The organism is Mycolicibacterium canariasense, from assembly GCF_002101555.1.
Classification (GTDB): Bacteria; Actinomycetota; Actinomycetes; order Mycobacteriales; family Mycobacteriaceae; genus Mycobacterium; species Mycobacterium canariasense.
The window spans coordinates 112,754-169,766 of the sequence record NZ_LQOL01000050.1 but is presented as its reverse complement, the minus strand read 5'-3'; the positions used below and the strand labels follow the sequence as shown (position 1 = coordinate 169,766).

Sequence of the window (57,013 nt, the reverse complement as noted above, 5' to 3'; positions counted from 1 at the left end):
CTTGTCGACCTACACGTTACTCCGTAGCTGTTGGCCGCCATCGGCGTCGAAGAGTTCCTTGGTCCAACGTTCGAGGATTTCTGCGCTATCCCAGTCGTCGGGATGGAACCCGGCGTGGGTGTAGGAACGGAAGCGCTCAATCGCTGCTCGGCTGAACAGCGGGTTATGACGGAAGGCTCGAAGGCTGCGCAGCAACCGCACCGGGTTGTAGGCGGCACGATCGCCGGCCAGAGAGCGGGTGGTCTGGATGACCAACTCGGTGAACAATAGGAGACTGGCGATCCGCATTCCCCAGACCCTGGTGCGTTCGCTTCCACCGACCGTCTCGTAGACATCGAAAGCGACGGCCTTGTGCTCGCATTCCTCCAGTGCGTGCCAAAGCAGAATCGGCCGCACCTCGGTGTAGCCGATCAGTTCTTGAGCTTCGTCGCTGGTGAGAATGATCTCGGCGAATGTCGCCGTGTAGTGCTCGAGGGCTGCCGTCACAGCCAGGCGCATCTTGGGAGAAAAACGCTTCTCGAGTCGGCCAACCAACTTCTTGATATGCCGATCGATCCCCTCGGTGGGATAGCCCATCGCTTGAAGGCGATCGTTGAGCAGCCGATGCTGGTGCCGGTGGGTGGCCTCTTGAGCGATGAATCCCTTGACCGCCTCCTTCAGGTCAGCGTCGCTGATGTGGTCCCGGTACTCGCGGACTGACCGGATGAAGAAGTCTTCGCCTTCGGGGAACGTGGCCGACAAGGTGGACACAAAGTGGCTCATCACCAAGTCGCCATCGACGAAGTGCTGCCGACTGGTCTCAGCAGGCATGTCGAATCGGACACGGCGGGGCTTCGGGACGACCCGCGTGGTGGGCCGTGTGGACGAATCGTCGCTCATGTTGTTCTCCTGTTGTCATGGGCACTGATGATCTGACTTTACGCCTAGTCAGAATTAGATGGCAAGCTATGCGTTGTGCGATCGGTGCGGGTGTACAGCGGGATGTCCGCCGAGGAGCGTCACCGGAACAGGCGCACGCGTCTCATCGAGGCCGCGATGGAGTTGATCGGCACGCACGGCGTTGCCGCCGCCACGGTGACTGCCGTATGCGCTGAGTCCGGCGTGACGTCACGCTACTTCTATCAGCATTTCCCTGACAGAGACGCCCTCTTGCGAGCTGTCTACCAGCAGCTCTACGCAACCTTCCAGGAGGTGATAGTTGACGCGATCCCCGATGCCGGCGCCCCACCCGAGGTGCTCGCGTACGCGCCGATCCGCGGGCTGGTCAGCATGATCAACAATGATCCTCGACTGGGTCGGATCTTGTTCGTGGAATCTGCAACGGAGCCGCTGCTTCGGGAGTTACGCAGCGACATGATGACCGGTTTCACCGACCTCGTATTGCGTGAGGCCAGACTTCACCTTGACATCGCCGACTCCGCAGTGGGCGTTGCCCATTTGGCCTCGACATTGGGTGTGGGTGGGTTATTCGAAGTCTTGCGCCGCTGGCTCGACGGAGAACTCGAGTTCACCACCGATGAACTCGTTCAGCACTGCGCAGGTTTCCTGGGCAGCCTCGGCAGCTATGTGCTGCTGCAGAACGCAGTCGAGTCGGCCACGACCAAAGCCAAACCTCAGAGTTAGCTTCTGGCGCCTCCCGGCCGCGCTTCGCGAATGTCGAGGTGCCTCCGCTTGCTTCATTCCGGACTGAACACATGAACGCCGCTGTACAACATTAGAGGCCAGCGTCGTCGACCAAATAACGTTCGGCGAGCGTCTCGGCAAGCCGACTCGTGTGCTCCACGATCTCCCCCTGGATGACGTCAAGCAAACCTGCATGCCATGCGGTGATCAATTCGACGAAGCCACCAACGGCCACCAGTGTGTCCATCCGAAGGGCGGTTTCATCGGCTTCCGGCCTCAGGTGTGGCTCACTGGCTGCGATCACCAGGTGTGTCGCCTCCTGCAGTGCGACAGCGCGCCGATCCTGAAGCGGGGAACTGCCCACGTGTTGAGCCAGTAGAATCTTCGCCCTGCCCGGATCCTCTGCAATCCGGTCGACCACCGCGGCGATGGTCACGCGGATGGTCTCCATCGGCGGCTGCCCGATGCGTTCTGCGAGCGTCGCAGAAACCTCACCGAGCATCTCGTTGCGCACGCCGTCCCATGCAGCGACAAGTAACTCGTCGCGGGTCTTGAAGTCTTCGTAGAAGTAACGGTCGTTCAGGCCGGTTTTGGCGCACACTCCTCTCATCGTGACTGCTGCCCAACCGCTTTCACTCCAGATTTCCGTCGCGGCATCAATGAGGCGCTGACGGCGCTCCGCCCGGCGTTCAGCACCGGTACGCCCGCCCCATCTCTTCGACCGCGTCCGCACATGTCCATCTTGGCAAGCCACAGTAGGTCGCAACACTTTGGTAGCATCCGCCCCCAATGGGGGCGCGTGCCACCATAGGACTCCGCGGAGGGCAGCGATTGACGATCAGAACGCTCAAACTTCGAGTTCTCAGAGACGTGGCAGCGGCTGTCGTCATTCCCGCCCCCAGCAGTGATCGTGCGGCACTGGCGACGGTGGCGGTAGGAGGCGCCCTGCACGCCGTGCAGGTATTCGCGGCCGACTGGCCCGCCGCAATCCCGTAGGGAGTCGACTCATGACGCTCTTGAGCGAGGCCCCCACCGGTCGCCGTCACCACTTGCACTACGTGCGGTAGCGTACCGATACCGGCAGTATCGCTACCAGTGGAGGCCAAGTGACCGACGGCAGTGCAGATGCCCCAAGCCAGGCCAAGCGGCCTGGTCGGCGCGCCAACGGATCCACCGACCCGGCCGACACTCGCGAGTACAGCGAACGGTTGGCGACCCTGGCCCGGTTCACCCTCCGACACAAAGCGCTCGTCATCGGGGTATGGCTAGGCGCCGCGGTGGTTCTCGCGCTGCTGTTCCCACAGCTGGAAACCGTGGTGCGCCAACAGTCGGTGGACCTCATTCCTCGCGACGCCCCGTCCTTGCAGACGGTTGACCGCATGAGCGCCGCGTTCGGCGAAGAAGGCTCGAAAACCATGGTGTTCGTCGCCATGGAAGACCCCACTGGCTTGACTCCAACTGCACGGCAGCGCTACGGCGAACTCGTGCGCCGGTTGCAGGCCGAGGGCGACCACGTCCTGCTGGTGCAGGACCTGCTGGCCGATCCGATTACCGAAGCTCAGGCAGTCAGCGCCGACCGCAAAGCCTGGTATCTGCCCGTCGGTGTCACCGGCACCCTCGGAGACCCCACGGCAGCCGAATCCTTGAACGCGGTGCGCGACATCGCCGCGGAGGTGTTCACCGGATCGACCACGACCGTCCAAGTGACGGGACCACCGGCGACCTTCAGCGACATGATCGCCTCCGCCGAGCACGACCTGCTGTTGATCTCGATCGCTACCGCCGGCGTGATCGCCCTGATCTTGCTGATCGTCTACCGGTCAGTGTTCACCGCGCTGTTGCCACTGCTGGTAATCGGGTTGAGCCTGGCGGTTGGGCGCGGCGTGCTATCCGCCCTCGGCGAGATGGGCATGCCGGTCTCCCAGTTCACCGTCGCATTCATGACGGCGATCCTGCTCGGCGCCGGAACTGATTACACAGTTTTTCTGATCAGCCGGTACCACGAGCAGCGCCGCGCCCAAGTACCCGCCGATCAGGCGATCATCCACGCCACCGCCAGCATCGGGCGCGTCATCCTGGCGTCCGCCGCCACCGTGGCACTCGCGTTCTTGGCCATGGTCTTCGCGCGGCTCAGCGTCTTCGCCGCCCTGGGCCCCGCGTGTGCCATCGCCGTGCTGTTCGGATTTCTGGCGACCGTCACCCTGCTGCCACCCGTGCTGTCGCTAGCCGCCAAACGCGGCATCGGTGAACCCAAATCCGATCGCACCCGCCGCTACTGGAACAGCGTCGCCGTCGCCGTGGTCCGCCGTCCGGTGCCACTGCTGATCGTCAGCCTGGCCATCCTGCTCGCCCTGTCGGCAGCCGCTGCGACCATCAAAATCAGCTACGACGACCGCAAGGGACAACCAGACACCACGGCCAGCAACCAGGGCTACCAACTTCTGGACCGCCACTTCCGCAAGGACGTCGTCATCAGCGAGTTCCTCGTCGTAGAGAACCCGACCGACATGCGGACCGGGAGGGGGCTGGCCGATCTCGACGAGATGGCCTCTCGCGTCTCCCAGATCCCCGGCGTCACCAGGGTGTCCGGAGTCACCCGCCCCACCGGGGAGCGCCTCGACCAAGCAGAACTGGCCTGGCAGAACGGCCAGATCGGCGAGAAAATGGCCGGCGCGGTCGCCGAGGGCAACTCACGCAAGGACGACCTCGCCAAACTCACCGGCGGCGCCGACCAGCTCGCCGACGGCCTCGCCCAACTCGATGGCACGGTGCGCACCGCCCTCGCGCCACTGGCCGGAATCCTCACCCAAGCTCAATCCGCGGGAACTCAGGTCAACCAGTTCCGCCCACTGCTGCAACAACTTTCCGCCACCGCCCCCGCCGTCGACCAAGCCATCCAATCCGGCCCAGGACTGCGACCGCTGGCCAACCAGGCGCAGAACGCGATCACCCAGCTCGATCCACTCGTGGGCGCGCTCAACACCTCACCGTGGTGTGCCGCCACCCCGCAGTGCGCCCAAATTCGTGACCAGGTGAAGATTTTGGTCAGCCTGCGCGACAGCGGATTCTTCGACCAGATCGCCGACCTCGGGGACCGCTACGATCCCGCGACCAATGCCACCGTTGGTGGCACCCTCTCCAACGTCCAGAACGCAGTCGCCTCGCTGGACAAGGCATTCGGAGCCCTCGGTGACCCCGCCGACCTAGCCACCAATCTCCGCCGATTGCAGGAGGGAATCGGACAGCTCGCCTCCGGCGCTCAAGCACTCGCGACCGGTGTCCGCACCCTCGCCGACAGCAACATCGAAATGCTGTCCGGTATGAGCCAGATCGCCACCCAACTACAGAATTCCTCACGCGCAGCGGCGGACTCCGACTCCTCGAGCGGTTTCTACTTGCCCGCTAATGCATTCGAGAACCGGCAATTCACCGATGTTGCCAAGCAATTCCTCTCACCGGACGGCAAGACCGCGCGGTTCATGATCGAAAGCAGCCACGACCCTTACAGCGTCGAAGCCATGGAGCTCGCCAGCCGCATCACCGACACCGCCAACACCGCACGACCCAACACGTCGCTCGCCGACGCCACCGTATCCGTCGCCGGCTTCCCCGCCGTCAACTCCGATATCCAACGATTCCTATGGGCCGACTTCGCACAACTGGCCGTCGCCACCATAATCATCGTCGGCGTCATCCTGGTCCTACTGCTGCGCGCACTCCTGGCACCGCTCTACCTCTTAGGCACCGTCGTGCTCAACTACCTCGCCTCGCTCGGCATCGGCGTTGTGGTATTCCAATGGGGACTGGGCTACGAAATCGCTTGGCCCGTACCATTACTGGCATTCATCATCCTCGTCGCCGTCGGCGCCGACTACAACATGCTGCTCGTCTCACGGCTCCGCGAAGAATCCGGGACCAACATCCGCGTCGGCGTCCTGCGCACCGTGGCAAACACCGGAGCCGTCATCACCTCAGCTGGTCTGATATTCGCCGCCAGCATGTTCGGCCTCATGGTCGGCTCAGTCGCAATCATGATCCAAGCCGGCCTCATCATCGGCTTCGGACTGCTGCTCGACACCTTCCTCGTGCGCACCCTCACCGTGCCCGCGATCGCCACACTCCTACGCGAAGCCAGTTGGTGGCCCACCAAAGCAACGCGGACCCCAGTAGCTGACACCGCCACGCAGAAATAATGAGCAACGCACTACTAGTGGAAGCGAGGAATGCGAGGGCCATTCACAGCCGTGATCTTTGGTTGCGGATCCGTCGGAATCTGGCGTTGCAAGCCCGTCGAGTAAGCGTCCATGAACTGCTGCAGCTTTGCGTTCAGGCGCCGCCCATAGCCGACTGGATCGTCTTGGTAGCCCACCTGGATAGGGGGTCCGACCAGCCGTTCCATGCCAGTGAATCGCGCCAGCACGCCGACGAATGCTCAGTATTCTAGAGCCGCGAGCACACCGTCACACTGAAATATTCGGTCGTACCGGCCCGAAGTTCGTTGGCGCAGAATTCCTTTGTCCACCAATTTTGTGATGGCGGTGTTCGCTGCCTGGTAGGAAACACCGTGCAACGCTGCCGCAGCCGACGCCGTGATCATCGGGTAACCGATCAGGTCGTCAGCGATCCTGAGCGAGACCCCTTTGGCTCCGCGCAAGATCACCTGAAATTCCTCACGGAGCGCCAGGAGCTTGTCCACTCGCTCAACGACTTCCAAGGCCTCGGCATGGATGGCCGCGGAAATGAAGCACACCCAGCTGTCCCATCCACCGGTCTGCGACACGCGCAACAATCCGTCCTGATACTCGGTGCGGTGTTGCTCCAGCCACGGTGAGATGTTCAGGACCGGAAAACGCAGTTCACCAGCACTCATCAACTGCAGCGCCATGACGAGACGCCCCAGCCGGCCGTTGCCGTCATGAAACGGGTGCAAGGTCTCGAACTGATAGTGCGCGACCGCTACTCGGATGATCGTCGGTATTGCGCTGGGTTCCCGGATCCAGTCCTGCCACAGCCGCAACCCGTCGAGCAGCCGATGATCAGCCGGAGGCGGCACGAACCGAGCCGACGTGACACGCCGATTGCCGAGTCCGATGAAAACCTGAGTGGTGCGGACGCTGCCCGCGTGCGAGCCATCACTGGCGGTCCCACGCAGGAGTTCGCGCTGTAAATCCTCGAGCATCCGAACCGATATCGGTTGCCCTTCGGCCACGAGTTCGTATGCCCGCTCAGCTGCGGTGACGTAGTTCCTGACCTCACTGACCGAACTGGTGAGCTCCTCAGCTTCGAGAAAGTCTGCTTCGAAAACGTCCGCCAAGAACGCGTAGGTGCCCTCCAGCGCGGAGGTACTTACCGCTTCCCGACGAGTGGCCGGCCGAGCGAGCAGGCTCGGGTTCGGCAGCAATGAAGACGCTTGGTCGGCACGTGCCATCGCCGCCGCGGCGTCGATCACCGCGGCATAGGTCTGAGCTTCCAGTTTGAGGTCCGCAGGAAGGGGGTCCGGCACGTAGGCGACGTATTCGTACGCCTCACCTAATCGGGGGTCATGACCCCCGATTGGCACCAACCGTCCGATCGGGCTGTTACGAAGCGCCTCGATATCCATCGGATCCACCTCAACTCGCCAAGCTTGAATTCCAGGAGTGCAATTTCAAGGTTAGCGCCTCAACCTTGAAAACTGACATCCTGATTTCAAGGTTCCCGCTCTCGGTAGATCAGAAGCGGCCTTGACCACCAAGGTGTCTCAGTCCGCAGGCAGTCCGCAGTAGATTTTCGCGACTCCTGCGCGCGCCAACCCACCCAATACAGCTGAGCTGGGAAACTTACGCGGGCCAACGTACCCAACGTCATCAAAACCCCAGGTGGCGTGGTTCGGGACGAAGAGGTCGTGGGTTCAAATCCCGCCACCCCGACTGAGCCGAGAGACGAGCGAGCTTGCTCGTTCGTCCGAGGCGAGGGAAGGGGTTGACGGCGCGCAGCGTCGGATACCCCGACTCGTGTGATCGCAGGACAGAGGCCCTGACCGGTTACCCGGTTCGGGGTCTTCTTCCGTTCCAGTCCGCAGTAGATTCCAGCGACCTGGTTCGGGCGTCGTCCAGAGCCGCCGAAACAAGCTCCAGATCATCCGGGAACAGGTCGGCGGAGGTGACCGAACCGTCGCGATGCCGCGCCATCGCCGCCGCACGTGCTGGGGCCTGTCACGCTGACGTCGTCCCTCTCGTCTTAGGTCGCCGGGGGGCTCGGCTCCGCGGGATCCTCGGTGAGGATGAAGTATTCGCGCATCTCCACGATGCGCCCGTCGACGACCTCGGCGACGCCCGCAACGCGCCCGGACACGATCAATTCACCGGTGGCACTGTAGAAGTCATCGACGCGCTCGGTGAACACGAAGCGGCCCCGCGACTCGATGAACTTGAAGTCCACAGTCATCGTCTCGAAGCCCGGCGGGAAGCTCTCCGCCAGGGCTCGGGCCTCGTCGATGCCCACGGTCGTCACCATGCCGACGTTCTCCCACACCGTCTCCGGGGTGAAGAACTCCTCGAAGGACGCCAACACGGCGGCCTTGGAGCCGCTCCAACGCTCGAGGAATTGCCGCACCACGGCACTGGGGTCGGCGGTCGTGGTGGTCTGGTGGGTCGCATCCGATGTGGTCATGACGTCCACGGTGCCGTACCGACCTGCGGCGCGGAACGGTCAGTTCCGTCCCCGGTTCAGCGCAACCTGGGATGAATCAGTCCCTCCCTCCGATCGTCGGCCTGCTGGAACAATTGATCGATGACCAGTCGCCCGGACCCCGCCGGTTCCCTCGGGGACTTCCTGCGGGCTCGGCGCGACGGACTGGACCCCACCGAGGTGGGGCTGTCCCTGCTCGGGGCCCGGCGGCGCGTTCCCGGGCTGCGCCGCGAAGAGGTCGCCCACCTCGCCGCCATCAGCCACGACTACTACGCCCGACTCGAACAAGGTCGCATCGCCCCCTCACTCGCGGTCCTGAAGACCCTGAGCGACGTGTTGCGCCTCGACGCTGAACAACGCGCCTACCTCTACGAACTTGCCGGCAAACCGGTCCCTCGCCGACGGACGTCAGAACAGCACCGGGTGCGGCCCCAACTTCAGCGGCTACTGGACGCGATGACCGAGATTCCCGCCTTCGTCTTCGACCATCGATTCGACATCCTCGCGTGGAACCCGCTGGCCGCCGCCATCTACGTCGATTTCAGCCGCATACCGCCGAAGCAGCGCAACTACGTGCACCTGGTGTTCACCCACCCCGACGTCCGTGCGCTCTACGCCGACTGGGACACCGTCGCCCGCGATTGTGTAGCCAGCCTGCGCAGATCCGCCGCCCGCACCCCCGACGACGCACGCCTACTCACACTGGTCGACGAACTCCGCACCCGCAACGCGGTCTTCCGCACCTGGTGGCCCGCCCACGAAGTCGTCGACTCCAGCAGCGGAACCACCGTCCTGCGCCACCCCATCGCCGGCGAACTGACCCTGGAGTGGAACACCTTCCTCAGCGACACCGACCATGACCAACGCCTCATGACCATGACCGCACCTCCACACAGTCCCACCCATCAGGCTCTGAAATTCCTCAACTCCTGGACCGAGAGCACCGCTCAATAGACTCATGGCCGTTCCCGCGCCGGCGTGACAAAGGGGCCGTTGTCGTCTTCGGCTCAGCATGACGGCAGAGGCAATTGGGGTGTCGTCGACGTGTCCCCAGAGGATGTGCGCGATTTCGTGGAGCAAGGTGAATAGGACTTTGTAGAGTCGCTGCCTCGTCCCGATGGTCCGATTACCGGGTGGCCATCCACGAACAGCGCACACCCCGTCAGTGAAACCGATCAGCGTCAGTGTCCGGTGTGTGAGCGCCGGAGCCTTATGTCTGCCGGGCCAGGGCCGTAAGACCCTAGAGCCCTGATCGCGACGGTGTTTGAGTGTGGTGTATGAAATCGAGGACTTGGACCGGCTGGGCTGCGGTAACCATTGGTGTGTGCGCCGCGATCGCGTCATTCGCGTTCAGTTCGACTCGCGTCGGGTCGGGGTTCGTCTTCGGCTTCAGCGCATTCGTCGCCTTTTTCGGGGCGCTGACACTCCTCGCCCACAACCGGGCCCCCGATCACTGGGGGCTGTTCGTCGTGGGTGCGGCAATGTTCGTCGTTCCCTTCGTCGGGAACGGCTACAGCTACGACCGGTGGGCCTCTTGGACCTGCTGGGTGGCGGGTGGCCTCGCGATGATCCTGGGCGGGTTCGCCTGGACGCAGGACCGCACGCCGACCGAGTACGGCATCACCGAATTGGGTGACAGCCAACGGCTACGCCAGCCCTGGAGTTACTGGATCGGGCGGATGGCGCTGAGCATCGGGCTCGCCAGCGTGCTATTGGGAATCGCGTTTCGCCCGACGGCAGCCGGGGCGGCGGTCACCATCGGCCTAGGCGGAATGATCGCCGTAGTCGCCGTCTGGTCGCTACTCGCCTCCGAGCCAACCCACAACTTCCTGACGCTCGCCATCATCGGACTGGCGCTCTTCTTGTCGCCCTGGGTTGCCGGGTTCGCCGGGGAGAAGCTGGCATGGGTGGCCTGGGCGGCTGGTGCCGTCACCACCGCCCTCGGCGTCGTCGGCTACGTGGAGGATGAGCGCCTGGACTTCGCAGCCGCCGTCCGCGACGATTCGATGAAGCAGTACCGCAGGCGATACCGCTGACGCTGCTCTGCAATCGTGCTCGCTCGGCACCCAGAACCTCTGCACTCGGCCCGGCCCATCAGCGTGTCCTTGCATTGCGGGTAGGTTCTCTTCATCGAATGGCGGGCATGCGGAGGACGCGATGTGGAGGGCCAGATCGCTGGTCGGCGGCCAGGGCGGTGAGCTCAAGCGCCGCATGCTGCTGGGCTCGTTCACGGCTCTGCTACTGCTCTACGGCCTGGCGGCGTTCAGCTCGTACGTGGTCGACGTCCCCCGCACGGACGGCCGGGGCGAACTGCTGGCCTGTGCCGCCGCGGTCCTGGGTCTGACACTGATCGCCCGGCCGCGCCCGGGTCCCCGCAGGCAGGCGGCGACCATGGTCTGCCTGGCCGCCGCACCGGTCCTGTCGATCCTGTTCCATCAGGCGCTCGAGGCGCAGGTGTGGTCGGTGGTGCCGCTGATGTTCGTCGCGATCTTCATCCGCACCTGGTATCCCGCGGTGCCCGCGCGGATCGCCACCACGGTGCTGATCGCGGCCGCCATCGGCGGTCTGCTGTTGGCCCCGGTCCCGGTGCCGGGGCTGTGGCTGGTCATCTACGCCGTCAGCATCCTGGGCGCGCAGGAGGTCTTCGGGATCATCACCTCGGCGCTGATCGAGGCGGCCTTCCGGGATCCGCTGACGTCGGTGTGGAACCGTACGGGTGTCGACGAGCACGCCCGGCGGCTCACCGAACACGCGCGCCGTACCCGAAAGCCGTTGGCCGTCATGGTGTTCGATGTGGACGACTTCAAGACGGTCAACGACGTGCACGGCCATCCGGCCGGTGACGACCTGCTGATCCGGGTGGCCGAGCAGTTGGCCGGACGGTTGCCCGAGCGCGGGGTTCTCGGCCGGATCGGCGGCGACGAATTCGTGGTGATCGTCGCCGGCTACGACCTGGCGGCGGCCCGCCGGCTGGCCGGTGAACTCGCCGCCGGACATCAGGTGGCGGTCTCCTTCGGTGTCGCGGCCGGGGACCCCCGCCGCGACCACGTGCGAGCCCTGTTCGCCGGCGCCGATGACGACCTCTACCGGCGTAAACGGCTGCGCCGTTGACAACCGCCGGTTTGCCGCGGGCCGTTTGTGGCCACCCTGAACCGCATGGAACAGCAGCAGACGCCCCCGCCGACACCCGAAGACGCCACCCAGGCCACCGCCGAGCAACGCGAGCTCCAGGAACAGCTGGATCGGCAGAACGAAGACCCGGACGCGCCGGCCCGCTTCCAGAGCCGCCGTCAGATCGCCGACGAGACGTGAAGCGCTTAGTCTGGCAGGGTGTTCGAGGCCGGTGACGTCATCTCCGGCTTCGTCGTCGAGACGTGTCTCGGCGGTGGCGGGGCGGCCGACGTGTACCGCGTCCACCGCACGGGTGAGGCCGAACCCTTGGCGCTCAAGGTCATCCACACCGACGCCACCAACCGCGACCTCGCGCGCGAGCGGCTGACCCGCGAGTTCGCCATCGCCTCGACCTTGCGTCACCCGCACATCGTGGCCACCTACGAACACGGCGAAACCGCATCGGCACAACCGCAGTTGTGGATGGTCATGCAGTACGTCGACGGCCCGTCGGCCTCGGTCTTGGTCCCGGCGGCGGGCCATGAACCGGATGTCGAAGCCGTGGTCACGGTGGCCGGGCAGATCGCCGGAGCACTGGACTATGCCCACGCGATGGATGTGATCCACCGAGATGTCAAGCCCGCCAACATCTTGCTGTCCGCCGACCGTCACCAGAGCTATCTCACCGATTTCGGCATCGCGCAGCTCGCCGACGACGTGCGGACGCTGGCCAGCAACGGCCGGGTCCGGGGCTCCATCGCCTACGCCGCACCGGAACTACTGCAGGGCCAGCAGTTGAGTGCGGCGACGGACCTCTACGCGTTGGCATGCACCGTATTCGAGTGGCTCACCGGCGCACCCCCGTTCCCGCGCGGCACGGCGTTCGCCATCACCTATGCGCACCTGCGCGACCCTATCCCCATGATCACCGCTCGCCGGTCGTGGTTGCCGGGTTCACTCAACGCGGTGTTCGCCAAGGCCCTCGCGAAAGACCCGGCAGCCCGCTATGAATCCTGCGCCGGCTTCATCGATATCGTCGCCCGTACCTTGCGCGACGTCCCGCTGCCGCGGCGCCGTTAGGCAGGCCGCGCCGGGCCGTGTAGCGCAATGTTTACATAGCTCGACTTTCGCACACCGCCCGCCCGGCTTACGGTCGAGCGACCACGCAGTCACCGACGGGGAGCGGGATGACCACAGAATCGACGTACGACAATTCAGCCCTGAGCCACGAGGACGAGGGCTATCACAAGGCCCTCAAACCTCGCCAGATCCAGATGATCGCCATCGGCGGGGCGATCGGCACCGGCCTGTTCATGGGTGCAGGCAGCCGGCTGAACAGCGCCGGACCGGGCTTGTTCCTGGTGTACGCGGTCTGCGGCATCTTCGTGTTCTTCATCCTGCGCGCCCTCGGCGAGCTGGTGCTACATCGTCCGTCGTCGGGCTCGTTCGTCTCCTATGCGCGCGAATTCTTCGGCGAGAAGACCGCTTTCGTGACGGGTTGGCTGTACTTCTTCAACTGGGCGGCCACTGCGATCGTGGACGTCACGGCGGTCGCGCTGTATATGCACTACTGGGGGATGTTCGAGGCGGTCCCGCAGTGGCTGATCGCCCTCATTGCGCTGGGCATCGTCCTGACCATGAACATCATCTCCGTGAAGCTGTTCGGCGAGATGGAGTTCTGGGCGTCGATCATCAAGGTCGCCGCGTTGGTGACCTTCCTCATCGTCGGTATCGTGTTCCTGGCCGGACGTTTCGAGATCAACGGCCAGGCCACCGGTTTGGGTGTGATCGCCGACAACGGTGGCCTGCTGCCGGTCGGTATCTTCCCGCTGGTGGTCGTGACCTCGGGTGTGATCTTCGCCTATGCCGCAGTCGAACTGGTCGGCATCGCGGCGGGCGAGACAGCGGATCCCCCCAAGGTGATGCCACGGGCCATCAACTCGGTGATCGTGCGCATCGCCTTGTTCTACGTCGGCTCCCTGGTGTTGCTCGCGCTGCTGTTGCCCTACACCGAATTCCACAAGGGTGAGAGCCCGTTCGTGACGTTCTTCTCCAAGATCGGGGTACCCGCGGCCGGCGGCATCATGAATCTGGTGGTGCTCACCGCCGCGATGTCCAGTCTCAACGCCGGGCTGTACTCCACCGGGCGCATCCTGCGGTCGATGGCGATGAACGGCAGCGGCCCGGCCTTCACGGCGAAGATGAACCGCAACGGCGTCCCGTTCGGCGGGATCGCCCTGACCGGCGCCCTGACATTGCTCGGCGTCGTGCTCAACCTGTTCGTGCCCGAGGACGCGTTCAACATCGCGCTGGACCTCTCGGCGCTTGGCATCATCTCGACGTGGGCCATGATCGTGGCCTGTCAGCTCCAGCTGTACCGCTGGGAGCGCAAGGGCATCCTGCAGCGGCCGAAGTTCCGGTTGCCGGGCACGCCCTACACCGGCTATGCGACGCTGGTCTTCCTGGCGGCGGTCACCATACTGATGTGTTACGAGAACGTCTGGAACCTGATCGCGATCATCGTGCTGATCCCGATGCTGGTCGGCGGCTGGTACGCGGTGCGCGGCAAGGTGACGGCGATGGCGGCCCAGCGCATGGGCTACACCGGCGACTACCCGGTGATCCCGCAGCCGCCGGTTCCGGAAGGTCCGGGCGAACACCGGGACTGAGGCCCCGGGGCCAACCGGGTCAACTCAATGAACACCCCCAGCGCGGCGGCGCTTCGGCACCCTTAACGGGTGTCGAGCGTCACCGGCTGCGCGGTGCTCTCCAGGTTGACCGGTGCGGCCGCCCTACCCCAAAATCTTGAGCGTGGGTAGACGCACCGAGGAAGATCAGGTGAACGACGTGACGACGCGGCTACTGGAAAAATACGCCGGCCTGCCCGCCGAACACGTCACCGCCGCCGTCGCCGACGCCCACAAGCATTTCGTCGCCAGCACCGTGCGCGACTACATCGCCCTGCTGGTCGAACGCCGTGCCGTGGCCAACCTACAGCCGCGCCTTCACGGCCGCGGATAGCCGCGACCCGTCCGCCTTGCCCGCGGCGATCGCCGTCGCCGCCTTCATCACCTGGCCCATCTGACGCATCCCGGGCCGCTCGCCGATCTCCTCGGCGATCTGTGCGATCGCGGTGTCGACCACGTCGGCAACTTCGGCCTCGGTCAGTGGCGTCGGCAGGTACTCGTCGATCACCCGGGCCTCGGCGTGCTCGTTGGCGGCCAGTTCGCCCCGTCCGTTCTGGGTGTAGATCTCCGCGGCCTCGGCCCGCTTCTTGGCTTCCCGCGCGAGCACCTTGAGCACCTCGTCATCGGACAGTTCCCGCGCCTGCTTGCCGGACACCTCCTCGGCCCCAATCGAGGCGATCAGCATCCGCAGCGTCGCCGTCCGCAATTTGTCCTGTGCTTTCATCGCCGCGGTGAGATCCGCACGAAGCCGGTCTTTCAGTTCCGCCATGGCTGCGACGCTACGCCCGTCCCGAACTTCCTGGATACGTTGTCAATTACCCGAGTCGACTACAGGATGGTGGCCATGTACAGCGATCCCGGTGGGTATGGGGCCGAGTCCCGCCCGGTCTACCCGCCGCCCGGCTACGGTGGCCACCCCGGCTATCCCCCACCGGGTCACGGCTACCACCTCGGTTTTCAAGGCGGTTATCAAGGCGGCTATCCGGGCCCAGCCCCGGAGCTCAAACCGGGCATCATCGCGCTGCGTCCGCTGAACCTGTCCGACATCTTCAACGGCGCCTTCGCCTACATTCGGACCAACCCCAAAGCCACCCTGGGACTGACCACCATCGTGGTGGTCATCGCCCAGCTGTTCGCGCTGATGCTGCAGATCACCCCGCTGGCCAGCAGCGGTGCGCTGGACTCCGCCTACACCGGCGACGACGCGCCGGCGGTGGCGCTGATCGGCCCCACCCTGGGCACCATGGCCGGTGCCGTCGCCACCTGGGTGTCGGGCATCGTGCTGGCCGGGCTGCTGACCGTCATCGTGGGCCGCGCCGTCTTCGGATCGGGAATCACCATCGGCGCGGCCTGGCAGCGGCTGCGCGGCCGAATCTGGGCACTGCTCGGATTCACCGCGCTCGAGGCGGCGGGGGCGGTGCTGCTCATCGGGGTCGCCGTCGGGCTGACCGTCGTGGCCGTCGTGGCAGGCAACGCCGCCTCGGGATTCCTGGTCGGCATTCCGCTGCTGCTCGGCACGATCATCGTGGTGGTGTATCTCAGCACCATGCTGAGCTTCGTCCCGCCGCTCATCGTGCTGGAGCGGCTACCCATCCTCGCCGCGGTGCAGCGCTCGTTCGCGTTGATCCGAAACGATTTCTGGCGGGTGTTAGGCATCCGGTTACTGGCCACCATGGTGGCGGGCATCATCGCCGGCGCGGTGGCGGTGCCGTTCAGCTTCGGCGGCCAGATTCTGCTGTTCGCCTCGGAAACCACCGCCGCGGCGGTGGCCGGACTGGTGCTGATCTCCGTGGGTGCGGCGATCGGGCAGATCCTCACCTCGCCCTTCACCGCGGGCGTGGTCGTGTTGCAGTACACCGATCGCCGGATCCGCGCGGAGGCCTTCGATCTGGTGTTGCAGACGGGTGCCATTGCCGGTCCGGTCGCCCCCGCGGACAGCACCGACCACCTCTGGCTGATCCGCCGGCCCTGACGTGTCCGGACTCGAGATCGACAGCGACGCCGCCCACGAGGCGGCGCAACGCGAACTGGGCAAGCCCATCTACCCGAAACCGTCGCTGACCGACCAGCTGTGGGCCTGGCTCGAGCACCTGCTCTACCAGGTGTTCAATGCGGGTTCGTCGGTGCCCGGCGGGTGGATCACCATCGGGCTGCTGTCGCTACTGGTCGTCATCGCGGCCGTGGTGGCGATCCGGGTGGCCATGCGCACCATGCACACCCGGCGCGGCGGTGACGCCGCCCTGTTCGACAACCACCAGCTCGGATCCGCCGAACACCGCGCCCTTGCGCAACAGTGTGCCGCGCAAGGGGATTGGGCGGCCGCCATCCGGCACCGGCTCCGTGCGGTCGCGCGGCGGCTGGAGGAGACCGCGGTGCTCGACCCGGCGCCAGGGCGCACCGCCACCGAACTCGCCCGCGATGCGGCCGCCGCACTGCCCGCTCTGCACGACGAATTGACCCGGGCCGCTGAGATTTTCAACGACGTGGCCTACGGCGACCGCCCGGCGACCGAGGCCGGCTACCGCGTGATCGCCGACCTCGACGACCACTTCGACCATGCCCCGGCCGCCCCGCCGGACGCGCCGAGCGCCGCACCCGACACCTGGGTTCCGGTGCGATGACGCCGACCACATCGCCGGCTCCACCGAGGGCGAGTCGGTGGCGGACCGCCCGCTGGGTCACGCTTGCGGTGGCCGCCGTCATCGCCGTCGCCGTCCTGACCACGGTGCTCACCGCGCCGCGGCCCGGCGGGCTGATGGAGGCCGGCTCCACCGCACCCGACGGCGCCCACGCCCTGGTCACCCTCCTCGAGGAGCACGGTGTCGACGTCATCGTCGCCGACGATCTCGACGCGGTGGTCCGTGCCGCCCGCCCCGACACCTTGATCGTGGTGGCGCAGACCTTCTTCCTCTACGACGACGACACGCTGGCGACCCTGGCCGGCCTGCCCGGCGACCGGTTGGTGGTGGCCCCCACGTCGGCCACCAGGGAGCGGCTCGCCCCCGGTGTCCGCCGCGACGGTGCCACCCCGTTCGGCGGCGCCCCCGATTGTGATGTGCCCGAGGCCGTCCGCACCGGCGAGGCCGACCTCGGCCTCAGCGATACCTTCGCGGCGGCGGGGAATCGCACCGTCAGCCGGTGCTATCGCGGTGCGCTGGCGCGCTACACGGACGCGGGCCGCACCGTCACCGTCGTCGGCAGCAGCAATTTCATGACCAACGGTGGCCTGCTCGGCAAGGGCAACGCCGCGTTGGCGATGAACCTGGCCGGCGCAAGCGACCGGGTGATCTGGTACGCGCCACAGCGCACCGAGGGCGGCACCAAGGGCGCCAAGACGATCACCGACCTGATCCCCGACCGGGTGTACTGGGCGGTGCTGCAAATGTGTCTGGCCGTCGCGCTGATCGCGTGGTGGCGGGGACGCCGGCTGGGGCGCCTGGTGGCCGAGGACCTACCGGTGGTGGTGCGGGCGTCGGAGACCGTCGAAGGCCGGGCCCGGCTGTACCGGTCCCGGCGGGCCAGGGCACATGCCGCCGCCGCGTTGCGCACCGCCACCCTGGGTCGGCTGCTGCCGCGATTGGGTCTCGGCGGCACCGCGAGCGAGGCCACCGTCAACCAGGCCCTCGCCCAGCGTTGCACACAGTCTCCGAATACGTTGAGCCACATCCTGTTCGGGACCCCACCGGGAACCGACGCCGAACTCCACCAACTCGCCATCCAGCTCGACGACATCGAAAGGCAGGTCACCCAGTCGTGAGTCAGCCCTCCCCCCAGGACGCCGCCCGCGACGCGCTGCTCGCCCTGCGCAACGAGATCGGCAAGGCCGTCGTCGGCCAGGAAGCCGTGGTGAGCGGCCTGGTCATCGCCTTGCTGTGCCGGGGGCACGTGCTGCTGGAGGGCGTGCCCGGCGTGGCCAAGACGCTCCTGGTGCGCACCCTGGCGGCGGCCCTGCAACTGGACTTCAAACGTGTGCAGTTCACCCCGGACCTCATGCCCGGCGACGTCACCGGCTCGCTGGTGTACGACGCCCGCACCGCCGAATTCGAATTTCGGGCCGGCCCGGTGTTCACGCACCTGTTGCTGGCCGACGAGATCAACCGCACCCCGCCCAAGACCCAGGCCGCGCTGCTGGAGGCGATGGAGGAGCGGCAGGTCAGTGTCGACGGCGAACCCCGCCCGCTACCGGACCCGTTCATCGTCGCCGCCACCCAGAATCCCATCGAGTACGAGGGCACCTATCAGCTGCCCGAGGCACAACTGGATCGCTTCCTGCTCAAGCTGAACGTCCCGCTGCCACCGCGCGATCAGGAGATCGCCATCCTGGACCGGCACGCGCGCGGCTTCGACCCGCGTGACCTGTCGTCGGTGCGACCGGTGGCGGGTCCGGCCGAACTGGCCGCCGGCCGCGACGGGGTACGCCAGGTGCTGGTCTCGGGGGAAGTACTGGGCTACATCGTCGATATCGTGGGCGCCACCCGGCAGTCGCCGTCGTTGCAGCTGGGGGTGTCCCCGCGCGGGGCCACCGCGCTGCTGGCGACCGCGCGGTCGTGGGCCTGGTTGTCGGGCCGCAACTACGTGACCCCCGACGACGTGAAGGCGATGGCCCGGCCCACCCTGCGGCACCGCATCGCCCTGCGTCCGGAGGCCGAGCTGGAAGGTGCCAGCCCCGACGGTGTGCTGGACGGCATCCTGACCTCCGTACCGGTGCCGCGCTAGTGGTGTTGACCGGCCGCACCGGCGTGATCGCGGTGATCGGCACGCTGCCGGTGGTGCTGTCACCTTGGCCCGCAGCGACATTCGTCCTGTTCGCGGTCCTGCTGGCCGTGGCGGTGGGCGTCGACGCGGCGCTGGCCGCGGATCCGCGGGCGGTGCAGGCACACCGTTCCGGCGATACCACCGCACGGCTGGGCCAGCCGGTGCGTACCGAGCTGATGTTGCACAACGGCGGGTCACGGCGGCTGCGCGGCCGGGTCAGGGACGCCTGGCCGCCCAGCGCCTGCGCGACGCCACGCGACCACGCGCTCGAAATCGCTGCGGGACAACGCTTCCGAAGCGTCACCACGCTGGCGCCGGTGCGGCGCGGCGACCAGCACCCGGCACATGTGACGGTTCGCTCCATCGGTCCGCTCGGCCTGGCCGGGCGGCAGCGGTCGCATCACGTGGACGGCACGGTGCGCATCCTGCCGCCGTTCCTGTCCCGCAAGCACCTGCCGTCCAGGCTGGCCAAACTGCGCGAACTCGACGGCATGGTTCCGGTGCTGATCCGGGGACAGGGCACCGAATTCGATTCGCTGCGTGAATATGTCGTCGGCGACGACGTGCGTTCGATCGATTGGCGGGCCACCGCACGACGGGCCGACGTGGTGGTCCGGACGTGGCGCCCCGAGCGCGACCGCCGGGTGGTGATCGTGCTCGACACCGGCCGCACCTCGGCCGGGCGCATCGGGGTGGACCCGACATCCCAGGACCCCAGCGGCTGGCCGCGGCTGGACTGGTCCATGGACGCCGCGCTGCTGCTGGCCGCGCTGGCGGCACGGGCCGGTGACCACGTGGATTTCTTGGCCCACGATCGGGTTCCACGGGCCACGGTGTTCAACGCCGCGCGCACCGAGGTGCTGGCCCAGTTGGTCCAGGCGATGGCACCCTTGCAGCCCGCCCTGATCGAATCCGATGCCGCGGCAACCGTTTCGGCCGTGCAACGCCGGGTCCGCCGACGGGCCCTGGTGGTGCTGCTCACCGACCTCAATGCTTCGGCCCTGGACGAGGGGCTGATGGCGGTGCTGCCGCAACTGGCCGGCCGGCACCAGGTGTTGATCGCGGCGGTGGCCGACCCCCGGGTGGACGAATTGGCGGCCGGCCGGGCCGACGCTGCACAGGTCTATGACGCCGCGGCGGCCGAACGGTCACGCAATGACCGCCACGAGATCGCGGCCCGGCTGCGACGCCACGGCGTCGATGTCGTCGATGCGCTGCCCGAGGAGCTGGCCCCCGCGCTGGCCGACCGCTATCTGGCGATGAAGGCCACCGGCAAGCTCTAGCGGGTCGGCAGCACGTCCGGCGCGTCCGCCACATCGCCGGACTCGCCGGCCCGCGCCGCCTTGCGGCCGAAGTGGATGACATAGGTCAGAAACAGCGCCTCCGCGGCCACCCCGATGCCGATCCGCAGGAATGTCGGCAGCGGCGAGGGGGTCACCAGCGCCTCGATCAAGCCCGATACCAGGAGCACCACCACCAGCCCGACGGCGACCGCCACCACGGCGCGGCCCTGCTCGGCCAGCACCTGCCCACGTGGCCGCTCGCCCGGCGCGATCACCGTCCAGCCCAGCCGCATTCCCACCGCCGCGGCCAGGAACACCGCAGTGAGTTCGAGCAGTCCGTGCGGAATCAGCAGGCCCAGCAACACATCCGACTTGCCGGCGCCGTACATCAGCCCGCCGGACACGCCCACATTCAGCGCGTTCTGGAACAGCACGTACGGAATCGGGATGCCGAGCAGAATCGCGAAGCCGATGCACTGCGCCGCCACCCACGAGTTGTTCACCCAGACCCGCAGGCCGAACGAGGCGGCCGGGTTCTCGCTGTAGTAGGCGGCGAAGTCGTGATTGATCAGCCGCTCCAGTTCGGCCGGCGTCCCGATCGAGGCACGCACGTCCGCGTTGCCGGCCACCCACACCCCGATCACCACCGCGACCGCGAAGAACGCCACCGCCGTGCCCAGCCACCACCGCCAGGACCGGTAGGCCACGACCGGGAACGACACCGTCACAAAGCGGATCAGCTCGCTCCACAACGGCGCGTGCGCTCCGGTGACCACCGAGCGGGCCCGGGCCACCAGACCCGACAGCCGACCGACCAGCACCGGATCCGCAGATGCGCTACGCACCTTCGACAGGTGGGTGGAGACCCGCTGGTAGAGATCGACCAGCTCGTCGACCTCGTCACCGGTCAGCGCGCGGCGGCGTTTGACCAGCTGCTCCAGCCGGTCCCAGGTCGCGCGATGAGCCAGCACGAACGCGTCGACATCCACCCCGACGAGCCTAGTAGCGTTCGAGGGCATGGTCTCCCAGCCGGAACCCTTGGTGACGGGCGATGCGGTGGTGCTCGAGGTGTCGATCGCCCAGCTACCGGTCCGCGCTGCCGCGGCGTTGATCGATCTCATGGTGATGCTGATCGGCTACGTCCTGGGCGTCACGCTATGGGCGTTGACGCTGGCGGACTTCGATTCCGCGCTGTCGGCAGCGGTCCTGATCATCTTCACGGTATTGACGCTCCTCGGTTATCCGGTGGTCTTCGAGACCGCGACCCGCGGGCGATCGCTGGGAAAGATGGCGCTCGGGTTGCGCGTGGTCTCCGATGACGGTAGCCCGGAACGATTGCGCCAAGCAATCTTTCGCGCTTTGGCCGGCGTCATCGAAATCTGGATGTTCACCGGGGCGCCGGCGGTGCTGTGCAGCATGGTGTCACCGCGGGGCAAGCGCATCGGTGACGTGTTCGCCGGCACCATGGTGATCAGCGAGCGCACGCCGCGGCTCAACCCTCCACCCCCGATGCCCCCGGCGCTGGCCGGGTGGGCCGGCACGATCACGCTGTCGGGCCTGGGGTCGGCGCAGGCGGAGATGGCGCGCCAGTTCCTGTCCCGCACGACACAGCTGGATCCGCGGATGCGCGAGCAGATGGCCTACCGGATCGCCGGCGAGGTGCTGGCCCGAATCGCGCCGCCACCCCCGCCGGGCGCTCCGCCTGAGCTGGTGTTGGCGGCGGTGCTGGCCGAGCGGCACCGCCGCGAGCTGGAGCGGCTGCAGGTGGCGCGGCCGGGATCCGCGCCGTCACCGTCACCGCCGCCGGTGCCGCCCGGCACGGCCCCACCGCCGACGAACAGCGGGTTCACCCCTCCCGGCTGACGTAGTGGGACACTTATGTCCCATTTTGGGCCAATTCTGGTATATTTTGGCGCATGAGTATGCCTGCCTGGGCCGACGCCGGCGCCGGACCTGCCAGCGGTCCACGCGGCCGGACCCGTCGCGCGATCATCGACGCGGCGGTAACGGTCATCGCGGGCAATCCGGCCGCGACCATGGGCGATATCGCCGCCGCCGCGGGCGTCGGGCGCAGCACCTTGCACCGGTACTTCTCCGAGCGCAATGACCTGATGCGTGCGGTGGCCCTGCACGTCCACGCGGTCAGCACCGCCGCGATCGCCGCCGCCGATCCCGCCTGCGGCCCCGTCGACGCGGCTTTGCGGCGCGTCGTGGAAAGTCAGCTCGACCTGGGCCCGATCGTGCTCTACATCTACACCGACCCGACCCTGTTGGCCGATCCCGAATTGGCCGCTCACCTGGACACCGGAGACGAGGCCATTGCCGAGGTACTGGCCCGCGCGACGGCCGATGGTCCGGTGTATCCGCCCGGCTGGGCCCGGCGGGTGTTCTGGGCGCTGCTCCTGGCCGGCTATGACGCCATCAGGCAGGACGGCATCCCGCGGCACCAGGTCGTCGACGCCATCATGTCCAGCCTCACCAAAGGCACCATCACCTCTCGTTAAGGAAGTTCCATGTCCACCGGCCTCGATGCCACGGCATCGAAGACACCCACCACTGCCAAGCGCGCCTGGATCGCCCTGGCGGTGCTGGCCCTGCCCGTCCTGCTGATCGCCATCGACAACACCGTGCTGGCGTTCGCGCTGCCCATGATCGCCGAGGATTTCCGTCCGGCGGCGTCCACTCAGCTGTGGATCGTCGACGTGTATTCCCTTGTGCTGGCCGCACTCCTGGTGGCGATGGGCAGCCTGGGCGACCGGGTGGGCCGGCGTCGGCTGCTGCTGATCGGTGCCAGCGGCTTCACGGTGGTCTCGGTGGCGGCCGCCTTCGCGCCCAGCGCCGAGTTGCTGGTGCTGGCCCGCGCGGTGCTGGGCGTGTTCGGCGCCATGCTGATGCCCTCGACGTTGTCGCTGATCCGCAACATCTTCACCGAGGCTTCGGCGCGCCGGCTGGCGATCGCCATCTGGGCCTCGTGTTTCACCGCGGGAACCACGCTGGGCCCCATCGTCGGCGGTGCGCTGCTACAGCATTTCCATTGGGGAGCAGTATTTTTGGTGGCGGTGCCCATCCTGGCGCCGCTGCTGGTGCTGGCGCCCAAGCTGGTTCCCGAATCGCGGGACCCGAATCCGGGCCCGCTGGATCTGGTCAGCGTCACGCTGTCGTTCGTCGCCATGCTGCCGTTCGTCTGGGCGATCAAGACCGCCGCCCATGACGGCCTGTCGGTCACCGTGGCCGGCGCGTTCGCCCTCGGTATCGCCGCCGGCGTGCTGTTCGTGCGGCGGCAGAACCGCAGTGCCACACCGATGCTGGACATGGAGTTGTTCCGGTACGGGCCGTTCACCTCGTCGGTGCTGGCGAACTTCCTGTCCATCGTCGGGCTCATCGGGTTCATGTTCTTCACCTCGCAGCACCTGCAGTTGGTACTGGGGCTGAGCCCGCTGGCGGCCGGCCTGGTGACCCTGCCCGGCGCGGTCGTCTCGATGATCGCGGGCATGGGTGTGGTGCGGGCCGCCAAGCGATTCGCGCCTCAGACGCTGATGATCGTCGGTCTGGTCTTCGTGGCGCTCGGCTTCACGTTGATCCTGCTGTTCCGGCACGATCTCACCGTCTCGGCGGTGATCGCGTCCTTCGTGGTGCTGGAATTCGGGGTCGGAATTTCGCAGACGGTGTCCAACGACACCATCGTGGCGTCGGTGCCCGCCGCGAAAGCCGGTGCGGCATCGGCGGTTTCGGAGACGGCCTACGAGTTGGGCGCCGTGGTCGGCGCCGCGACGCTGGGCACCATCTTCACCGCCTGCTACCGCGCCAACGTGGTGGTACCGCGTGGGCTGACACCCGAACAGGCGGGGGCGGCAGGTGAGAGCATCGGTGGCGCCACGTCGGTGGCCGCCGATCTGCCGGTGCCAGTGGCGGAGCGCCTGTTGGAGTCGGCGCACGCGGCATTCGATTCGGGTGTCGCGCCGACCGCGGCGATCGCCATCGCGCTGACGCTGACCGCGGCCGTCATCGTCAGCGTGTTGTTCCGCCGATCACCATGAGCGCCGCAGCCAGCACGCGGTGACGGTGCGACAATGGCCTCCCCGTGCCAGGGGGAGGCCATTGTCGTGGTGGGTGTTACTCGCTACCGGAGCCGGCGTCGCCGCCGGCCTTTGCAGCGGACCCCGAAGCGGCGCCGGCCTTGACCGAGCTGGCGCCGGCTGCCGAATCGGCTGCGCTCGTGGACGATCCACCGGTCGAGGCATGGGTTCCGCCGGACTTCACACCCGAACCCGGCTCGGCCTTGATACTGTCCCGAGTCACCGACCCACCGGAACCCTGGGTGCCCTTGGTACCCGTGGCACCCTTGGTGCCGGTCGAGTCCTTGGTGTCGGTCGAGTCCTTGCTACCCGTCGCGTCCTTGGTACCGGTGGCGTCCTTGGTACCGGTGGCGTCCTTGGTGCCGGTCGCATCTTTGGTACCGGTCGCGTCCTTGGTGCCCGTCCCGGTGGCCTCCTTGGTCGCCGACGCGGCACCATCGGCGGGCTTGGTGTCGGTGCTCGACTCCGCCTCCTTGGTGGTGGTCCCGGTTTCGGTGGTGCCCTTGACCTCGGCGTCCGGGGTCGCGGGGGTTGCCGGGGACTCGGCGCCGCCGGCCTCCTGGGCCGGGGTTTCGGCGCCGGTGGCGGTCGCATCCTTGGCGCCGGTCGCGTCCTTGGCGGTCGTCGCGGCCGGTGCGGCACCCGTGGCGTCCACGGCCAGGGTCACCGTGGCGGCGGCGGTGGGCACCGCGGCTGCCACCGCCGCCGTGGCGGTCGGAGTCGTGGTCGGCAGGCCGGCCTGCAGCGCCTTGAGGATCTGGGCACCGATGTACGGGAAGGTCTGCTCGGTGAACGCCTTGGCCTGGGTCACCGCGTTCTGCAGCACATCGGCGATGCCGTGCTGGACGGCGTTGATGACGTTCACCGGGTTCAGGGTCTTGAGCGAATCGAGCACCGCCTGCGTGCTGGTGACGATCTGCTTGAGGAAAGGCGTTGTACCGGTGTCAAACCCGATGCCCACGGTGGAGACGACCACTCCGACCAACAGACTCAGCCCGGAGTCGTACAGAGCGGGAATCAAGGCTTGCGCCACCTTGAACGGCCGCTCCAGCGCCGGCTGAAGAGCAGTCCACGGATTGCTCAGCAGATTCAGGATCGGCTGCAGGCCCGCCGAGATGAGCGCATCGATGGCACCGTTCACGTCGCCGGTGGACAGCTTGGCTCCGACCGCCTTCAAGGTGGCCGGCAGTCCCGCGCCGAGCTGGCCGAGCGCCGAACCGGCCGCCTTCGCCGCGTCGAGCACCTGCCTCGCGGTGTACAGCTGGTTGTCGACGATCTGGCGCAGGATCGGCAGCGGGTTCGCCAGCACGGTGTGCAGCGTTTCGTTCACCCAGGCCCCGGCGTCGTCGACCACCGGCTTGAAGACGCCGATCGGGTTGTCGATGGACGACGATGCGGTCAGCTGCACCTGCGGCATGTGCATCTGCGGCAGGTTGGGGTGCGCAGCGATCGGTGTGACCGCGATGACGCTGGCACCGACAAGCGCGACGCCCGCGGTGACGTATGGGCGCATGGCCGATTGCATTGACATTCCTGGTGTCATCCCTTCATCCGATCTCTGGTCCCCCCAGCGATCAGAACCTACTGGCCAGTAAGTTCTTCGCAATAGGTTTGAGCAAAGTTTCAGATGCTGACAAATTTCGCTCTCTGACACGCTGCGGATTGCCACCTTTGCTGGTGAGGCTGGTTCATTGCGATATCAATGAGGCTGGCTAACCTCACCGCCAGAAAAGTCATTAGCCACCCAACGGGCTTGCCGGCAACGTTCCAGCCGATCGAGCGACAGGTTCGTGACCTGCGTGATACGGATCACAAATGGCGGCGAGTGCGACTCATGGCACACTGCTACGGGCGATGCCGGATGTCCACCGAGTCGACAATCAGCAACACAATGTCGCCCGCCGGCCGCGATAGCCGGACCGGCGGTCACACTGTTGGCGCTACGCCTGCCAGTAGTCCACATCGTGAGATGATCGGCGTTTCGGCAGGGCCGGACCGTGACGGTCAGGTGGCCGGCGCCGCCCCGGCCTGACCTCGTTTGGCCACCGCCCCCGCCGCCGACGTCGCCGCAACCGCGATCAGCGCACCCAGGATGAGAGCCGACGGCTCGCCGGGCGCGAGCAGATGCTGTTCGGTACCCAGCGTGGCGGCCGCTACCGGCACGCCGAGCTGGGCGGCGGCCAGCACGGCCAGTGGCAGCGGTTGGCCGAACAGCCGGCCCACCGTGTGCGCGGCTATGGCTCCCAGCCCCAATGCCACCCCGAGCGCGACGAATTGCGGATGGTCGCCGAGCTCGCGTACCTGTAACGAGGCGCCGAGCCAGACGAAGAACAGCGGAGCGAAGAACCCTTCGGTGATCCCGAACAGCTGGCGGGCCAGTCGGCGCGGCTCACCGATCGCCGAAATCACCAGTCCCAGTGCGAAACCCGCCAACATGATGGAGATGTGGGTGGCGATCGCCAGCGCCGCAAGGCTGAACAGCAGAATCAAGCTGAACCGTAACTCCAACGCCAACCGATGGTCTTCGGAGTAGTGGTGGATACGCTTGCGGCGACCGGTGCGCTCGAAATGCCGCAACACGACGAACAGCACCATGGCTGCCGCCCCGATCGCCAGCGCCCCGATCGCTGCCCGGGGCGCCCGGGCCGGATCGATCACCAAGGGCAGCAGCACGATCGAGGCGGCGTCGGCGATCGCGATCTGGGCCGTCACCGACAGGACCGGCGGCCCGGCCAACCCGAGCGAGTCGATCACCGGCAGGGCCAACGCCGCTGATGACGAGGCCATCAGCACCGCGTACAGCAGCGCGTGCCCGGTGCCGAAGAAGGAGGCGATCGCCACCCCGAACACCGCGGCAACCGCGCCGACCACCACCGCGCGCAGCGCGGCCGCCCCGAGTGCGCCGCGCAGCGTGGTGTCGCGCACCGGCACATGGGTGCCGACGACGAACATCACCAGCGCGAAGCCGATGTTGGCCAGCAGCCGGAAGGTCGGGTCGGTATCGTCGACGATCCCGAATCCGGTTCGGCCGACGATGATCCCGGCCGCCAGCTCGCCGACGACCACCGGTACCCGCAGCCCGGGGATGGCGGCCAGCGCCGGGCCGGCCAGCCCGATGACCGCCAGCAGTGCGAGCGTGTCGAACCCGAAGTCGTTCAAATGGAGTCCTGACTACGCCTGCCACGACACCAGACGACACGGGATGGGCGTGTTCTCGTCGGTGAGGTAGCTGGCGCAGACCCGGTGATACCCGTCGGCCACCTGCATCGGCACATTGCCGTCATACCGGCCGCGCACCAGCAGGATCGGCGAAAAGCGTTTGCCGTCGTCGATCTTGGCCAGGTCGGTGCGCACGTGGGCGTTGTTTGCCGGCAACAATGCCAGCTGCGCCGCCCGCAGGATGTCTTTGGCCTTGTGCTGCACGGGTTTCGCCACCTTGAGCGCCGCGACGGTGGCGGCCACGACGGTCGGCTCGGCGAGCATGCTCAGATAGTCGGCCGCCGCGTCGTAGTCATGGTCTTCGGGCTCGTCCAGCCACTTCACACCCATCCGGACACCCTAGTCCGGCGGCGCTGGAAATCCGCTGGGAAATCAGACGCCGATCCAGTTGCCGTGGAACCCGTACGGAACCCGCTGGGGCAGCCCGATGGTGGCCACCGGCTCGCCGCCGAAGTCGGAGGCGTCCACGATCACCAGGTTGCTGCCGTCGCGCCGCGGGTCGTAGACATAACCGAGGTACCAGCCGTTGTTCTCGTCGGCCGCACCGGGACCGGGCACGAAGACCGCTTCCGCCGGTCCGCCGGTACCCAGGTCGTGACGGACCGCGGTTCCCGCCGTCAAGTCGTAGCGCAGCCAGCTGTTGCCGGCCACCGCGACCGAATACCGGGCCTGCAGTCCGGCCAGCCGGTCGTCGATGCGCGGGAATTCCACGCCGGCGTCGTCGAGTTGGCGTTCGGACACGGTTCCGGCGGCCAGGTCGATCTGCCATTCCCACAGCACGCCGTCGATGTCGAATCCGCTGTCGTGGCGCCACATCTCGGGATACCGGACCGCGTGAACGACGATACGCGTCCCGGTTACGGTGCTAGTTTCGAAGGCGTTGACGACGTGGAAGACGTAGCAGGGGTCGACGTCGAACCAGCGAATGACCCCGTACGGGTCCTGCCGGGACAGCACCCCGAACCGTGCCCCGTAGGTGTCGCTCCAGCGGTAGGGCATGCCTCCTTGGCCCGTCATCGCGACGTCGAGGTCGAAGACGACGGGTAGATCCATGAACACGACGTGGCCGGAGGTCATCGCGAAGTCGTGCATCATGGTGTGCGCCTTGACATCGACCGGCCGGTTGACGGTCAGCTCGCCGTTGGCATCCGCCCGGTGATAGGTGACGTAGGGCTCGAAGATGCTGCCGTAGCCGAAGAAGTGCAACTCGCCCGTGGTGGGACAGATCTTGGGGTGGGCCGTCATCGAATCGGTGAGCTTGCCGCCGAAATCGTAGGCGCCGACGGTGTCCAGCTCCTGGGTGACCTCGTAGGGCAGCGACGATTCCACCAGTGCCAGGGTCTTTCCGGCATGGTTGACGACGTGGGTGTTGGACACCGCCGCGCGGAGGTTGCGGCTGCCGTCGGCGTTGTAGAGCGGGAAGTCGTGGCGGAAGCTGTCGGTGCGCACCCAGCGGTTGCGGTACCACCTGGCCTGTCCGCCTTCGATCCGGACGCCGTGGATCATGCCGTCGCCGGTGAACCAGTGCGCGGTCGCCTGACGTGGGTTGGGCCCGTTGCGCAGGTACCAACCGTCGAGTTCGGGCGGGATCACCCCCTCGACCGGCAGGTCATATTCGGTCAGTTCGTCGGCGACGGGCGCGTAGTTGCCGATCCGGAAGAACTCCGGTTGCCCGAGCGGCAGGGCCGAGGTCTCAGTCATACCGCCACGATGACATTCCACTACTGACATGTCAATAGTGGAATGTAGGATCGGCACCATGAGTCTGCGCATCGCCGCACTTGGTCTGCTCGTCCAGCACCCGGGCAGTGGATACGACCTGCTCAAGCGATTCGAGAAATCCATGGCCAACGTGTGGCCGGCCACCCAGAGCCAGCTCTACGGCGAGCTCAACAAGCTCGCCGCGGCCGGCCTGATCGAGGTGGCCGATACCGGCCCGCGGGGGCGCAAGGTCTACCGCGCCACCGATGCGGGACGGGCCGAGTTGCTGCGCTGGCTCGGCAATCCCCAGGACGACCCGCCCTACCGCAGCCCCGAACAACTGCGCATCTTCCTGCTGGGCGAGCTGCCGACCGAGGGCGCGGCCGGGCACGTGCAGGCGCTGGCCGATCACTCCCGCGCCGAGATCACCCGCTTGGAGGCGTTGCGCGACAGCGTGCACTGGGACGACTCCGACGAATCCTTCTACGGCCTGGCCGCACTGGAGCACGGGCTGCGCTACCACGCCATGCAGGCCGAGTGGGCGCGGTGGTTGATCACAGAAATCTCATTGCGCACAACGAAATAGCGGCACCGCACCGCGGGTTGTCGCTACACGTGTGCACACCTTCTGCCGTACCGATCGGCGACCTGACCATCATCGCGCTGCACGACGGGGACGGCGTGGAAACCGCCCGCGACATCCTGTCCAGGCCGGGCGCACCCGACGGATGGGCGTGTTATGCCGACCACCTCGACCCCGAGGGGGCGCTGACCCTGCCGCTCGGCGGATTTCTCGTCCGGACCGGAACGCAAACCGTACTCATCGACGCCGGCGTCGGCGATTTCGACGACGGCAAGTACCGCGGGGGCGACCTGCTGACCGCGCTGCGCCGCCACGGCGTCGAGCCCGGAGACGTCACCGACGTGGTGTTCACCCACCTGCACTTCGACCACATCGGTTGGGCCAGCCACCGCGGTGAGGTCGTGTTCCCGAACGCGACCTACCGCGTGCACCAAGCGGATTGGGACCATTTCGTCACCCATGGGCGCGACGAGCACATCCTGGCCACGCTCACGCCGATCACCCCGCAACTGGCGCCTTTTCACGGTGACGTGCCGATCGCCCCGGGCGTGGATGCCGTGTTCACACCGGGACACACCCCGGGTACCACCATCTTCGTGGTGTCGTCGCGCGGCGAGCGGGCGCTGCTGCTCGGCGACGTCGTGCACTCGGTGGTGCAGTTCACCGAGCGGGATTGGGAGGTCATCTGGGATACCGATCCCACCGCCGCGCGGACCGCGCGTAACCGCATCGCCGACGAGATCGCCGACACCGCCGACCTGGTGGTGGCGGCCCACCTGCCGGACATGCGCTTCGGTCGCATCGTCACCACGGGCGGGCCCCGCCGCTTCGTCGCCGTCTGATTGGGTGTTGCATCGCGATAGCTTCCGATATATCGTCAACGTATCGGAGGCACATCCGGTGCCTCCTTGCCAAGAAGGACATCACCATGGACACCCCTTTCACCTCACCCCATCAACCTTTCGGTTTCGGTCCGGCGTTCGGCCCCGGCGGCTTCGGGCCCGTCGACCGGCGCGCCCTACATGAACGGCGCCGCCACGCCCGTCGCGAGTTCCGCGAACACCTGCGCGAACACGCCGGCGGCCAGGGGCCCTTCGGCCCCGGTTTCGGTCCGGGCTTCGGGCCCGGTTTCGGACGGGGCTTCGGCGGGGGCTTCGGCCCCGGCGGGCCGCGCGGACGCGGGGGTCGCGGCGGCGGTCGCGGCAGGCGCGGCGACGTGCGTGCCGCGATCCTGAAACTGCTCACCGAACGGCCCATGCACGGCTACGAGATGACGCAGGAGATCGCCACCCGCAGCAACGATCTGTGGCGGCCGAGCCCCGGCTCGGTCTACCCCACCCTTCAGCTGCTCGTCGACGAGGGCCTCATCGTTCCCACCGAAAGCGAAGGCAGCAAGAAGACTTTCGAGCTGACCGACGAGGGTCGGGCCGCGGCGGAGAGAATCGAGACCGCGCCGTGGGACACCATTGCCGAAGACGCCGATCCCAACGCCGTCAACCTGCGCGCCGCACTCGGTCAGCTGTTCGGCGCGGTCGCCCAGTCGGTGCACACCGCCGGCGATGAGCAGCAGCAGCGCATTCTCGACATCGTCAACAATGCCCGCCGCGAGGTCTACCAGATCCTCAGCGAGGAGTGACGCCGACCGGGTGGGTCTGCACGGCTTTGGAGATGGCTTTGGAGGGGTGTGCAGACCCACCGCGGCCGGTCACGTCGTCACTTCGTGATCGGCCGACTCGATAGCATCGCTGGGTGATCCCCCGCGAGCGAAGTGACAGGACGGTCCTCAGGTGACCACCGACGAACTGAGCGGCTACGCGATCCCGGTGATCGTCGCCATTCTCACCGGCCTCGGCGGTGTCCTCGGGGTGAGCTTCCGGGACGCCGATGCCACCGAACGCCGTCGGGGTATGTGGCTGTACATGCTGGTGCTGCTGACGGCCATCGCGACGTCCGCGGCGATCAACTCGGCTTCCGGGTTCGGCCGTCCGCTGGCGGCCACATTGATGGCACTGGCGGCCTCGGCCGTCGCCGTCGGCACCCACCTGCTGTGGCGGCGGGTCGTCTTCGACGCGCCGCAACGCAACGTCAACATCGCGGTGACGGCCGTCGCCCTGGCCGTGGTCGTCATCGCCTCATCGGTGACCTACACCTACATCTCGGGGAAGGGCTGCCGGCAGGCCCGGGACCTGATCACCACCAGCATGGCTCAGTCCGCGTTCGTGCTGCCGTCGTTCGCCAACCAGGGCCCGACCACGGGGGACTTCCAGACGTGGTCCCGCGGCCTGCGTGACCAGGCCAACCAGGTGACGGCGGGCGATGTCGCCCCGCGCGCCAAGGACCTGGCCGACCTTGCCGAACAGATCACCGCGACGGTGCAGATCGGCGATACCGGAACGCATGCCCTGCTCGGCGCCCGTTTCTACGACGTGCTGCGCGACCTGCTGCGCAAGTGCCAGAACGTCTGATCCGCATGCCGGACCCCACCGCCATCGATCGCATGCCCCGTGGCGGTCCCGATGCGTCCTGCGTGGACCGGCTGCTGCAGACCGACCGACTGGAGTACCTCGATCGCCAGGACGTCGACCCAGCCGTCAAGCGCAGCGTGATCTCCGCACTGGATTGGACCGGAAGGGTTTTCGGCCAGCATGACCAGCACGCGCGCACCGTCCTCGACGAGGTCGCCGACGTGCCCGATCCGTCGATCCTGGAGCTCGGTGCCGGTCATGGCACGCTCTCGGCCACCGTGCTGGACTGGCATCCCACCGCACGGGTGACCGTCAGTGACATCGACCCGGAATCCGTGGCCGCCATCTCCACCGGTCCACTCGGCCGTCACCCGCGTGCCGAGGTGCGCACCGTGGACGCCACCGCGATCGACGCGGCCGACGGCGAGTTCGCCGTTGCGGTGTTCGCGTTGTCGTTCCACCACCTCCCGCCGGCGCTTGCGTCGAAGGTGCTCGCCGAGGGCACCCGGGTGGCCGACAAACTGGTCATCATCGATCTGCCGCGGCCACCATCGCCGCTGCATCTGTTGCGGTTGGCGACGATGCTGCCACTGGCACCGTTCGTCCCGTTCGTGCACGACGGGGTGATCAGCTCGCTGCGCTGTTACAGCCCGTCGGCCATGCGGGCGCTGGCCGCGCACGCCGGGGTGGACGTGCAGGTCCGCACCGGTCTGACGAGTCCGCAGGTCACGGTGGCCACCCGCCGCTAGGCTCACGCCATGGGTGACGACGTCACACAGACCGACTTCAGCCGGGCCGAGCGCCGGGAGTACCGGCGCAAGGTGCAGTTGTGTCTGGACGTGTTCGAAACGATGCTGGCGCAGTCCAGTTTCGAGTTCGACCGGCCGCTGACCGGCATGGAGATCGAGTGCAACCTGGTCGACCATGCCTACCAGCCGGCGCTACGCAATGCCGAGGTACTCGAATCCATCGCCGATCCGGCCTATCAAACCGAATTGGGCGCCTACAACATCGAGTTCAATGTTCCGCCACGTCCGCTGCCTGGCCGGGCGGCGTTGGATCTCGAGGGTGAGGTGCGCGCCAGCCTGAACGCCGCCGAGGCCAGGGCCGCGCAGAACGACGCACATATCGTGATGATCGGCATCCTGCCGACGCTGATGCCCGAACACCTCGATACCGACTGGATGAGTCCGTCCACGCGGTACCAGGCCCTCAACGACTCGATCTTCACCGCCCGCGGCGAGGACATCGACATCGATATCGCCGGGCCGGAACGACTGGCGGTGCAGTCGGCCGATATCGCGCCCGAATCCGCTTGTACCAGTGTGCAATTACATCTACAGGTGTCCCCCGCCGACTTCGCCAGGAACTGGAACGCCGCGCAGGTGCTGGCCGGTCCGCAGTTGGCCCTTGGCGCCAACTCACCCTATTTCTTCGGCCACGAACTGTGGGCCGAGACGCGGATAGAACTGTTCACCCAGGCCACCGACACCCGCTCCGACGAGCTGAAGACCCAAGGCGTCCGGCCCCGGGTATGGTTCGGCGAACGTTGGATCACTTCGATTTTCGATCTCTTCGAGGAGAACGTTCGGTACTTCCCCGCCCTGCTTCCCGAGCTGTCCGACGAGGACCCGGTCGCCGAGCTGGCGGCCGGCCGCTCCCCGCAGCTGTCCGAACTGCGGCTACACAACGGCACCATCTACCGATGGAACCGTCCGGTCTACGACCTCGTCGGAGAAGGTGCTGCGCGGCGTCCTCATTTGCGCGTGGAGAACCGGGTGCTGCCGGCGGGCCCGACGGTGGTGGACATGCTGGCCAACTCCGCCTTCTACTACGGCCTGCTGCGCACGCTGTCGGAGGAGGACCGCCCGGTCTGGACAAAGATGAGTTTCGCTGCCGCGCACCATAACTTCACCGCGGCGGCCCGACACGGGATGGAGGCCACGTTGTACTGGCCTGGCCTGGGCGAGGTGACCCCCGACGAGCTGGTACTGCGTAAACTGCTCCCGCTGGCCGATGAAGGTTTGCGGCGGTGGAGCGTCGCCGCCGAGGTCCGGGACCGTTATCTGGGGGTCATCGAGGGACGGGCGAAAACCGGGCGCAACGGCGCGGCCTGGCAGACGGCCACCGTGCACGCCCTGCAGGAGCGCGGGGCGGCCCGCCCGCAGGCGCTGGCGGAGATGTTGCGGCTGTACTGCGAGGCGATGCACAGCAACGCCCCGGTGCACACGTGGGAGACACCCGCGCCCTGACCGGGCGTACGTTGGAGGTCATGACATCCGAGGTTTTGGACTGGGACGGGGCATACCGGCAGGACGGCACCTTCGAGGGTCCGCCGCCGTGGAATATCGGTGAGCCGCAGCCGGAGCTGGCGGCGCTTTTCCCCACCGGAAAGATCCGTAGTGACGTGCTGGACGCGGGCTGTGGACACGCCGAGTTGTCGCTGGCGCTGGCGGCGCAGGGCTACACCGTGGTCGGGCTGGATATTTCGCCGACCGCCATCGCCGCGGCGAATCGGGCTGCCCAGGAACGCAATCTGAGCACCGCAGCCTTCGCCCAGGCAGATATCACGTCGTTCACGGGCTACGACGGCCGGTTCAACACCGTCGTCGACTCGACGCTGTTCCACTCGATCCCGGTCGAGGCGCGGGACGGCTACCTGCAGTCGGTACACCGGGCGGCCGCGCCGGGCGCGTCGTACTTCGTGCTGGTGTTCGCCAAGGGCGCCTTTCCCGCCGAGGTGGAGCAGAAACCGCACGAGGTCGAGCAGGACGAACTGCGCGCCGCGGTGGCGAAGTACTGGACGGTCGACGAGATCCGCCCGGCGTTCATCCATGCCAACGCCAACGCCATCCCGAACGGGGCCGCCGAGCTGCCGCCGCACCCGCTCGACGAGAAGGGCCGGGTCAAGTTCCCGGCGTTCCTGCTGACCGCGCACAAGTAGCGGTCACAGGCCGCCGCGGGCGACCAGTTGGGCGGCGATCACGTTGCGCTGGATCTCATTGGTGCCCTCACCGACGATCATCAGCGGCGCGTCGCGGAAATAGCGCTCGACGTCGTACTCGGTGGAGTAGCCGTACCCGCCGTGGATGCGTACGGCGTTGAGCGCGATCTCCATGGCGACCTCGGAGGCGAACAGTTTGGCCATCCCGGCCTCCATGTCGGCACGCTCGCCGCTGTCGTAGCGCTCGGCGGCATACCAGGTCAGCTGACGCGCCGCGGTCAGCTTGGTGGCCATATCGGCCAGGTAATTGCCGATCGACTGGTGTTTCCAGATCGGCTTGCCGAAACTCTCCCGTTGCTGGGCGTAGGCCAGCGCATCCTCCAACGCGGCGCTGCCCACCCCGAGCGCCCGGGCGGCGACCTGGATACGGCCGGTCTCCAGGCCCTTCATCATCTGGGCGAACCCGTGACCCGGTGCGCCACCCAGGATCGCCTCGGCCGGGATGCGGTAGTCGTCGAACGCCAGCTCGCAGGACTCCACCCCCTTGTAGCCGAGCTTGGGCAGATCCCGCGACACCGTCAGCCCCGGCCCGTGAGTCACCAGCACGATCGAGATACCCCGGTGTGGGGGAACCGCGTTCGGGTCGGTCTTGCACAGCAGCGCGATCAGATCCGAGCGGCGGGCATTCGAGATCCAGGTCTTGGCCCCGGTGATCACCAAATCCTCACCGTCGGTCTTGGCGACGGTGGTCATGGCCTGCAGATCCGAGCCGCCGCCCGGTTCGGTGAGCGCCATGGTGGCCCGGAGCTGGCCGGTCGCCATCGCCGGCAGGTAGTGCCGCTTCTGCGCCTCGGTGCCGAACAGCGTGAGCAGCTTGGCCACCACGGTGTGCCCGCCCATCGCCCCGGCCAGGCTCATCCAGCCGCGGGCCAGTTCCTGGGTGACCTGCGCGTAGCACGGCATCGACACCGGACTGCCGCCATAAGCCTCCGGGACCGCCAGCCCGTAGATCCCGATCTGCTTCATCTGCTCGACCCAGCGCTCGGGATATTCGTTGGCGTGTTCGACCTCGCGCACGGTCGGTTTCACATCACGGTCGACGAAGGCCCGCACGGTCTGAACCAGAAAGGCCTCTTCTTCGGTCAGCGCGGTCACCCGCCCACACTAACTACAGGCCACCAGGGCTTCGCCGAACCGTTCCAGCTCGGACTCGGTGACGTCGACGTGCGGGGACACCCGCAGCACCGGGCGCGTCAGTTCGTATGGTGCGCGGACCAGTTCGCACGCGGTGGTGACGATGCGGTGCTCGTCGATCAGCCGGGCCCGGACCCGGGCCGGATCGGCGCCGTCGGCGGGTTCCAAGGTGGTCAGCGCGGTGGGCTCGTCGGCGGGTTCCACGACGCGCCAGCCCGCAACGCCGGCCAGCGCGGTACGGGTACAGCGCCCCACCTCGGCCAGCCGGGCCCGCACCGCTGCCGGACCGGCTGCCAGATGCTCCCCGACCGCGAGCGCGAAACCGACCCGGGACCCGATATTGGCCTCACCGTTTTCCAACGGTCCCAGCCGCGGTGTGAGGCCGCCGGCAAGCTCCGGCCGCAGTGCCAGCACGCCGACACCGCGGGGGCCGGCCAGCCACTTACGTGATGACGAGTACAGCGCGTCGGGCCCCACCGCGCAGTCCAGGTGGCCGAGCGCCTGGGCGGCGTCGACGACCAGCGGTACACCGATCTCTCGGCACACCGTGGCGACATCCGCCAGCGGTTGGGCGACACCGCGGTGGCTGGCGAGTGCTGTCAGGTGCACCAGCGCGGGCCGGTCCGCGGCCAGGACGGTTTTCGCTTCGTCGACCAGCAGCCGCCCCAGCGCATCGACCGGCAAGGGGCGCACCTGAAAGTCGTTGGCCGCCATGATGGCCAGGCTGGGTCCGTACTCCCCCGGCGGGCAGGCCAGCGTCCGGGGCCCGGCCCAGCTGCTGAGCAGCAGATCCAGGGCGTGGCTGGAACCGGTGGTGTAGACCACCTCCGCGCCGGCGATACCGGACAGCGCCCGCACCGCCTCTCGGCCGGCGTCCAGGGCGGGCGTCGCGGCCTCGGCGGCGACGTAACCGCCGACCTCGGCTTCGTGGCGGGCGTGGGCGGCGGTGGCCTCGATGACGGCGTGGCTCTGCCGGGAGCAGGCGGCGCTGTCGAAGTGCATTCCCGCGGCGGCGGGCCGGGCGGCGCGCCATTGGTCGGCGAGGGTCATCTGACCGCGAGGGCCAGCCCGAAGTCACCGGCCGGGTCGGTCCACCAGTGCGTGCGGCGCAGGCCGGCCGCCTCGAGTTCGGCGGCCACCCCGTCGGGCCGGAACTTGCAGGACACTTCGGTCAGCATTTCCTCGCCGTCGGCGAAATCCACGGTCAGGCCCAGGGCGCGCACGTTGACGCGTTGCGCGCGAACGGACCTCAGCCACATCTCGATCCGCTCGTACTCCTGGTTCCACGTGGCGACATGGGTGAAGGCATCCAGGTCGAAGTCGGCATCCAGCTCCCGGTTCACCACGGCCAGCACATTGCGGTTGAACGCCGCGGTCACCCCGGCGCTGTCGTCGTAGGCGCGCACCAGCCGGTCGGTGTCCTTCACCAGATCGGTGCCGAGCAGCAACGCATCGCCGGGGCGTAACGAATTGGCGAGCGAGGTAAGGAACTTCGCCCGCGGCTCGGAGGTGAAGTTGCCGATGGTGGACCCCAGGAAGATCACCAGTCGCCGGCCCACCTGGGGGATGGTGCCGAGATCCCGCTCGAAGTCGCCGCACACGGTGTCGATCTCGATGCCGGGGTATTCGGCGCGCAGTGCGCCGGCCGCGTCCTGCAGCACGCCGGGGTCCACATCGAAGGGGATGAACCGGCGCAGCAGGCCGCGGGCGCGCCAGGCCGAGAGCAGCAGCCGGGTTTTCTCCGAGGTGCCACTGCCGAGCTCCACCAGGGTGTCCGCTCCCGACGCGGCGGCGATCTCGGCGGCGTGCTCACGCAGGATCGACGCCTCGGTGCGGGTCGGGTAGTACTCCGGCAGCCGGGTGATCCGGTCGAACAGCTCGCTGCCGACGCTGTCATAGAACCACTTGGGCGGCAAGGTTTTCGGGGTCTGACGGAGACCGGCGGCGACATCGCTACGCAGGGTGTTGGCCAGGTCGGCGCTCAAGCCGGTGGTCATGCGGATCCTTCCAGAGGGGTGAGGGCCAGTTCGCCGCCCAGCACCGTGACCAGGTGCCGGTCCGGGATGTCGCGCCAGGCCGGGTCATCGTCGTAGGGTTCGCTGGCCAGCACCACGCCGTCGGGCCGCACCAGGACGGACAGGGTGTCGCCCCAGGTGGTGGCCAGCAGTCGGGTGCCGTCGGCGGCCAGGATGTTCAGCCGGGCATCGGGATCGGCGGCACCGACCTCGGCGACGGTGTCGCCGAGCGCGTCCAACCCGCGCCGGAAGATATGCGCGGCCAGCACGGCGCTGTCGACGGTGGATTCGGCGTCACGGGCCGCCGGCAGCACCGCACGGTCGACCACCCCGTTGTGTGACAGCAACCAGGTGCCGTCGCTGAACGGTGCCGACGCCGACGGTTCGATAGGCATGCCGATGGTGGCCGACCGGACGGCGGCCACCACGCAGCCACTGTGCAACACCGGGGCGACCGAGGCGAAGGAGGCATCGCCCCACAGCGGCTTGTCGCTGCGCCAGCGGTGCACGCCGGACGGGGAGGTGAAGCCGACACCCCAACCGTCGGCATTGAGCAGGCCGTGCTTCTGCCGCCGTGGCGAATAGGACTGCACCAGAAGGCTTTCCGGTGGGTCCAGCACCAGTGAGGACACCGACACCGGCGCACCCAGCCAGCCGAGATGCCTACACATCCCAGGCCAACCGCACGCCGGCGAAGATCTGCCGCCGGATCGGGTGGTCCCAGTTGCGGAAACTGGGCCGCAGGATGCCGGCCGCCACGGCCCACGAACCACCGCGTAACACGCGATAGTCGCCGGACCCGGAGCCCTCGAAGAACGGTTCGCTGTACCGGTCGTAGATCATGGGCGTGAATCCCGGCCACGGCCGCAGGGCCGAGGTGGTCCATTCCCACACATCGCCCAGCATCTGTTCGGCCCCGTAGGCCGAGGCGCCGCCCGGATAGGCGCCCACCGGCGCCGGCCGCATCGCATCCCCACCCAGGTTCACCAGGTCAGCGGTGGGTTGGGCTGCGCCCCAAGGGTAACGGCGTCGCGTACCGGTACCCGGATCCCACGCGCAGGCCTTCTCCCACTCGACCTCGGTGGGTAGCCGCGCCCCGGCCCACGCCGCGTACGCCTCGGCCTCGAAGAACGTCACGTGCTGGACGGGCTCGTCGGGCGGGATCTCCTCGACATGCCCGAACCGGGTCCGGGTGCCGACCCCGTCCCGGGAGAGGTCGTTCCAGAACTGCGGTGCCACCAGGCCGGCCTGCTCGCGGTGCTCCCAGCCCCGTGCCGACCACCAGCGCGGCTGCCGGTAACCGCCGTCGTCGATGAAGGCGCGCCATTCGGCGTTGGTCACCGGTACCCGCCCGATCCGGAACGCCTCGACATCCACGGTGTGTGCGGGCCGCTCGTTGTCCAGCGCATGGGGTTCGTCGGATGCGTTGACACCCAAGGTGAAAGCTCCGGCCGGCACCGGCACCGAGGTGCCGGCCACGCCGGGGCGCCCCGCGGGCAGCGGCGCACCGGTACCCAGGATGGGCGGGCCGGCGCGCAGGTTCAACGCCTGCAACATCGTCTCGTCGTGCTGATTCTCGTGGGAGATGACCAGGCCGAACCGGAACAGGTCATCGCCTGCGCGCGCCGCGGCCAGCGCATCGAGAGCCCGGTCACGCACCGTGCGGCAGTAGATGCGCGCATCGGTCGGCGGCAGCAGCGGCAGTTGGACCCGGCTGGCACGGGAATGCACAAACGCGTCGTAGAGCTGCTCGACCTCGGGCGCCAGCATGCCGGGCCTGTCCGCGTTCCCGTCCCGCAGCAGCCACAGTTCCTCCTGCTGGCCGATGTGGGCGAGATCCCACACCAGCGGGCTCATCAGCGGGTCGTACTGACGGTGCAATTCGGCATCGTCGAAATCGACCAGGGCCAGGGTGCGCTGCCTGGCCTGGGTGAGTTCGGCGGCCAGTACCTCCGGTGATGTCACGACTCACCTTTCGCGAGACGACGGAGCGTCGACGGGATCCCGTCCGCGAGCACAGAAGCGGAGAAATCGTCGGCCGGGCAGCGGCCCGCCGACACGTTGCGCAGCAGCCGCTCCATCGGCTCGGCCAGTTGGTCGGGGGCATGCTCGGCGGCGGCGGCCACGCAGCGCTCTGCCGCCGCTTTCAGCCGCGGGTCGGCCAACCCCACCCGAGCCGCCAGGTCCCATTCGGTGGCCACCGGTGCCGTGGCTTCCACGGCGGTCGCCGCGGCCACCGGGTTGTCCATCAGGGTGACCAGGGTGAACACCACCGCGGGCCACACGTCGTCGGGCACACTGTCCAGATACCGGATCTCCAGCCAGCGCCGCGGCCGCACGGGCGGGAAGAGCGTGGTCAGGTGGTAATCGAGATCATCGGCGGTGGGCAGCCGGCCGCCGAGGGCCGCCCGGCCGTCGGCCCAGTCGGCGAAGGTGACCCAGTCCGTCGCCGCCTCGGCCTGGGTATCGGGGTCGGTGCCGCGCACCAACATCACCGGGGCCCGCAACGCGTAACGCGCCCAGTCCGCGCCGGGATCGTCGCCGTCACGGCCGAGCACCGGGCCGCAGCGGGCGGCGTCGATCTGCCCCCAGACCCGCTGCCGGGTGCTGCGCCAACCGGTGAACTGGCCACCCAGCAGCGGCGAGTTGGCCGCCACCGCGATCATCACCGGGCCCAACGCATGTGCCAGCCGCACCCGGTCCGCCCAGCCCTCGCGCGGGCCCGCCTCGATGTTCACCTGAACCGACGCCGTCGAGGTCATCATCGCCGCACCCGCGGCGCCCGACCGCGCGAAGAACTGCTCCATCGCCCGGTACCGGGGGCCGGGATGGATGCGCTGGGCGGGACGCATCGGATCGGTGCCCAGCAGCACCAGCCCCAGCCCACGGCGGGCCAAGGCGGTGCGCAGCACCTCATGGTCGGCGGTGAGGGCCGTGATCGCGGCGGACACCCCGTCCGCCGGTGGGCCGGACAGTTCGACCGCGCCTCCCGGCTCGACGGTGATGGCGCTGCCGCCGGGCAGGGACGGGACCGCGGCGATCGCCTCGGCCAGCTCATCCCAGCCCGGCCTGCGCGCCGGGTCCTCGACGTCGTAGCAGTGGGCTTCCAATTCCAGGCCGACGGCTCCGATCGGACCGTCGTGCAGGCAGTCGGCGGCGATGCGCGCAGCCATGACTCCGGAAGCGCAGTCGACATCCCACGCGGCGGTGGTCATGCGTGCCATTCCTCCCCGGTGGGCGGGACGCTTAACGGGACCGTTTTCTCGATCTACCTAACAATCTTGCAGACGGGTCCGACATATTCCCACGGCTCGAATCCCGCAGCTACTGACCCAGTGAGTTCTGCATGGCGCCGGCAAGGACATTGACCGCGGGTCCGCCGTTTCCCGGCTGACACACCTTGGCTTGCAGCAAAACATTTTCGCGCAGCCGGGTTTGCACGAAGCAGCGTCGGTCGGTACCCGCCTCCTGCTTGAACCAGACCGCGTCGGCCGGCCCGGCCGGTCCTCCGGTGAAGGTCCACACCTCGGTGCCGAAGTCGTTCAGGTGCATCGCGGTGGTCTGACCGGAGCATCCGGTGGTGCGGTCGGTGATCCGGTGGAAGGCCCGGGTGGCCGCGTCGTCGGTGGCGAACACCCCGACGGCCTGCTTGATCAGATGAGTGGTGTCGGTGGCCGACGTCTGCGCCAGCGCGCTGTTGAACGAGGCGATGTCGGGGTCGTCGTACACCTCGGGCAGGCCGATATCGGCCCAGTTGTTGCACACCGGGTTGTCGACGGAGAACGCCTGGATCGGGTCGGTGAATTCGGCGCCCCACCCCAACGGCGCGCCCACGATATTGGCCACCGACCCCTTGGGCAGCACCGCGTAGTTGACCACGCCGGGATCCGACGGCTTGGCCGATGCGGGACCGGCCGGGACGGCCGGCAGGACTGCCAGGGCGAGACCGGCCGCGGCTGCTGTCAGGCGCATGGCGTCGATCATGCCAGGGTCGCTGCGACCCGAGAAAGGCCCTAGAAGAGGGTCTGCGTGCAGTAGGTGCGGGCCGGCGCGGGATACGGCCAGGCGTAGGAGCCGGCGACGGCGGGGCACGCGGACTGGTCGTGGACGTCCAACCGCCGGGTGATCTGGACGATCATGGCCGAGCCGCGGTCGGCGCAATCGGCCTTCTGCACCACACCGATCGGCATTTCCATCGTGTAGCAGTGCTCGGCGACGAGATTGGGCACCAGGCACAGCCGCGCGGTCCCCGGTTCGGCCAACTGCGTTGACAGATGCTGATATTCGTTGCTCGGGCAGTTCCCGTTGGCGTCCGTGGTGGCACCCACCGTGTAGCTCGGGTCGGCGCTGCAGGACGACTTTCCGGCCCGCGCCGGCCGCTCCGGCGTCGCCGACGGAATCTGCACACAGTCCCCGACCCCGAAGACGGTCGACGTCGCGACATCGGCGGGTGCGGCCCGGAATCCGCAGGAGGACAGGATCGTCGCCAATACCACAACGCCGACCATCAGCGCGGTAGGCGATGGCCGGCGTGTCATGGTTAGGGACACTCTCACGAGCGACCCGCCACTGCCAAGCGGTCACGGCAATTCCTCAGACCCCCGTGACCGTCCTCTTAAAGTCTCAGGGTCGGGGCACGAAGGTCGGGCCGCCGGGAGCACCGGGGCCACCCGGGCCCTGCTGGCCGCCCGGCCCGCCGGGGCCGCCGGGGCCACCGCCTGCGAAGCCGCCCGGGCCGGCCGGCCCGAAGAAGATGTGCGGAGGCCCCATCGGCGGGCCTTCGCGGTGGAACATGCCCGCCTCGCGGTGCGGGCCGCCGCGATGACCGCCGTCGGAGCTCTTGCCCAGGTAGAACCCGGAGAAGAACACCACCGCGACAATGAAGGTCACCCCGGCCGCGATGCCGACCCAGGCCGCTATCTGGAACACCTTGTTGGGGCGTTTGCGCTCCACGACCGGCGGCGGCGGAGGCGGCGCGGGCGCGGGGGCCACCGGCGGCACGGGGGTGGTGGGTGTTTCGACTTCATCACTCATGCTTCTCATGATGCCGAGGCCCGGCCATGTAGCGGTTAGCTCGACAATATGAATCAGCTGTGAGCTGCGATGCCGGCACCGTCGTCGGCGTCGGGATCGGCTTCCACTTCCACCAGCAGCGACATGCCGTGGTGGGCCGGCATCTCGACCGCGAAGCTGTGCAGGTCGTCCACGTTGCCGATGACCTTGCCGCTGAACATGTCCGTGACCACCGCGCTGGGCGGCAGATGCTCGGAACGCACCGTGCCCGCGATGTCCTCGTTGGCGAAGTTGAGCACCGTGAGCTGCAACTGGTTGGGGTCGTCGAGTTGATGAACCATGACCAGCATCCCGCGGTGCGACACCTCCGGGATATCGATCTGCCGGCTGGTGGCGATGCCGAAGTGGGTGCGCACCTTCAGAATCGCCTGTAGCTGACGCACGAAGCTGGTCTCGTCGGCGAGCTGTTCCGGAATCGATCCGTACACGCTGGTTCCGCGGGGCATGCCGGCCGCGGAATGGGTGGCACCGGGGTTGACCCCCATCAGGTCGTGCGCGGCGCGATGGATCCAGCGGGTGTCACCACCGCGCAGCAGTTCACTCACCTGCTCCGGCGGCAAGGTCAGCATGCCGCACAGGTCCCAGCCGGACAGCGCGAAGACGCCGGGTTGCAGCGCGTTGAACATCGCCAGCAACAGGTGCGCCCGCCGGATCCGGTCCAGGGCGACACCCTCACCGCCGGCGTCGGCGATCTGGTCGAGGTCCGCGATCCCCAGGGTCGCGGCGATCACCGTCGCCGTGGTGCACGCGATGCCGTTGGTGGTGAACACCAGGTTGTAGGGCGCACGGGGCCCGGTCAGCACCTCGGTCAGGTCGGTGCGGATGGTGTGGCCGAGCTCCTCACCGGTGACCTCTTGGCCCTTGTAGGTGTAGACGTCGTCGCGGTGGCCAGCGGACCAGTGCACCAGCTCGTAGGTCAACTCGTCATGATTCTGCAGCGCGTGCACCAGCGAGGCGGGATCCACCTCCGTCTGCAGCGTGGTCCGCAACGTCAGCCGCAGGAACTCGGTGTCGGCGGTGGCCAGGGCGTGGTGGTAGGCCGGCCGGTTGATGAAGTCGTAGGACAGATCCGGGCCCGCGATGCTGTTGTCCCGGATGTCGTCGATGGTGAGGTTCAGCTCCTGGAAGGTGAATCCGCCGAGCTTGCGGACCATACTGCCGATGAACTGATTCGCCGCCTGCGACAGCGGGTGCCCCTCGGACCAGCCGACGTCGTCCTCGGCGGATTTCTCGGCACCGAGGAAACCGTTCGCGTCCAGGCGCAGCCCGCCGGAACCCAGGTCGGTCAGTGAATGCAGCGCGTCACCGATCACCAGCCGCATCCCGGCGAAGCTGGGGTCCAGCCAGTTGATCGACGGTTGGCCGTCCTTGAAGTAGTGCAGGTACACCCAGCGCCGCTCGACGCCGTCGACACCGACGATGGGGCGGGTGACGCTCCAGTTGGTCTCCTTGATGCCCTCGGCGTAGAAGATGACGCGCTGCAGCCTGCCGATGATGTATCCGGCTTTGTCCAGCCAATCCTCGGTGGCCGCATCGACATTCACCGAATCGGCGCCGGCCGGAACCGGGGGCAGGTGTTCCCAGTCGCGGGGGTCGATCTCCACCATGTGGTAGATCCCCGGATAGTCGGCGTACTTCATCTCGGCGAGCCGGAAGTCCGCACCCTTGCCGGTGTGCCCCGGCACGATGTCGTCGATGATGGTGCCGCCGTACCAGTTGGCCGTGCCGCACATCTCGCGGAACTCGTCCTCGGTGCCGAAGGCGGGGTCGATCTGCGTGCTGATCCGGTCGAAGTGGCCGTCCACGCTGGGGGTCAGCTGCCAGCCCGAGATGCCGCCGGCCCGCTTCACCGGACCGGTGTGGATGGCCTGAATCCCGATCTGCGCAAAGGCTTTCCACATCTCCTTGTCGGCCATCGCCTTGAGGAAGGATTCGTCCGGCCGGGTGATCAACGACAGCGGATACGCGGTGAACCACACCGAGGCGGTGTCGACCGCCGAGCGCGGGTTGGGCCGGGCGAACGGGTTCTGCCACATCGACCCCTGCCCGGAGAACTGCTGGCTGATCTCGTTCGCGTCGGCCAGCATCGATTGCGACAGCAGCCAGGACACGTACGCCGGATTCTCCCCCGTCGGCGCACCGTCCTGCGCCAGCGACCGCCGGACGAACGGCGTGCGCACCCGCGGGCGGGAGCGCAGCGTCCTGGGGCGCGCCGGGTGCAGGTACTCGTCGAACGTGATCTCGGCGGGCTCGTTGGGCTGTTCCTCGGGGGACCCGGTGGAGACCACGGCCGGCTCCGGTGGCTCAGCTGTCTGCGACGACATCTGTCTCCTCCCTGGCCTGGCATGGCAGCGCCATGGGGCAGTATTTCCGGAAGCCGCTCCGCCGAAACCTTCCGGCGCGAGGGGCGAGCACCGTCTCGATGCTACGCGACCGGCCACGGAAGCCGGTCCGGCACGCTAACCCCTTGTGTCCCAAGGTTTCCACGGGTTCACCGCAAACTGGATCACCCGATAGGGGGCGCTGTCGGCGGGTGCGGTGTGCCACTGGCTGACCAGCACCCGCACGTCGTCGAGGGTGGATGCCGGTGAGATATAGCCACCGTAGGGCTGGGCCAGGCTGTTGTCGTCCGGATCGGGCAACTCCTCGGGGGCCTCGGGCCACGGTGCGGCGACCACCACCGTGGTGACGGGTGCCGTTGCCAGCCCGGTCGGGTCGTCGGCGACCCGCACCTCCATGTTGCCGGTACCCGCGTTGAAGTAGGACAGCACCGTCTTGCCCTCGATCTGGCGCACGCTGAGCTCGCCGGCCGGGTCCGCCCACAGCGGCGTCGGGGTACGGCCCCAGCCCTGCGTGGCCGACCAGCCCTGCCACCGGCCGCGGTCGGTGAAGTCCTGGGGCGGCACACGGTAGAGGAATACCGGGCTGGAGCGGTCGAAGTTGTCGGCCACGATGTACACCCATCCGCGCTGCGACTCCCGGGTCGGGATGGGATCGTAATAGCCGCTGATCTGCGACTGGGCGCCGCCGGCGTAGGACGCAGCCCGCCGTGACCCCGGCACCGTGGGCCAGTTCGGCTGCGCCGCATCCGCTTTGACCAGGCGCGACGATTCCGGTTTGAGGTTGCGGGTGGTGGTCACCAACAGGTAGTTCTCCCGGTTGATGGACACGATGCCGGCGGGAAGCTGCGAGCTGCCCGGGGCCTTCGGGTCGGCCAGCAACGGCGCCGTCGTGCCGGTGACACCGGTGACCCGCAGCTGCGTGGCGATCGAGTCCGGGTCGATGTGCAGGGCCACCGGTGAATACCAGGTGCCGAACCCGACCCCCTGACCGGCGAAGCTGTCGCCGCACACCTGCAGCGTCCGGCTGGGAAACTCCATGAACTCGCACAGGTCGGTCGCACCGACACCGTAATCGCCGGTAGCCGTACCGGTTCCGGCCACCGGCCCCAGCCGCACCACTTGGCCGGGCGTCAACCCGGGGTCGGCCTGCGCGGGGACGGCGCACACCATCGCCGAAATGGACGAAATGGCGCACGCCACTCGTACTTTCGCGCCCAAACGTGCGTTTCGGCGCAAATCAGCCTTGTGCCAGCAGTTCGCCGATCTGGATGGTGTTCAGTGCGGCGCCCTTGCGCAGGTTGTCACCGGAGACGAACAGCGCCAGCCCCCGGCCGTCCGACACACCGGGATCCTGGCGGATCCTGCCGACCAGCGATTCGTCGATGCCGGCGGCGGCCAGCGGGGTGGGCACGTCCACCAGCTTCACGCCCGGCGTGTCGGCCAGCAGTTCGTGGGCGCGCTGCACCGAAAGCGGTTCGGCGAATTCGGCATTGATGGACAGCGAGTGACCGGTGAACACCGGCACCCGCACGCAGGTACCGGACACCAGCAGGTCCGGGATGCCGAGGATCTTGCGGCTCTCGTTGCGAAGTTTCTGGTCCTCGTCGGTCTCGCCGGTACCGTCATCAACGAGTGCGCCAGCGAGCGGAACAACGTTAAAGGCAATGGGCGCAACGTATTTCACCGGAGCCGGGAAGTCGACGGCGCGGCCGTCGTGCACCAGCCCTTCGGCACCGTCGATCACCGCGCGGGCCTGGGTGGCCAGTTCCGCCACCCCGGCCAGCCCGGTACCCGAGACGGCCTGGTAGCTGGACACGATCAGCCGGGTCAGGCCCGCCTCGTCGTGCAGCGGCTTGAGCACCGGCATGGCGGCCATGGTGGTGCAGTTCGGGTTGGCGATGATGCCTTTGGCAAGGCGGACGCCGCGCACATCCCTGTCGAAGTTGACCTCGCTGACGACCAGCGGGACGTCGGGATCCTTGCGCCACGCCGACGAGTTGTCCACGACGACGGCACCGGCGGCGGCGAACCGCGGCGCCTGCACCCGCGACATCGTCGCGCCGGCCGAGAACAGCGCGATGTCCAGGCCGGACGGGTCGGCGGTCTCGGCGTTCTCGACCTCGATCTCCTGACCGCGGAAGGTGAGCTTCTTGCCCTCCGACCGCGGCGAGGCGAAGAACCGCACCGAGGTGGCCGGGAAGTCCCGCTCCTCGAGGAGCGCGCGCATCACCTGGCCGACCTGACCGGTCGCGCCCACCACACCAATCGCAACCATCTATATCCCCGATCCCGCGTACACGACCGCTTCCTCGTCGCCACCGAGGTCGAAGGCCTCGTGCAGCGTGGCGACCGCCTTGTCCAGTTCGGTGTCCTTGATCAGCACCGAGATGCGGATCTCGGAGGTGGAGATCAGGTCGATGTTGATGCCGGCCTCGGCCAGGGCCTCACAGAAGGTCGCGGTCACACCGGGGTGGCTGCGCATGCCGGCGCCGATCAGTGACACCTTGCCGATGTGGTCGTCGTAGAGCACCTGGGAGAACCCGATCTCGTCCTTGAGCGCGGCGAGCTTCTCGACCGCACCGGGGCCGTTCTCCCGCGAGCAGGTGAAGGTGATGTCGGTCTTGCCGTCCTCGACCTTGCTGATGTTCTGCAGCACCATGTCGATGTTCACGTCGGCGTCCGCGACCGCGCGGAACACCTTGGCGGCGTACCCCGGAACGTCGGGCAACCCGACGACGGTGACCTTGGCCTCGCTGCGGTCGTGTGCGACTCCGGTCAGGATGGCGTCTTCCATGGGGATGTCCTCGATCGATCCTTTGACGATGGTTCCTGGCTTGTCCGAGTACGACGAGCGGACGTGAATCGGCACGTTGTATCGGCGGGCGTATTCGACGCAGCGCAGCATCAGCACCTTGGCCCCGCATGCGGCCATCTCCAGCATCTCCTCGAAGGAGACGGCGTCGAGATGCTTGGCGTTGGGCACGATGCGCGGGTCGGCGGTGAAGATGCCGTCGACGTCGGTGTAGATCTCGCAGACATCGGCGTGCAGCGCGGCGGCCAGCGCGACGGCGGTGGTGTCCGAGCCGCCGCGGCCCAGGGTGGTGACGTCCTTGCTGTCCTGGCTGACTCCCTGGAAGCCGGCGACCAGGACGATCTGGCCCTCGTCCAGCGCCTCGCGCAGCCGCGTGGGAGTGACGTCGATGATCTTGGCGTTGCCGTGCGTACCGGTGGTGACGACGCCGGCCTGCGAGCCGGTGAACGAGCGGGCCTGCGCGCCGAGCGACTCGATGGCCATCGCGACCAGCGCGTTGGAGATCCGCTCACCGGCGGTCAGCAGCATGTCCATCTCGCGGGCCGGGGGCGCCGGGGAGACCTGCCGGGCCAGATCCAGCAGGTCGTCGGTGGTGTCGCCCATCGCCGAAACCACGACGACGACGTCATGGCCGGCCTTCTTGGTTTCCACGATGCGCTCGGCGACGCGCCGGATCCGATCGGCGTCCGCCACCGATGATCCGCCGTATTTCTGCACGACGAGCGCCACTGCACGAACCTCTCAACCGCCGGGAATGTCCACACAAGGATAAGGGGTCGGCGCAGCCGGTTTTCCCCTACATCCAGCTACCGCGCCCGGCGGTAGCCTTGACGACCATGGTGGACCGGACCGCACACACGAGCGTGCCGATCCACCCGCCGATCGCGGCGCGGTGGAGCCCCCGGGCGTTCGACCCGGATGCGGTGATCGATCCCGAGGACCTGACCGCACTGCTGGAGGCCGCCCGCTGGTCGGCCACCTGGGGCCACCGCGAGCCGGTGCGGTATCTGGTGGGTTTGCGCGGACGCGAGGAGCAAAAGGGACACCGCGGGGGCGAGGAGCAAAAGGGATACCGCGGACGCAAGGAGCAAAAGGGATACCGCGGACGCAAGGAGCAAATGGGATACCGCGGGGGCGAGGAGCAAGAGGGTTTCCGCGGGGGCGAGACGTTCACCACCCTGGCGGGTCTGCTCAAACGGGGCAACAGTTACGCCAAGGCGGCGGGCGCACTGATCCTGGTGTGCGCCGACGAGGGCGAGGACGAGCGCACCGCACGGTATGCCGCCGTGGACGTGGGGGCGGCCATCGCGTCGCTGTCCATCGAGGCGGTCAGTCGCGGCTTGGTGGTGCACCCGATGGCGGGTTTCGACACCGTCGCCGCCGCGGAGCTCACACCGGGGCTGCGCCCGTTCGCGGTGGTGGCCGTCGGCACGCTCGGTGACTACACGCGCGCCGACGAGGCGATCGTGGAACGCGACCACCGGCCGCGGGAGCGGCTGGGCCTGGACCGGCTGGTCCTCAACTGGGCGTCAGGGGCGCGGTAGCCGCCGGTGCAGCGGGTTGGTGCTGACGGGGGTGGCCCGGCGCGCGCCGCGCGGTAACGCGCTGACGACCTGCGGCGCGTCGGCGCTGGCGCGGGTCCGGTCGTGCAGCCGCATGGCCGGGGTGGAGCCGATGCCCAGCGCAGGTGTGCCGATCAACCGCCGGGACGTGGCGCGGCATTGCGGGCAGGCATCCTCGTCGGGCACCTCGGCCATCGAATACCTGGCGCTGAAGTCCGGACATTCGCCGGGGCAGCGGAACTGGTAGGTCGGCATGCGGTACACGATAACCGTTCGCCGGCAGCGTCATACGTTGTTAACGCGCGCGATCTGCCGACCCTATGTACCCTGCTCTGAATAGTTCTATTTGGAATTATGTGATCACTCGACAGCGCATCCCGGAGGTCGCCGTGCCCGAACTACTGTTTCCGCTGGATTCGACGAAGAAGTTCACCGAGCAACAGATCGTCGGCCACAACCGCTGGCATCCGGACATCCCGCCCGCGGTAACGGTCAAGCCCGGCAGCAGTTTTCGGGCGCACTGCCGGGAGTGGTTCGACGGCGCGATCGTCAACGACGATTCGGCCGAGGACATCCTCAACGCGCCGCTCAAGGGCGTGCACTGCCTGTCGGGGCCGTTCGCCATCGAGGGGGCCGAACCCGGCGACCTGCTGATTGTCGACATCTTGGATGTCGGGCCCATTCCGCAAGAGGATTCGGGCCCACTGGCCGGCCAAGGGTGGGGCTACACCGGCATCTTCGCCAAGCAGAACGGCGGCGGCTTCCTCACCGACCAGTTCCCCGACGCGTACAAGGCGATCTGGGATTTCTCGGGGCAGAGCGCCACCTCCCGCCACGTGCCCGGGGTCAAGTACACCGGCATCGTGCATCCCGGCCTGATGGGCACCGCGCCGTCGGCCGCCTTGCTGGCCAAGTGGAATGCCCGCGAGGGCGCGCTGATCGCGACCGACCCCGACCGGGTGCCCCCGCTGGCGCTGCCGCCGGAGCCGCAGGATGCCATTCTCGGGAGCCTGACCGGTGACGCGTTCACCCGCGCCGCCGCGGAAGCCGCGCGCACGGCACCACCCCGGGAGAACGGCGGCAACCAGGACATCAAGAACCTGACCAAGGGCAGCAGGGTCTTCTATCCGGTGTTCGTGTCCGGTGCCAATCTGTCGTTCGGCGACCTGCACTTTTCCCAGGGCGACGGCGAGATCACCTTCTGCGGTGCGATCGAGATGGGCGGATTCCTGGATCTGCACGTCGACCTGATCAAGGGCGGTATGGACACCTATGGTGTGCACGAGAACGCCATCTTCATGCCCGGCAACACCGATCCGCAGTATTCGGAGTGGATCGCCTTCTCCGGCACCTCGGTCACCCTGGACGGCGAGCAGAAGTATCTGGACTCCGACCTGGCGTATCAGCGCGCCTGTCTGCACGCCATCGACTATCTGACCAAGTTCGGCTACAGCCCCGAGCAGGCCTACCTGCTGCTCGGCTCGGCGCCCATCGAAGGGCGACTCTCCGGTGTGGTCGATATCCCGAATTCCTGTGCCACCGTGTACATCCCGACGGCGATCTTCGACTTCCCGGTCGCGCCGTCGGCGGCCGGGCCGTATCAGGTCGATCCCGGCATGGGCGCACCGCACGCCAGCTTCTGACCGAGCCGGCGGGGGCCGGCACCGGCCCCCGCCCTCAGGCCGGTGCCGAGGTGGGCGCCAGGTCCTGGCCCCGCATTTGGGCCAAGATGTCACCCAGTAGCTCGGCCACGCCGGCATTGCGGGTCACCAGCGCCGTCAGATCCTCGGATTTGGCCAGCCGGGCCCTGGCCCGCTGGTGGGCCGCCGCACCGCGGCGGGTTTGGAACACCAGCACCCGGCGCCGATCGGTCACGTCGACCTTGCGCAGCACCAGGTTGTCCTCGACCATGCCGTCGATCAATCGGGTGAGACTGGGGCCGGGCAGCAAGGTGGCGACCCCCAGCGCGGACATCGCCTTGCCCTGGCCGCCCTCGAGCGCACTCAGCACGTGCCATTGGGCCACGGTCATCCCGTCCAGTTGGGCCGCAACCGCCCGATCCAGTTCCTGCACAACGGTTTTTGCGAGCCGTGCGAGTTCTTCGACGGCGGCTGGGGTGTCCGGGGTGGTGTCCATGTTGCCCAGCAGCTTACCCGGCGCCGCCAGGAAGTTTCAGCTGGAAAGAAATTTCGCGCGCCGCGGAGTATGTTGTCAAACACCGCTGCTGCGGTGCACTCACGTTAGGGGATCCGGCGCCGTCGTCCCCACGGCAGGCCTGGGTGAGGTGTTTGACGATATGGAACACAGCCGTGATGCGGTCGATATCGCGTTGGTGGTGCCCCTGAGCGGACCCGCCGGCATGTTCGGCCCTTCCTGCGAGGTCAGCGCCGAGTTAGCGGTGGCCGATATCAACGCCGCGGGCGGCATCCTGGACCGCCCGGTGCGTCTGCACCCGATCGACGCGGGCGCACCATTGTCGGCCATATCGGCGCAGATGCGCCGGCTGGTCGACACGCATTCCGTCGACGCCGTGGTCGGATGGCACCTGTCCAACGCGCGCCAGGTGATCACCCCGCACACGGCGGGCCGTGTCCCGTACGTCTACACCACCTTCTACGAGGGTGGCGAGAACACCGCGGGTGTCTACATGGTGGGTGAGACACCCCAGCAACAGCTCTTTCCCGCCCTGCAGTGGCTGCGTGCCAACCAGGGGATCAAGCGCTGGTGCATCGTCGGCAACGACTACATCTGGCCACGCCAGACCGCCGCCGTCACCAAGGACTACATGCACGCCAACGGATTCGACTTCGCCGGCGACGCGTTCATCCCGTTGGGCGGGCGGGATTTCCGCGCGTCGCTGGACCTCATCGCTTCATCGAGGGCGGACGGGGTGCTGGTTCTCATGGTGGGGACCGACAACGCCGCCTTCAACCGCGCCTTCGCCAGGGCCGGGCTGCACGAGAAGCAGATCCGGCTGTCGCTGATGATCGGCGAGGACGTGCTGTGCGCCAGCGGCAACGGCAGCACCCAGGGTCTCTACACGGCGTGCGGCTATTTCGAGAGTCTGGTGACGCCGGAGAACATGGGCTTCGGCTCGCGCTACGAGCAGTTGTTCGGCGCGACCGCACCCACGCTGAACAATATCGGCGAATCCTGCTACGAGGGCCTGCTCCTGCTGGCCGCCCTGGCGGGCGCCGCGGGCAGCCTGCAGGTTCGGGCGATCGACCGGGTCCGCTCCACGGTGTCCTATCAGGGGCCGCGCGGCGAGGTGGCGATGCGCGGGGCACACACCCATCAGCCCGTATTTCTCGCGGACACAACCGATGTGGAGTTCCGGGTCATCGATCAGTTGAGCGCGTGAACGAATCCCGCCGCACCGGTGGGCCCGGTGCGGCGGGATTCGCTTGCGGTGCGCGGGCTCAGGCCCGCTGACTCAGTTCGGCGCGCAGGGCGTCCGAGGCTGCCGAGGTGGCATGATCACCGGTCTTGCACATGTCGTGGCAGTCCTTGGTCAGGGTGCAGGTCAGCGATGACACCGGCCCGTGGTGGAACGGGCAGTCGTGCACCATATCCGGCAGTTCGTAGCGCTTGTTGTCGACGATGTCGAGTAGGGTCTGCCCCGCCCACAGCGGTTCCTTCTCGATCTCTTCGCGCAGCGGGTTGGGCCGGGCCAGGTAGTACTTGCCCTTGGTGGCGATGCAGATCACCGGGGACAGCACGAATGCCAGGCTCAGGGCCAGGTACGGCGACCAGGCCGCCAGCAGTGGCCCGAAAGCGTTGAAGAAGGCCAAGATCGAGAAGAACGAGCCCACCATCATCGACACGAAGCCCACCGGGTTGATGCTGTACAGGTAGGCGCGCTTGAACTCCACGTAGGGCGGGCTGAGCTTCAGCAGCGGCTTGTTGATCACCAGGTCGGCCACGATCGCGCCCACCCACGCGATCGCCACGTTCGAGTAGAAGCCCAGAATGGTGTTGAGCACCGCGAACATGTTGCCCAACATCAGCGAGAGCGCGATCGCGATGTGCAGCGCGAGGTAGACGACGCGGCCCGGGTGCACGTGCAGGACCCGGCTGAAGAAGTTCGACCACGACAGCGAACCCGAGTAGGCATTGGTCACGTTGATCTTGACCTGCGACAGCAGCACCATCAACGTCGCGAGCCCCAACGCCACGGTGTCGTTGTGAATCACCGACCCGAAGCCACCGAGGAACTGTTCGATCGGTTCGGTGGCGGCGGTGAAACCGACCTTGCCCGCGACGTAGAACGCGAGGAACGCACCGCAGATCTGCTTGGCCGCACCGAGGATCACCCACCCGGGACCGGCGGCCAGCACCGCCGCCCACCAGCGCAACGCTGGCGTTTCGGACTTCTCCGGCATGAAGCGCAGATAGTCGACCTGCTCACCGATCTGGGCAATCAGCGACAGCGCCACGCCGGCACCGGCGCCCACACCGATCGCGGTGACCCGCTCACTGCCCCCGTCTCCCGCCCAGGACAGGAAGCCGTGGAACCCGTCCGGATCGGCCGATGCGATGAACGCGATGGGCGCGACGAACAGCACCAGCCACAGCGGCTGGGTCCACACCTGGAACTTGGCCAGCGCGGTCATGCCGTAGAGCACCAACGGGATGATGATCAACGAGCCGATGATGTATCCCAGGGCCAGCGGCAGATGGAACGCCAGCTTCATCGCCTGCGCCATGATCGCCCCTTCGAGGGCGAAGAAGATGAAACAGAAACTGGCGTAGATCAGGCTGGTCAACGTCGATCCGAAGTACCCGAAGCCCGCCCCGCGGGTGAGCAGGTCCATGTCGATGTTGTACTTCGCGGCGTAATAGGCGATCGGGATGCCGGTGAGGAAGATGGTGACGGCGGCGACCAGGATCGCCACCACCGCGCTGGCCGAGCCGTGGGTCACCGCGATGGAGGCGCCAATCGAATAGTCGGCCAGGTAGGCGATACCGCCGAGGGCGGCCACCGCGCAGGCCATCGGGCTCCACTTGCGGAACGACTTGGGGGCATAGCGCAGGGAAAAGTCCTCGATGGTGTCCTGGCCGGCCCAGGTGACGAAGCGGGCCCACGGCCCGCTGCCGGGCGGCGCGGCGGTGGGATGTACCTGCACCTCGCCCACCGGTTGCTCAGATGACGTCATGTGTTGTCTCCTCACCGCGTCCCGTGCGGGAGCGGCCGACTCATAAGGGATTCGCGTTCGGACGGCGCTGGCGACGCGATGAGGCACTGCGGCGGAATCTGCTCCGCCGCAAGGAAACTAACACCGTTACTTCCAAATGGCAGTACTCCAAATGGAACGTTACGCGCCGGACACGAGGCGTTTACAGACGATGCGGGAGTCGGGTGCCAGTGAACCGGCGGCGGTCATTTACCCGGCGGCAACACGGCAATCCTGTCTACGTAACAGAAACATCGTCTACTGCCAGTGATCGGCCTGGCGGCCGCGCCCCCTCAGGAGATGTATATGGATACCGGAACCACCGCATTCATGCTCTGTTGCATCATCGGCCTCACGATGATGATCCCCGGCCTCGCACTGTTCTACGGAGGCATGGTCTCCGTGAAGAGTTCGACCAACATGATGATGATGACCTTCGGTGCGGTCGCCATCGTCGGCGTGCTCTGGGTGCTGTTCGGCTTCTCGATGACCTTCGGCACCTCCATCGGCGAATCCGGCCTGGTCGGCAGCCTCACCGAGTTCGCCGGCATGAAGGATCTCCTGGAATCGCAGACCACCATCAACGGCTTGCCGGTGAGCCTGTTCGCGCTGTTCCAGGCGCTCTTCGCGGCCATCACCGTCGCGCTCATCTCCGGCGCCGCGGCCGACCGGATGAAATTCGGCGCCTGGATGTTGTTCGCCACCTTGTGGGCGGTGCTGGTGTACTTCCCGGTCGCGCACTGGGTGTTCGCCTTCGACGGCGTCGTCACCAAGGACTCGGTCGGCGGCTGGATCGCCAACAGCCTCAAGGCCATCGACTTCGCCGGCGGCACCGCCGTGCACATCAACGCCGGCGCGGCCGCGCTGGCGGTCGCGATCGTGCTCGGCAAGGCCGCCAACTGGGGCCAGCTGCGCAAGCCGCACAACGTCCCGCTGACCCTGCTGGGCGCGGGGCTGCTGTGGGCCGGCTGGTACGCGTTCAACGGCGGTTCGGCCCTGGCCGCCGGCAACTCGGCCGCCATCGTCATGGTCACCACCTTCGTCGCCACCTGCGCGGCCACCCTGGCCTGGCTGGCCGTCGAGAAGTTCAAGGACGGTCACGTCACCGGGGTCGGCGCCGCGGCCGGTGCCATCACCGGCCTGGTCGCCATCACCCCCGCGTGTGGCGCGGTCACCCCGGTCGGCGCGATCATCCTGGGCCTGGTCGCCGGGGCCATCTGCCCATTCGCGGTGGGGCTGAAGGAGAAGTTCGGCTACGACGACTCACTGGACGTGGTGGGCGTGCACCTCGTCGGTGGCGTCATCGGCACGTTGATGATCGGCCTGCTGGCCAGCGATTCCATGCCCAATGCCACCAACGGTCTGTTCTACGGCGGCGGCCTCGGCCAGCTGGCCAAGCAGGCGATCGCCGCCGCGGCGGTCATGGCCTATTCCTTCGTCATCGCGTATGTCATCGCCTTCGCCATCAAGAAGACGATCGGCATCCGCATCTCGCCCGAGGAAGAGGAGAAGGGCATCGACACCCACGTCCACCGGGACGCGGCCTACGAGCTCGCGTCCGCCTGACCTACACCCGCGGACGCGAGGAGCAATCAGGACCCGGCTCCAGCCGGCGCAGCGCTCCTGCGCCGGCTGGTCACCGGGCTTTCTTTGGCCCATCGAAGTTTCACCGTAAGATACTCTGGTTCCCATTAGGAGACAGTCATGCCGCCCGATCTAGCCACC

At 67.6% G+C, this 57,013-nt stretch carries 55 protein-coding genes (1 of these 55 only partly in view); 29 read left to right on the top strand and 26 right to left on the bottom strand.

The annotated features are described in order from the left end of the window. Positions 1-9: 9 nt before the first annotated feature. Positions 10-879 carry a metal-dependent hydrolase gene (locus tag AWB94_RS15725; protein WP_011895469.1) on the bottom strand — a complete coding sequence of 290 codons (870 nt, stop codon included), beginning with the start codon at positions 877-879 and terminating at the stop codon, positions 10-12. A 102-nt stretch (positions 880-981) separates the two neighbouring features. On the opposite strand from AWB94_RS15725, the gene AWB94_RS15720 reads away from it, so the two are divergent. After that, positions 982-1,623, top strand: coding sequence for a TetR/AcrR family transcriptional regulator (locus tag AWB94_RS15720; protein WP_011895470.1), 642 nt, complete (start codon positions 982-984; stop codon positions 1,621-1,623). Between the two features lie 91 nt (positions 1,624-1,714). Here the strand turns inward: AWB94_RS15720 and AWB94_RS15715 are convergent, their stop codons facing one another. Further along, complete coding sequence (locus AWB94_RS15715; RefSeq protein ID WP_085981140.1) at positions 1,715-2,356, bottom strand: TetR/AcrR family transcriptional regulator; 642 nt, start codon at positions 2,354-2,356, stop codon at positions 1,715-1,717. 373 nt (positions 2,357-2,729) lie between these two features. On the opposite strand from AWB94_RS15715, the gene AWB94_RS15710 reads away from it, so the two are divergent. Beyond that, entirely contained in the window at positions 2,730-5,816 is a 3,087-nt protein-coding gene (locus tag AWB94_RS15710) for an MMPL/RND family transporter (protein ID WP_062660222.1), read from the top strand. Positions 5,817-6,055: 239 nt separating this feature from the next. Here the strand turns inward: AWB94_RS15710 and AWB94_RS15705 are convergent, their stop codons facing one another. Next, entirely contained in the window at positions 6,056-7,225 is a 1,170-nt protein-coding gene (locus AWB94_RS15705; protein WP_062660257.1) for a Fic family protein, read from the bottom strand. Between the two features lie 617 nt (positions 7,226-7,842). Then, positions 7,843-8,274, bottom strand: coding sequence for a limonene-1,2-epoxide hydrolase family protein (locus AWB94_RS15700; protein ID WP_131805459.1), 432 nt, complete (start codon positions 8,272-8,274; stop codon positions 7,843-7,845). 120 nt (positions 8,275-8,394) lie between these two features. Here AWB94_RS15700 and AWB94_RS15695 point away from each other — a divergent pair, with 120 nt between their 5' ends. From AWB94_RS15695 to AWB94_RS15670, 7 genes are all read left to right on the top strand, one after another. Next, on the top strand, positions 8,395-9,246 hold the full coding sequence (locus tag AWB94_RS15695) for a helix-turn-helix domain-containing protein (protein WP_062660220.1): 852 nt from the start codon (positions 8,395-8,397) through the stop codon (positions 9,244-9,246). A gap of 323 nt (positions 9,247-9,569) precedes the next feature. Further along, the gene (locus tag AWB94_RS15690) at positions 9,570-10,328 is read left to right on the top strand and encodes an SPW repeat domain-containing protein (RefSeq protein ID WP_062660219.1); all 759 of its coding nucleotides are present in this window, start codon (positions 9,570-9,572) and stop codon (positions 10,326-10,328) included. A 121-nt stretch (positions 10,329-10,449) separates the two neighbouring features. Beyond that, a complete protein-coding gene (locus AWB94_RS15685; RefSeq protein ID WP_062660218.1) occupies positions 10,450-11,403 on the top strand; it encodes a GGDEF domain-containing protein in 954 nt (317 codons plus the stop codon). Positions 11,404-11,448: 45 nt separating this feature from the next. After that, entirely contained in the window at positions 11,449-11,604 is a 156-nt protein-coding gene (locus AWB94_RS35140; RefSeq protein WP_165605432.1) for a hypothetical protein, read from the top strand. An 18-nt stretch (positions 11,605-11,622) separates the two neighbouring features. Further along, entirely contained in the window at positions 11,623-12,483 is an 861-nt protein-coding gene (locus AWB94_RS15680; protein ID WP_062660217.1) for a serine/threonine-protein kinase, read from the top strand. 107 nt (positions 12,484-12,590) lie between these two features. Continuing rightward, a complete protein-coding gene (locus AWB94_RS15675) occupies positions 12,591-14,072 on the top strand; it encodes an amino acid permease (protein ID WP_062660216.1) in 1,482 nt (493 codons plus the stop codon). 142 nt (positions 14,073-14,214) lie between these two features. Beyond that, complete coding sequence (locus AWB94_RS15670) at positions 14,215-14,424, top strand: three-helix bundle dimerization domain-containing protein (protein WP_062660215.1); 210 nt, start codon at positions 14,215-14,217, stop codon at positions 14,422-14,424. On the opposite strand, the gene AWB94_RS15665 is transcribed toward AWB94_RS15670, so the two are convergent. After that, positions 14,395-14,859: a GatB/YqeY domain-containing protein gene (locus tag AWB94_RS15665; protein ID WP_024454614.1), complete on the bottom strand. Its 465-nt coding sequence runs from the start codon at positions 14,857-14,859 to the stop codon at positions 14,395-14,397. The genes AWB94_RS15670 and AWB94_RS15665 overlap by 30 nt on opposite strands. A 66-nt stretch (positions 14,860-14,925) precedes the next feature. On the opposite strand from AWB94_RS15665, the gene AWB94_RS15660 reads away from it, so the two are divergent. The 5 genes from AWB94_RS15660 to AWB94_RS15640 are packed head-to-tail and all read left to right on the top strand — an operon-like array spanning position 14,926 to position 20,128. Further along, positions 14,926-16,062, top strand: coding sequence for a DUF7847 domain-containing protein (locus AWB94_RS15660; RefSeq protein ID WP_062660214.1), 1,137 nt, complete (start codon positions 14,926-14,928; stop codon positions 16,060-16,062). Position 16,063: 1 nt separating this feature from the next. Further along, positions 16,064-16,711, top strand: a complete 648-nt coding sequence (locus AWB94_RS15655; RefSeq protein WP_062660213.1) for a DUF4129 domain-containing protein — start codon at positions 16,064-16,066, stop codon at positions 16,709-16,711. Beyond that, positions 16,708-17,847 carry a DUF4350 domain-containing protein gene (locus tag AWB94_RS15650; protein WP_062660212.1) on the top strand — a complete coding sequence of 380 codons (1,140 nt, stop codon included), beginning with the start codon at positions 16,708-16,710 and terminating at the stop codon, positions 17,845-17,847. The genes AWB94_RS15655 and AWB94_RS15650 overlap by 4 nt, the downstream gene beginning before the upstream one ends. Beyond that, on the top strand, positions 17,844-18,806 hold the full coding sequence (locus AWB94_RS15645) for an AAA family ATPase (protein ID WP_062660211.1): 963 nt from the start codon (positions 17,844-17,846) through the stop codon (positions 18,804-18,806). Before AWB94_RS15650 ends, AWB94_RS15645 begins: the two co-directional genes overlap by 4 nt. Beyond that, positions 18,806-20,128, top strand: coding sequence for a DUF58 domain-containing protein (locus tag AWB94_RS15640; RefSeq protein ID WP_062660210.1), 1,323 nt, complete (start codon positions 18,806-18,808; stop codon positions 20,126-20,128). Before AWB94_RS15645 ends, AWB94_RS15640 begins: the two co-directional genes overlap by 1 nt. Here the strand turns inward: AWB94_RS15640 and AWB94_RS15635 are convergent. Then, entirely contained in the window at positions 20,125-21,117 is a 993-nt protein-coding gene (locus AWB94_RS15635; RefSeq protein WP_062660209.1) for a stage II sporulation protein M, read from the bottom strand. The two genes, AWB94_RS15640 and AWB94_RS15635, sit on opposite strands and share 4 nt — an antisense overlap. Before the next feature lie 28 nt (positions 21,118-21,145). Between AWB94_RS15635 and AWB94_RS15630 the strand changes: the two genes are divergently transcribed. From AWB94_RS15630 to lfrA, 3 genes are read left to right on the top strand one after another with little or no spacing between them, the layout of a single operon-like run. After that, on the top strand, positions 21,146-21,991 hold the full coding sequence (locus AWB94_RS15630) for an RDD family protein (protein ID WP_062660208.1): 846 nt from the start codon (positions 21,146-21,148) through the stop codon (positions 21,989-21,991). Between the two features lie 53 nt (positions 21,992-22,044). Then, entirely contained in the window at positions 22,045-22,632 is a 588-nt protein-coding gene (locus AWB94_RS15625) for a TetR/AcrR family transcriptional regulator (protein ID WP_084395548.1), read from the top strand. Positions 22,633-22,641: 9 nt separating this feature from the next. Then, positions 22,642-24,165: an efflux MFS transporter LfrA gene (gene lfrA / locus AWB94_RS15620; RefSeq protein ID WP_062660206.1), complete on the top strand. Its 1,524-nt coding sequence runs from the start codon at positions 22,642-22,644 to the stop codon at positions 24,163-24,165. Between the two features lie 76 nt (positions 24,166-24,241). Here lfrA and AWB94_RS15615 read toward each other — a convergent pair whose 3' ends face one another. The 4 genes from AWB94_RS15615 to AWB94_RS15600 all read right to left on the bottom strand — a co-directional run bounded on the left by AWB94_RS15615 (position 24,242) and on the right by AWB94_RS15600 (position 29,124). Further along, positions 24,242-25,735, bottom strand: a complete 1,494-nt coding sequence (locus AWB94_RS15615; RefSeq protein ID WP_131805458.1) for a hypothetical protein — start codon at positions 25,733-25,735, stop codon at positions 24,242-24,244. A gap of 473 nt (positions 25,736-26,208) precedes the next feature. Continuing rightward, complete coding sequence (locus AWB94_RS15610) at positions 26,209-27,363, bottom strand: cation:proton antiporter (RefSeq protein WP_062660204.1); 1,155 nt, start codon at positions 27,361-27,363, stop codon at positions 26,209-26,211. Between the two features lie 12 nt (positions 27,364-27,375). Then, positions 27,376-27,753, bottom strand: a complete 378-nt coding sequence (locus AWB94_RS15605; RefSeq protein ID WP_062660203.1) for a hypothetical protein — start codon at positions 27,751-27,753, stop codon at positions 27,376-27,378. Between the two features lie 42 nt (positions 27,754-27,795). Then, the gene (locus tag AWB94_RS15600; protein ID WP_062660202.1) at positions 27,796-29,124 is read right to left on the bottom strand and encodes a carotenoid oxygenase family protein; all 1,329 of its coding nucleotides are present in this window, start codon (positions 29,122-29,124) and stop codon (positions 27,796-27,798) included. A 58-nt stretch (positions 29,125-29,182) separates the two neighbouring features. On the opposite strand from AWB94_RS15600, the gene AWB94_RS15595 reads away from it, so the two are divergent. The 7 genes from AWB94_RS15595 (at position 29,183) to AWB94_RS15565 (ending at position 35,116) form a co-directional block, all read left to right on the top strand. Further along, positions 29,183-29,710 (top strand): PadR family transcriptional regulator, encoded by a 528-nt coding sequence (locus AWB94_RS15595; RefSeq protein ID WP_062660201.1) that lies wholly within the window; start codon positions 29,183-29,185, stop codon positions 29,708-29,710. Positions 29,711-29,739: 29 nt separating this feature from the next. Next, the gene (locus tag AWB94_RS15590; RefSeq protein ID WP_064961429.1) at positions 29,740-30,549 is read left to right on the top strand and encodes an MBL fold metallo-hydrolase; all 810 of its coding nucleotides are present in this window, start codon (positions 29,740-29,742) and stop codon (positions 30,547-30,549) included. 86 nt (positions 30,550-30,635) lie between these two features. Continuing rightward, positions 30,636-31,343, top strand: coding sequence for a PadR family transcriptional regulator (locus AWB94_RS15585; protein WP_062660200.1), 708 nt, complete (start codon positions 30,636-30,638; stop codon positions 31,341-31,343). Positions 31,344-31,494: 151 nt separating this feature from the next. Next, positions 31,495-32,172, top strand: a complete 678-nt coding sequence (locus tag AWB94_RS15580) for a hypothetical protein (protein ID WP_062660199.1) — start codon at positions 31,495-31,497, stop codon at positions 32,170-32,172. Between the two features lie 5 nt (positions 32,173-32,177). Then, positions 32,178-32,921 (top strand): class I SAM-dependent methyltransferase, encoded by a 744-nt coding sequence (locus AWB94_RS15575; protein ID WP_234811749.1) that lies wholly within the window; start codon positions 32,178-32,180, stop codon positions 32,919-32,921. Between the two features lie 9 nt (positions 32,922-32,930). Next, positions 32,931-34,424 carry a glutamate-cysteine ligase family protein gene (locus AWB94_RS15570; protein WP_062660198.1) on the top strand — a complete coding sequence of 498 codons (1,494 nt, stop codon included), beginning with the start codon at positions 32,931-32,933 and terminating at the stop codon, positions 34,422-34,424. Between the two features lie 20 nt (positions 34,425-34,444). Further along, positions 34,445-35,116 carry a class I SAM-dependent methyltransferase gene (locus tag AWB94_RS15565; RefSeq protein ID WP_062660254.1) on the top strand — a complete coding sequence of 224 codons (672 nt, stop codon included), beginning with the start codon at positions 34,445-34,447 and terminating at the stop codon, positions 35,114-35,116. Between the two features lie 3 nt (positions 35,117-35,119). On the opposite strand, the gene AWB94_RS15560 is transcribed toward AWB94_RS15565, so the two are convergent. The 13 genes from AWB94_RS15560 to AWB94_RS15500 form a co-directional block, all read right to left on the bottom strand. Then, positions 35,120-36,271 (bottom strand): acyl-CoA dehydrogenase family protein, encoded by a 1,152-nt coding sequence (locus AWB94_RS15560; protein WP_062660197.1) that lies wholly within the window; start codon positions 36,269-36,271, stop codon positions 35,120-35,122. 9 nt (positions 36,272-36,280) lie between these two features. Beyond that, positions 36,281-37,360 carry an ergothioneine biosynthesis PLP-dependent enzyme EgtE gene (gene egtE, locus AWB94_RS15555; RefSeq protein ID WP_062660196.1) on the bottom strand — a complete coding sequence of 360 codons (1,080 nt, stop codon included), beginning with the start codon at positions 37,358-37,360 and terminating at the stop codon, positions 36,281-36,283. Beyond that, entirely contained in the window at positions 37,357-38,307 is a 951-nt protein-coding gene (egtD, locus tag AWB94_RS15550; RefSeq protein ID WP_062660195.1) for an L-histidine N(alpha)-methyltransferase, read from the bottom strand. Before egtD ends, egtE begins: the two co-directional genes overlap by 4 nt. Beyond that, complete coding sequence (egtC, locus tag AWB94_RS15545; protein WP_062660194.1) at positions 38,304-38,996, bottom strand: ergothioneine biosynthesis protein EgtC; 693 nt, start codon at positions 38,994-38,996, stop codon at positions 38,304-38,306. The genes egtD and egtC overlap by 4 nt, the downstream gene beginning before the upstream one ends. Then, a complete protein-coding gene (egtB, locus tag AWB94_RS15540) occupies positions 38,989-40,290 on the bottom strand; it encodes an ergothioneine biosynthesis protein EgtB (RefSeq protein WP_062660193.1) in 1,302 nt (433 codons plus the stop codon). The genes egtC and egtB overlap by 8 nt, the downstream gene beginning before the upstream one ends. Next, positions 40,287-41,540, bottom strand: coding sequence for an ergothioneine biosynthesis glutamate--cysteine ligase EgtA (gene egtA, locus AWB94_RS15535; protein ID WP_084395553.1), 1,254 nt, complete (start codon positions 41,538-41,540; stop codon positions 40,287-40,289). The genes egtB and egtA overlap by 4 nt, the downstream gene beginning before the upstream one ends. Before the next feature lie 109 nt (positions 41,541-41,649). Next, positions 41,650-42,297 (bottom strand): sensor domain-containing protein, encoded by a 648-nt coding sequence (locus tag AWB94_RS15530; protein WP_062660253.1) that lies wholly within the window; start codon positions 42,295-42,297, stop codon positions 41,650-41,652. 41 nt (positions 42,298-42,338) lie between these two features. After that, positions 42,339-42,863 (bottom strand): hypothetical protein, encoded by a 525-nt coding sequence (locus AWB94_RS15525; RefSeq protein WP_062660191.1) that lies wholly within the window; start codon positions 42,861-42,863, stop codon positions 42,339-42,341. 85 nt (positions 42,864-42,948) lie between these two features. Then, positions 42,949-43,359 (bottom strand): hypothetical protein, encoded by a 411-nt coding sequence (locus AWB94_RS35805; RefSeq protein ID WP_062660190.1) that lies wholly within the window; start codon positions 43,357-43,359, stop codon positions 42,949-42,951. Positions 43,360-43,412: 53 nt separating this feature from the next. After that, on the bottom strand, positions 43,413-45,722 hold the full coding sequence (treS, locus tag AWB94_RS15515; RefSeq protein ID WP_062660189.1) for a maltose alpha-D-glucosyltransferase: 2,310 nt from the start codon (positions 45,720-45,722) through the stop codon (positions 43,413-43,415). A gap of 135 nt (positions 45,723-45,857) precedes the next feature. Further along, positions 45,858-46,910, bottom strand: a complete 1,053-nt coding sequence (locus tag AWB94_RS15510; protein WP_084395547.1) for a glycoside hydrolase family 183 protein — start codon at positions 46,908-46,910, stop codon at positions 45,858-45,860. 67 nt (positions 46,911-46,977) lie between these two features. Continuing rightward, positions 46,978-48,015 carry an aspartate-semialdehyde dehydrogenase gene (locus AWB94_RS15505; protein WP_062660187.1) on the bottom strand — a complete coding sequence of 346 codons (1,038 nt, stop codon included), beginning with the start codon at positions 48,013-48,015 and terminating at the stop codon, positions 46,978-46,980. Further along, positions 48,016-49,281 carry an aspartate kinase gene (locus tag AWB94_RS15500; protein WP_062660186.1) on the bottom strand — a complete coding sequence of 422 codons (1,266 nt, stop codon included), beginning with the start codon at positions 49,279-49,281 and terminating at the stop codon, positions 48,016-48,018. 107 nt (positions 49,282-49,388) lie between these two features. On the opposite strand from AWB94_RS15500, the gene AWB94_RS15495 reads away from it, so the two are divergent. Beyond that, the gene (locus AWB94_RS15495) at positions 49,389-50,096 is read left to right on the top strand and encodes a nitroreductase family protein (protein WP_165766692.1); all 708 of its coding nucleotides are present in this window, start codon (positions 49,389-49,391) and stop codon (positions 50,094-50,096) included. On the opposite strand, the gene AWB94_RS15490 is transcribed toward AWB94_RS15495, so the two are convergent. Next, positions 50,082-50,369, bottom strand: coding sequence for an FmdB family zinc ribbon protein (locus AWB94_RS15490; protein ID WP_062660184.1), 288 nt, complete (start codon positions 50,367-50,369; stop codon positions 50,082-50,084). The two genes, AWB94_RS15495 and AWB94_RS15490, sit on opposite strands and share 15 nt — an antisense overlap. 134 nt (positions 50,370-50,503) lie before the next feature. Here AWB94_RS15490 and fmdA point away from each other — a divergent pair, with 134 nt between their 5' ends. Beyond that, on the top strand, positions 50,504-51,757 hold the full coding sequence (fmdA, locus tag AWB94_RS15485) for a formamidase (RefSeq protein ID WP_062660252.1): 1,254 nt from the start codon (positions 50,504-50,506) through the stop codon (positions 51,755-51,757). Positions 51,758-51,791: 34 nt separating this feature from the next. Here fmdA and AWB94_RS15480 read toward each other — a convergent pair whose 3' ends face one another. After that, positions 51,792-52,250, bottom strand: a complete 459-nt coding sequence (locus AWB94_RS15480; protein WP_062660183.1) for a MarR family winged helix-turn-helix transcriptional regulator — start codon at positions 52,248-52,250, stop codon at positions 51,792-51,794. 160 nt (positions 52,251-52,410) lie between these two features. Here AWB94_RS15480 and AWB94_RS15475 point away from each other — a divergent pair, with 160 nt between their 5' ends. After that, entirely contained in the window at positions 52,411-53,475 is a 1,065-nt protein-coding gene (locus tag AWB94_RS15475; RefSeq protein WP_062660182.1) for a substrate-binding domain-containing protein, read from the top strand. A 58-nt stretch (positions 53,476-53,533) separates the two neighbouring features. On the opposite strand, the gene AWB94_RS15470 is transcribed toward AWB94_RS15475, so the two are convergent. Beyond that, on the bottom strand, positions 53,534-55,270 hold the full coding sequence (locus AWB94_RS15470; RefSeq protein WP_084395546.1) for a purine-cytosine permease family protein: 1,737 nt from the start codon (positions 55,268-55,270) through the stop codon (positions 53,534-53,536). A gap of 324 nt (positions 55,271-55,594) precedes the next feature. On the opposite strand from AWB94_RS15470, the gene AWB94_RS15465 reads away from it, so the two are divergent. After that, on the top strand, positions 55,595-56,854 hold the full coding sequence (locus AWB94_RS15465; protein WP_062660181.1) for an ammonium transporter: 1,260 nt from the start codon (positions 55,595-55,597) through the stop codon (positions 56,852-56,854). A 138-nt stretch (positions 56,855-56,992) separates the two neighbouring features. Further along, on the top strand, positions 56,993-57,013 hold the beginning of the coding sequence (gene glnT, locus AWB94_RS15460) for a type III glutamate--ammonia ligase (RefSeq protein ID WP_062660180.1). It continues 1,284 nt past the right edge of the window; 21 of the gene's 1,305 nt are visible here — the first part of the coding sequence; its start codon is at positions 56,993-56,995; its stop codon lies beyond the right edge, outside the window.

Bases quoted from the DNA above. Each gene is read 5' to 3' on its own strand.
- egtC (WP_062660194.1), bottom strand. From the start codon at position 38,996: ATGTGTAGGCATCTCGGCTGGCTGGGTGCGCCGGTGTCGGTGTCCTCA.
- AWB94_RS15725 (WP_011895469.1), bottom strand. From the start codon at position 879: ATGAGCGACGATTCGTCCACACGGCCCACCACGCGGGTCGTCCCGAAG.
- AWB94_RS15615 (WP_131805458.1), bottom strand. From the start codon at position 25,735: ATGTCAATGCAATCGGCCATGCGCCCATACGTCACCGCGGGCGTCGCG.
- AWB94_RS15510 (WP_084395547.1), bottom strand. From the start codon at position 46,910: ATGGTGTGCGCCGTCCCCGCGCAGGCCGACCCCGGGTTGACGCCCGGC.
- AWB94_RS15530 (WP_062660253.1), bottom strand. From the start codon at position 42,297: ATGCGCCTGACAGCAGCCGCGGCCGGTCTCGCCCTGGCAGTCCTGCCG.
- AWB94_RS15650 (WP_062660212.1), top strand. From the start codon at position 16,708: ATGACGCCGACCACATCGCCGGCTCCACCGAGGGCGAGTCGGTGGCGG.
- AWB94_RS15585 (WP_062660200.1), top strand. From the start codon at position 30,636: ATGGACACCCCTTTCACCTCACCCCATCAACCTTTCGGTTTCGGTCCG.
- AWB94_RS15625 (WP_084395548.1), top strand. From the start codon at position 22,045: ATGAGTATGCCTGCCTGGGCCGACGCCGGCGCCGGACCTGCCAGCGGT.
- AWB94_RS15695 (WP_062660220.1), top strand. From the start codon at position 8,395: ATGACCAGTCGCCCGGACCCCGCCGGTTCCCTCGGGGACTTCCTGCGG.
- AWB94_RS15630 (WP_062660208.1), top strand. From the start codon at position 21,146: ATGGTCTCCCAGCCGGAACCCTTGGTGACGGGCGATGCGGTGGTGCTC.
- AWB94_RS15705 (WP_062660257.1), bottom strand. From the start codon at position 7,225: ATGGATATCGAGGCGCTTCGTAACAGCCCGATCGGACGGTTGGTGCCA.
- AWB94_RS15525 (WP_062660191.1), bottom strand. From the start codon at position 42,863: ATGACACGCCGGCCATCGCCTACCGCGCTGATGGTCGGCGTTGTGGTA.
- egtE (WP_062660196.1), bottom strand. From the start codon at position 37,360: ATGACCCTCGCCGACCAATGGCGCGCCGCCCGGCCCGCCGCCGCGGGA.
- egtA (WP_084395553.1), bottom strand. From the start codon at position 41,540: ATGACCACCGCCGCGTGGGATGTCGACTGCGCTTCCGGAGTCATGGCT.
- AWB94_RS15475 (WP_062660182.1), top strand. From the start codon at position 52,411: ATGGAACACAGCCGTGATGCGGTCGATATCGCGTTGGTGGTGCCCCTG.
- AWB94_RS15565 (WP_062660254.1), top strand. From the start codon at position 34,445: ATGACATCCGAGGTTTTGGACTGGGACGGGGCATACCGGCAGGACGGC.
- AWB94_RS15660 (WP_062660214.1), top strand. From the start codon at position 14,926: ATGGTGGCCATGTACAGCGATCCCGGTGGGTATGGGGCCGAGTCCCGC.
- AWB94_RS15665 (WP_024454614.1), bottom strand. From the start codon at position 14,859: ATGGCGGAACTGAAAGACCGGCTTCGTGCGGATCTCACCGCGGCGATG.
- AWB94_RS15480 (WP_062660183.1), bottom strand. From the start codon at position 52,250: ATGGACACCACCCCGGACACCCCAGCCGCCGTCGAAGAACTCGCACGG.
- AWB94_RS15470 (WP_084395546.1), bottom strand. From the start codon at position 55,270: ATGACGTCATCTGAGCAACCGGTGGGCGAGGTGCAGGTACATCCCACC.
- AWB94_RS15600 (WP_062660202.1), bottom strand. From the start codon at position 29,124: ATGACTGAGACCTCGGCCCTGCCGCTCGGGCAACCGGAGTTCTTCCGG.
- AWB94_RS15505 (WP_062660187.1), bottom strand. From the start codon at position 48,015: ATGGTTGCGATTGGTGTGGTGGGCGCGACCGGTCAGGTCGGCCAGGTG.
- AWB94_RS15675 (WP_062660216.1), top strand. From the start codon at position 12,591: ATGACCACAGAATCGACGTACGACAATTCAGCCCTGAGCCACGAGGAC.
- egtD (WP_062660195.1), bottom strand. From the start codon at position 38,307: ATGACCACCGGCTTGAGCGCCGACCTGGCCAACACCCTGCGTAGCGAT.
- AWB94_RS15490 (WP_062660184.1), bottom strand. From the start codon at position 50,369: ATGCCGACCTACCAGTTCCGCTGCCCCGGCGAATGTCCGGACTTCAGC.
- lfrA (WP_062660206.1), top strand. From the start codon at position 22,642: ATGTCCACCGGCCTCGATGCCACGGCATCGAAGACACCCACCACTGCC.
- AWB94_RS15465 (WP_062660181.1), top strand. From the start codon at position 55,595: ATGGATACCGGAACCACCGCATTCATGCTCTGTTGCATCATCGGCCTC.
- AWB94_RS15700 (WP_131805459.1), bottom strand. From the start codon at position 8,274: ATGACCACATCGGATGCGACCCACCAGACCACCACGACCGCCGACCCC.
- AWB94_RS35805 (WP_062660190.1), bottom strand. From the start codon at position 43,359: ATGAGTGATGAAGTCGAAACACCCACCACCCCCGTGCCGCCGGTGGCC.
- AWB94_RS15690 (WP_062660219.1), top strand. From the start codon at position 9,570: ATGAAATCGAGGACTTGGACCGGCTGGGCTGCGGTAACCATTGGTGTG.
- AWB94_RS15685 (WP_062660218.1), top strand. From the start codon at position 10,450: ATGTGGAGGGCCAGATCGCTGGTCGGCGGCCAGGGCGGTGAGCTCAAG.
- AWB94_RS15570 (WP_062660198.1), top strand. From the start codon at position 32,931: ATGGGTGACGACGTCACACAGACCGACTTCAGCCGGGCCGAGCGCCGG.
- AWB94_RS15605 (WP_062660203.1), bottom strand. From the start codon at position 27,753: ATGGGTGTGAAGTGGCTGGACGAGCCCGAAGACCATGACTACGACGCG.
- AWB94_RS35140 (WP_165605432.1), top strand. From the start codon at position 11,449: ATGGAACAGCAGCAGACGCCCCCGCCGACACCCGAAGACGCCACCCAG.
- AWB94_RS15720 (WP_011895470.1), top strand. From the start codon at position 982: ATGTCCGCCGAGGAGCGTCACCGGAACAGGCGCACGCGTCTCATCGAG.
- AWB94_RS15595 (WP_062660201.1), top strand. From the start codon at position 29,183: ATGAGTCTGCGCATCGCCGCACTTGGTCTGCTCGTCCAGCACCCGGGC.
- AWB94_RS15575 (WP_234811749.1), top strand. From the start codon at position 32,178: ATGCCGGACCCCACCGCCATCGATCGCATGCCCCGTGGCGGTCCCGAT.
- AWB94_RS15495 (WP_165766692.1), top strand. From the start codon at position 49,389: ATGGTGGACCGGACCGCACACACGAGCGTGCCGATCCACCCGCCGATC.
- treS (WP_062660189.1), bottom strand. From the start codon at position 45,722: ATGTCGTCGCAGACAGCTGAGCCACCGGAGCCGGCCGTGGTCTCCACC.